This is a genomic window from Methylobacterium sp. D48H (assembly GCF_053345715.1).
The window spans coordinates 1-56349 of the sequence record NZ_JBKFAP010000010.1 but is presented as its reverse complement, the minus strand read 5'-3'; the positions used below and the strand labels follow the sequence as shown (position 1 = coordinate 56349).

The 56349-nt window shown below is 71.3% G+C and carries 55 protein-coding genes (1 of these 55 only partly in view); 18 read left to right on the top strand and 37 right to left on the bottom strand.

The features are described from left to right. A protein-coding gene (locus ACLBX8_RS17725) for a hypothetical protein (RefSeq protein ID WP_447699837.1) crosses the window boundary here: on the top strand, positions 1-377 show its 3' portion. The gene continues 94 nt to the left of window position 1, outside the view; only the last 377 of its 471 coding nucleotides appear in the window; the start codon falls outside the window, past its left edge; the stop codon is at positions 375-377. Between the two features lie 709 nt (positions 378-1086). On the opposite strand, the gene ACLBX8_RS17720 is transcribed toward ACLBX8_RS17725, so the two are convergent. From ACLBX8_RS17720 to ACLBX8_RS17680, 9 genes are all read right to left on the bottom strand, one after another. Continuing rightward, a complete protein-coding gene (locus ACLBX8_RS17720) occupies positions 1087-1437 on the bottom strand; it encodes a DUF6883 domain-containing protein (RefSeq protein WP_447699838.1) in 351 nt (116 codons plus the stop codon). After that, positions 1434-1754, bottom strand: coding sequence for a DUF4926 domain-containing protein (locus tag ACLBX8_RS17715; RefSeq protein ID WP_447699839.1), 321 nt, complete (start codon positions 1752-1754; stop codon positions 1434-1436). The genes ACLBX8_RS17720 and ACLBX8_RS17715 overlap by 4 nt, the downstream gene beginning before the upstream one ends. Before the next feature lie 282 nt (positions 1755-2036). Beyond that, positions 2037-2390 carry an HNH endonuclease gene (locus tag ACLBX8_RS17710; protein ID WP_447699840.1) on the bottom strand — a complete coding sequence of 118 codons (354 nt, stop codon included), beginning with the start codon at positions 2388-2390 and terminating at the stop codon, positions 2037-2039. 321 nt (positions 2391-2711) lie between these two features. After that, positions 2712-3686, bottom strand: a complete 975-nt coding sequence (locus ACLBX8_RS17705) for a helix-turn-helix domain-containing protein (RefSeq protein ID WP_447699841.1) — start codon at positions 3684-3686, stop codon at positions 2712-2714. Positions 3687-3776: 90 nt separating this feature from the next. Then, entirely contained in the window at positions 3777-4169 is a 393-nt protein-coding gene (locus tag ACLBX8_RS17700; RefSeq protein ID WP_447699842.1) for a hypothetical protein, read from the bottom strand. A gap of 378 nt (positions 4170-4547) precedes the next feature. Continuing rightward, on the bottom strand, positions 4548-5039 hold the full coding sequence (locus ACLBX8_RS17695) for a hypothetical protein (RefSeq protein WP_447699843.1): 492 nt from the start codon (positions 5037-5039) through the stop codon (positions 4548-4550). Between the two features lie 532 nt (positions 5040-5571). After that, on the bottom strand, positions 5572-6321 hold the full coding sequence (locus ACLBX8_RS17690; RefSeq protein WP_447699844.1) for a DUF6074 family protein: 750 nt from the start codon (positions 6319-6321) through the stop codon (positions 5572-5574). Further along, positions 6318-6572 carry a DNA-binding protein gene (locus ACLBX8_RS17685; protein ID WP_447699845.1) on the bottom strand — a complete coding sequence of 85 codons (255 nt, stop codon included), beginning with the start codon at positions 6570-6572 and terminating at the stop codon, positions 6318-6320. Before ACLBX8_RS17685 ends, ACLBX8_RS17690 begins: the two co-directional genes overlap by 4 nt. Positions 6573-6587: 15 nt before the next feature. Further along, positions 6588-7226 (bottom strand): hypothetical protein, encoded by a 639-nt coding sequence (locus ACLBX8_RS17680; RefSeq protein ID WP_447699846.1) that lies wholly within the window; start codon positions 7224-7226, stop codon positions 6588-6590. 340 nt (positions 7227-7566) lie between these two features. On the opposite strand from ACLBX8_RS17680, the gene ACLBX8_RS17675 reads away from it, so the two are divergent. Next, on the top strand, positions 7567-7956 hold the full coding sequence (locus ACLBX8_RS17675) for a phage integrase central domain-containing protein (RefSeq protein WP_447699847.1): 390 nt from the start codon (positions 7567-7569) through the stop codon (positions 7954-7956). After that, positions 7917-8705, top strand: coding sequence for a tyrosine-type recombinase/integrase (locus ACLBX8_RS17670; RefSeq protein ID WP_447699848.1), 789 nt, complete (start codon positions 7917-7919; stop codon positions 8703-8705). The genes ACLBX8_RS17675 and ACLBX8_RS17670 overlap by 40 nt, the downstream gene beginning before the upstream one ends. Before the next feature lie 89 nt (positions 8706-8794). On the opposite strand, the gene ACLBX8_RS17665 is transcribed toward ACLBX8_RS17670, so the two are convergent. After that, positions 8795-9514 (bottom strand): helix-turn-helix transcriptional regulator, encoded by a 720-nt coding sequence (locus tag ACLBX8_RS17665; protein WP_447699902.1) that lies wholly within the window; start codon positions 9512-9514, stop codon positions 8795-8797. Positions 9515-9610: 96 nt separating this feature from the next. Here ACLBX8_RS17665 and ACLBX8_RS17660 point away from each other — a divergent pair, with 96 nt between their 5' ends. Beyond that, entirely contained in the window at positions 9611-10219 is a 609-nt protein-coding gene (locus tag ACLBX8_RS17660) for a glutathione S-transferase family protein (RefSeq protein ID WP_447699903.1), read from the top strand. A 717-nt stretch (positions 10220-10936) separates the two neighbouring features. Here ACLBX8_RS17660 and ACLBX8_RS17655 read toward each other — a convergent pair. Beyond that, positions 10937-11098, bottom strand: a complete 162-nt coding sequence (locus ACLBX8_RS17655) for a YqaE/Pmp3 family membrane protein (RefSeq protein ID WP_020096541.1) — start codon at positions 11096-11098, stop codon at positions 10937-10939. A gap of 84 nt (positions 11099-11182) precedes the next feature. Beyond that, positions 11183-12703: a glucosamine inositolphosphorylceramide transferase family protein gene (locus ACLBX8_RS17650; RefSeq protein ID WP_447699904.1), complete on the bottom strand. Its 1521-nt coding sequence runs from the start codon at positions 12701-12703 to the stop codon at positions 11183-11185. A 502-nt stretch (positions 12704-13205) separates the two neighbouring features. Between ACLBX8_RS17650 and ACLBX8_RS17645 the strand changes: the two genes are divergently transcribed. Continuing rightward, complete coding sequence (locus tag ACLBX8_RS17645; protein ID WP_234081576.1) at positions 13206-14039, top strand: outer membrane protein; 834 nt, start codon at positions 13206-13208, stop codon at positions 14037-14039. A 538-nt stretch (positions 14040-14577) separates the two neighbouring features. Here the strand turns inward: ACLBX8_RS17645 and ACLBX8_RS17640 are convergent. Beyond that, positions 14578-16689: a putative bifunctional diguanylate cyclase/phosphodiesterase gene (locus tag ACLBX8_RS17640; RefSeq protein WP_100253594.1), complete on the bottom strand. Its 2112-nt coding sequence runs from the start codon at positions 16687-16689 to the stop codon at positions 14578-14580. Between the two features lie 246 nt (positions 16690-16935). On the opposite strand from ACLBX8_RS17640, the gene ACLBX8_RS17635 reads away from it, so the two are divergent. Continuing rightward, on the top strand, positions 16936-17292 hold the full coding sequence (locus ACLBX8_RS17635; protein ID WP_447700960.1) for a VOC family protein: 357 nt from the start codon (positions 16936-16938) through the stop codon (positions 17290-17292). Positions 17293-17331: 39 nt separating this feature from the next. On the opposite strand, the gene ACLBX8_RS17630 is transcribed toward ACLBX8_RS17635, so the two are convergent. Next, positions 17332-17628 (bottom strand): hypothetical protein, encoded by a 297-nt coding sequence (locus ACLBX8_RS17630; RefSeq protein ID WP_234081578.1) that lies wholly within the window; start codon positions 17626-17628, stop codon positions 17332-17334. Between the two features lie 95 nt (positions 17629-17723). On the opposite strand from ACLBX8_RS17630, the gene ACLBX8_RS17625 reads away from it, so the two are divergent. Then, positions 17724-18170 carry a hypothetical protein gene (locus tag ACLBX8_RS17625; RefSeq protein WP_447700959.1) on the top strand — a complete coding sequence of 149 codons (447 nt, stop codon included), beginning with the start codon at positions 17724-17726 and terminating at the stop codon, positions 18168-18170. Between the two features lie 26 nt (positions 18171-18196). Here the strand turns inward: ACLBX8_RS17625 and ACLBX8_RS17620 are convergent, their stop codons facing one another. The 14 genes from ACLBX8_RS17620 to ACLBX8_RS17555 form a co-directional block, all read right to left on the bottom strand. Further along, positions 18197-18889 (bottom strand): response regulator transcription factor, encoded by a 693-nt coding sequence (locus tag ACLBX8_RS17620; protein ID WP_056529806.1) that lies wholly within the window; start codon positions 18887-18889, stop codon positions 18197-18199. Then, on the bottom strand, positions 18886-19419 hold the full coding sequence (locus tag ACLBX8_RS17615; RefSeq protein ID WP_447700958.1) for an MxaH protein: 534 nt from the start codon (positions 19417-19419) through the stop codon (positions 18886-18888). The genes ACLBX8_RS17620 and ACLBX8_RS17615 overlap by 4 nt, the downstream gene beginning before the upstream one ends. Continuing rightward, positions 19416-20366 carry a YncE family protein gene (locus tag ACLBX8_RS17610; RefSeq protein WP_447700957.1) on the bottom strand — a complete coding sequence of 317 codons (951 nt, stop codon included), beginning with the start codon at positions 20364-20366 and terminating at the stop codon, positions 19416-19418. The genes ACLBX8_RS17615 and ACLBX8_RS17610 overlap by 4 nt, the downstream gene beginning before the upstream one ends. 8 nt (positions 20367-20374) lie before the next feature. Continuing rightward, positions 20375-20929 (bottom strand): SRPBCC family protein, encoded by a 555-nt coding sequence (locus tag ACLBX8_RS17605; protein ID WP_447683697.1) that lies wholly within the window; start codon positions 20927-20929, stop codon positions 20375-20377. Positions 20930-20931: 2 nt separating this feature from the next. Then, positions 20932-22011, bottom strand: a complete 1080-nt coding sequence (locus tag ACLBX8_RS17600; protein ID WP_447700956.1) for a vWA domain-containing protein — start codon at positions 22009-22011, stop codon at positions 20932-20934. Next, positions 22008-22637 carry a hypothetical protein gene (locus tag ACLBX8_RS17595; protein ID WP_056529792.1) on the bottom strand — a complete coding sequence of 210 codons (630 nt, stop codon included), beginning with the start codon at positions 22635-22637 and terminating at the stop codon, positions 22008-22010. Before ACLBX8_RS17595 ends, ACLBX8_RS17600 begins: the two co-directional genes overlap by 4 nt. Continuing rightward, on the bottom strand, positions 22634-23698 hold the full coding sequence (locus ACLBX8_RS17590; protein WP_447700955.1) for a vWA domain-containing protein: 1065 nt from the start codon (positions 23696-23698) through the stop codon (positions 22634-22636). Before ACLBX8_RS17590 ends, ACLBX8_RS17595 begins: the two co-directional genes overlap by 4 nt. 4 nt (positions 23699-23702) lie before the next feature. After that, the gene (locus tag ACLBX8_RS17585) at positions 23703-24707 is read right to left on the bottom strand and encodes a nonribosomal peptide synthetase MxaA (protein WP_447700954.1); all 1005 of its coding nucleotides are present in this window, start codon (positions 24705-24707) and stop codon (positions 23703-23705) included. Positions 24708-24709: 2 nt separating this feature from the next. Then, a complete protein-coding gene (locus tag ACLBX8_RS17580; RefSeq protein ID WP_447700953.1) occupies positions 24710-25564 on the bottom strand; it encodes a DUF58 domain-containing protein in 855 nt (284 codons plus the stop codon). Next, entirely contained in the window at positions 25561-26592 is a 1032-nt protein-coding gene (locus ACLBX8_RS17575; protein ID WP_026605375.1) for an AAA family ATPase, read from the bottom strand. Before ACLBX8_RS17575 ends, ACLBX8_RS17580 begins: the two co-directional genes overlap by 4 nt. Before the next feature lie 102 nt (positions 26593-26694). Then, entirely contained in the window at positions 26695-26985 is a 291-nt protein-coding gene (locus ACLBX8_RS17570) for a methanol dehydrogenase [cytochrome c] subunit (protein WP_012321128.1), read from the bottom strand. Between the two features lie 87 nt (positions 26986-27072). Then, positions 27073-27660, bottom strand: a complete 588-nt coding sequence (moxG, locus tag ACLBX8_RS17565) for a cytochrome c(L), periplasmic (RefSeq protein ID WP_091981677.1) — start codon at positions 27658-27660, stop codon at positions 27073-27075. Between the two features lie 69 nt (positions 27661-27729). After that, positions 27730-28638 carry a methanol oxidation system protein MoxJ gene (gene moxJ, locus ACLBX8_RS17560; protein WP_447700952.1) on the bottom strand — a complete coding sequence of 303 codons (909 nt, stop codon included), beginning with the start codon at positions 28636-28638 and terminating at the stop codon, positions 27730-27732. Positions 28639-28787: 149 nt separating this feature from the next. Beyond that, positions 28788-30671, bottom strand: a complete 1884-nt coding sequence (locus ACLBX8_RS17555; protein WP_026605374.1) for a methanol/ethanol family PQQ-dependent dehydrogenase — start codon at positions 30669-30671, stop codon at positions 28788-28790. A gap of 381 nt (positions 30672-31052) precedes the next feature. Here ACLBX8_RS17555 and ACLBX8_RS17550 point away from each other — a divergent pair, with 381 nt between their 5' ends. The 4 genes from ACLBX8_RS17550 to ACLBX8_RS17535 all read left to right on the top strand — a co-directional run bounded on the left by ACLBX8_RS17550 (position 31053) and on the right by ACLBX8_RS17535 (position 37069). Next, entirely contained in the window at positions 31053-31916 is an 864-nt protein-coding gene (locus tag ACLBX8_RS17550) for a S1 family peptidase (protein WP_447700951.1), read from the top strand. A gap of 168 nt (positions 31917-32084) precedes the next feature. After that, positions 32085-33554 (top strand): cytochrome P450, encoded by a 1470-nt coding sequence (locus tag ACLBX8_RS17545; protein WP_447700950.1) that lies wholly within the window; start codon positions 32085-32087, stop codon positions 33552-33554. A 13-nt stretch (positions 33555-33567) separates the two neighbouring features. Next, on the top strand, positions 33568-36039 hold the full coding sequence (locus tag ACLBX8_RS17540) for a putative bifunctional diguanylate cyclase/phosphodiesterase (RefSeq protein ID WP_447700949.1): 2472 nt from the start codon (positions 33568-33570) through the stop codon (positions 36037-36039). An 88-nt stretch (positions 36040-36127) separates the two neighbouring features. Beyond that, a complete protein-coding gene (locus tag ACLBX8_RS17535; protein ID WP_447700948.1) occupies positions 36128-37069 on the top strand; it encodes a hydroxyacid dehydrogenase in 942 nt (313 codons plus the stop codon). Positions 37070-37152: 83 nt separating this feature from the next. Here ACLBX8_RS17535 and ACLBX8_RS17530 read toward each other — a convergent pair whose 3' ends face one another. The 7 genes from ACLBX8_RS17530 to ACLBX8_RS17500 all read right to left on the bottom strand — a co-directional run bounded on the left by ACLBX8_RS17530 (position 37153) and on the right by ACLBX8_RS17500 (position 44450). Beyond that, positions 37153-37392 (bottom strand): hypothetical protein, encoded by a 240-nt coding sequence (locus ACLBX8_RS17530; RefSeq protein ID WP_020096021.1) that lies wholly within the window; start codon positions 37390-37392, stop codon positions 37153-37155. A 112-nt stretch (positions 37393-37504) separates the two neighbouring features. Then, positions 37505-38950, bottom strand: a complete 1446-nt coding sequence (locus ACLBX8_RS17525) for an adenylate/guanylate cyclase domain-containing protein (RefSeq protein WP_026605372.1) — start codon at positions 38948-38950, stop codon at positions 37505-37507. A 1-nt stretch (position 38951) separates the two neighbouring features. After that, positions 38952-40349 (bottom strand): TAXI family TRAP transporter solute-binding subunit, encoded by a 1398-nt coding sequence (locus ACLBX8_RS17520; protein ID WP_091683322.1) that lies wholly within the window; start codon positions 40347-40349, stop codon positions 38952-38954. Positions 40350-40361: 12 nt separating this feature from the next. After that, entirely contained in the window at positions 40362-41282 is a 921-nt protein-coding gene (locus tag ACLBX8_RS17515; protein WP_020096018.1) for a DMT family transporter, read from the bottom strand. Positions 41283-41313: 31 nt separating this feature from the next. Next, positions 41314-42582 carry an arsenic transporter gene (locus tag ACLBX8_RS17510; RefSeq protein ID WP_056529770.1) on the bottom strand — a complete coding sequence of 423 codons (1269 nt, stop codon included), beginning with the start codon at positions 42580-42582 and terminating at the stop codon, positions 41314-41316. Positions 42583-42649: 67 nt separating this feature from the next. Next, positions 42650-43873 (bottom strand): metallophosphoesterase family protein, encoded by a 1224-nt coding sequence (locus tag ACLBX8_RS17505; RefSeq protein ID WP_447700947.1) that lies wholly within the window; start codon positions 43871-43873, stop codon positions 42650-42652. Positions 43874-44207: 334 nt separating this feature from the next. Beyond that, positions 44208-44450: a hypothetical protein gene (locus ACLBX8_RS17500; RefSeq protein WP_427510446.1), complete on the bottom strand. Its 243-nt coding sequence runs from the start codon at positions 44448-44450 to the stop codon at positions 44208-44210. A 537-nt stretch (positions 44451-44987) separates the two neighbouring features. Between ACLBX8_RS17500 and ACLBX8_RS17495 the strand changes: the two genes are divergently transcribed. The 6 genes from ACLBX8_RS17495 to ACLBX8_RS17470 all read left to right on the top strand — a co-directional run bounded on the left by ACLBX8_RS17495 (position 44988) and on the right by ACLBX8_RS17470 (position 51760). Next, on the top strand, positions 44988-45788 hold the full coding sequence (locus ACLBX8_RS17495; RefSeq protein WP_234081592.1) for a MetQ/NlpA family ABC transporter substrate-binding protein: 801 nt from the start codon (positions 44988-44990) through the stop codon (positions 45786-45788). After that, complete coding sequence (locus tag ACLBX8_RS17490; RefSeq protein ID WP_447700946.1) at positions 45788-46954, top strand: methionine ABC transporter ATP-binding protein; 1167 nt, start codon at positions 45788-45790, stop codon at positions 46952-46954. Before ACLBX8_RS17495 ends, ACLBX8_RS17490 begins: the two co-directional genes overlap by 1 nt. Positions 46955-47032: 78 nt before the next feature. Next, positions 47033-47686, top strand: coding sequence for a methionine ABC transporter permease (locus ACLBX8_RS17485; RefSeq protein ID WP_020096012.1), 654 nt, complete (start codon positions 47033-47035; stop codon positions 47684-47686). A 207-nt stretch (positions 47687-47893) separates the two neighbouring features. Further along, positions 47894-49138 (top strand): SfnB family sulfur acquisition oxidoreductase, encoded by a 1245-nt coding sequence (locus tag ACLBX8_RS17480; RefSeq protein WP_447700945.1) that lies wholly within the window; start codon positions 47894-47896, stop codon positions 49136-49138. 10 nt (positions 49139-49148) lie between these two features. After that, entirely contained in the window at positions 49149-50387 is a 1239-nt protein-coding gene (locus ACLBX8_RS17475) for an SfnB family sulfur acquisition oxidoreductase (protein ID WP_234081597.1), read from the top strand. Beyond that, positions 50387-51760, top strand: coding sequence for an LLM class flavin-dependent oxidoreductase (locus tag ACLBX8_RS17470; RefSeq protein WP_447700944.1), 1374 nt, complete (start codon positions 50387-50389; stop codon positions 51758-51760). The genes ACLBX8_RS17475 and ACLBX8_RS17470 overlap by 1 nt, the downstream gene beginning before the upstream one ends. Here the strand turns inward: ACLBX8_RS17470 and ACLBX8_RS17465 are convergent, their stop codons facing one another. Both ACLBX8_RS17465 and ACLBX8_RS17460 read right to left on the bottom strand, forming a co-directional pair. Then, on the bottom strand, positions 51761-52948 hold the full coding sequence (locus ACLBX8_RS17465; RefSeq protein ID WP_447700943.1) for a transporter substrate-binding domain-containing protein: 1188 nt from the start codon (positions 52946-52948) through the stop codon (positions 51761-51763). Between the two features lies 1 nt (position 52949). After that, the gene (locus ACLBX8_RS17460) at positions 52950-54005 is read right to left on the bottom strand and encodes a helix-turn-helix domain-containing protein (protein ID WP_447700942.1); all 1056 of its coding nucleotides are present in this window, start codon (positions 54003-54005) and stop codon (positions 52950-52952) included. A 547-nt stretch (positions 54006-54552) separates the two neighbouring features. Between ACLBX8_RS17460 and ACLBX8_RS17455 the strand changes: the two genes are divergently transcribed. Further along, positions 54553-56349, top strand: a 1797-nt coding sequence (locus tag ACLBX8_RS17455) for a S8 family serine peptidase (protein WP_447715575.1), incomplete at its 3' end; no start/stop codon positions are given.

Sequence of the window (56349 nt, the reverse complement as noted above, 5' to 3'; positions counted from 1 at the left end):
CCGGCTATGCGGCTTTGGCTGTGTTCGGGCTGGGTATGGTGCTCGCGCCGATCTTCCTGAAGGGTAGGCCAACAGTGGCTGTTGCCGCAGAGCCTGCTCAAGTCATTCCTGCTGCAGCGGGCTTAGCGCCCTTCAACACCCTCGCGATGGGCGAGTCCCGGATCTACGATATGGAATTCGGACAATGCCTCGGGTTCTTGGCTGAGGCGGGCGGCGTGTCGGGACAGGCACCCGTGAACCTAGTCGAGACCAGCATTATGCGCGTGGTGCGCCTTCCAGCTTCGGATGGATCAATCCTGCTGGCGTGCAGCCGCCCTGATCGGAGGCTCGTAGTCACCCTGAGCCATTCACGTTGCGGGCAAGAGGTGAATTGCTGACACCGCGATACGCTGTCTGCCTGTGCCTCGTGCTGCCAGTCCGCGCTGAGTTTTGGCATTCTGGCTCAGCGCTGCTTGACCCGACGGGCGAAACGCTCGATTAAGCCATCGTCGCGAGACGTGCAGGCGCAATAGCCGCCGATCGGGACAAGTCCTGAAAACCTGCTGACGCCAGCCTGCAATTGCGGGCCGAGCCTGTGCGACCGTACCTCATCCAAGCTGGTGCGCTCGGCGCCGGCCCTATCGCACGTGCAACCCGCTCTCGTTCGAGGCGGGTTTTTTTGTGCCCGAAGGACTCGAACAATGCCCGATTTCGATCACCTCACCGACGTCTTCCTGAATGGGTTCGCCAAGGGAACCGCTCAAGGCATCACTCGCTGGGCTTTGGACCTCCTGACCGAGCTGCGTGCTGGCCGGAAGGCAACGGCCCTCCCGAAGGCCCGCACGAGTGCTCTTGAGCGTCGTACGGCGGCGCCGACACAGGATTGGGCGGCTCGTCTATTGCGCGCTCGAGATCGCCAGAGGCCATCCGGCCGGCCGCCACAGCGTTGACCTCGAGCTAACCCGCCCAGGGCATTCTCATCCGCGAGCCGCGTTGCGTATCGGCTCCGGCTCATCGCTGGTGAGATCGGAGGCTCCCCCCGCACCGTGAGCAGATCAGGGCGGGGCCGAGCCTTTGATCCACCACCAGACTCCCGGTGTGGTCTTGTCACCGGGTCAGCGGAATGGCGGTGATGAAGCGCATGGTGCGCTCGCCATTCGCTTCGTTCGCTTCCCATACCGTTGCCAGCGGCATGTCGCGGCCGTCCGGTGCCCGCACGACGCCCTCGAACCTGATGCGGTTGGGACCGATGGGTTGCGGCTGCACAGTGCCTGGTAGGTTACCGAGCGCGTGTGCGGCCAGCGCATCAGCCAGAACATGAGGCTCGGCCAGCTTGAAGCCGAACCGCAGCAGGTATTTCGCTTTGGAGCCACCGCGCGCGTGTTGCGGGTTGAGTAGGTAGGCGGTGATCTTTGGGCCGTCGATTAGGAAGGTGACGGGAACGCTGGTCCCGCTCAACGAGCCGTCTCGGTGACGGCGCGGATCTGCTGCGGCAGAACCGTCACCAGCGCGCCTTCGGGTTCGGCGAATTCCACAGCGTAGCTCGTGCCATCGCCGTGCACGCTGACGATCGTACCTTCGGTGCCGGCTGGGATCGTGTCGCCATCATCACTCACCGCGGCAGCCAGCAGCACCACGTCATCGAGATCCCGAAATCTCGAGCGCGGGGCGTCCTGCTTGAACCGATAGGCGAATTCGAACGACATGCGCTCACATTTGCGCTTCGGTTGCATTCCTGCAAGTGCGCAAATGCGCGAGCCGTCGAAATCGCGCACTCGCAATCGGGAAGGCGCTCGGCGGAATTCCGGAAATTGGCGGCATGCCGCACGGGCAGCCTCGTCCAATGAGCAGCGCAATTCGTTTCTGGCGCGGGCCCGCATAAAACCCCCCGTCGCGCCCGAAATCCGGGAATTGGAAAAATGGCCAAATAGGCGGCCCGGAATTCGAATTAGGGTCGGAAATTCCAGGCTGCCGGAAAAAATAAATCTGCATGGCACCTAGTGTGATGGGGGCCCTAAGGGGGCTCTGGACTTTTGACCCGCCCCCTCCCCCTTTGCCTACAGCAGCCCCATGCGCTCGCCCCGGGCCCTCAGAGTCTTTGAGGTGTGACAGCTGCCGCACCTCAGGCGGATGTTCGTCTTATCGAGCGGCGCGCCGCCGTCCTTCAGCTCCACGACGTGGTCGCAATAGATCCGCGACGGCACGGTCCCACAGTCCTGGCAGCGGTAGCCCCGCTCTTCGACCACCTCTTTGCGCATCGTCTGCCACGCACTGGTGCCGTAGAATGCCATTGCGGGGTCAGCTTTCCGCCGCGCCGCATAGGTCCTGGGGTTTATTGGCTTCACAGTTCGATGATCCATCGCCTTCAATCGAGGCTGCATCATTCGGACTTTCGGCGGCTTCCGGGCCATGGTCTGTGTCCTCGTTACGCAACTGAGGCACCAACCTAACACTGAGAGCAATTGCTGTCGCGCCATGCTTGGGGAATCGACTCGAACGCATTTGCCGAGCGCCAATTCACTTCCAATTCGATCAGCAATTAATTGCGGGCTGACCTAATTCGGCGGGCCCAATTCGAGCCCGTGCATTTCGCTAATTCAGCCGCCGGCTGCCTACCGCATTTGATCGGAGGACCGCCGCACGGGCCCCATTTCCGGCGACCCCGTTTTTTTCTCTGCTCATTTCTCGGGATTTTACGACCAATGCGGTCCGGCGCCCCTGACGGGCATTCCTTAATCGCCACCCGCCATCCCTTCCGGCTGGGTAGCGCGCCGGACGGTGCCGACCGTGGTTGGCGAGATGCCGAGGCGCCGCGCTATCTCGCGATCGCCATGGCCCTCAGCTAGGAGCGCACGAATAGCCGCGTGCCGTTCGGCGCAGCTTGGACGGTGCGCGTGTCCAGAATGGACAGGGCCGGCAGCTTTCGGATCTGAATTACCAGAGGCGCCTGCATCCTGCTCACGAAGCCGCTGGCCCATGCGCTCGATATCGGCGCGCAGGGTTGCGAGGCGCACGCGATCCCCCTTCTGATCGGAGGCGGATCCCAGCTCGTTGCGCCATTCCAGCCAGGACATGCGGGTCTGGACGTCGTTGAGGCTATGGGACGGCAGGGTGTCCAGCATCCGTTCAATGAGGCGCCGACGCGCGTCGACGGGCGCCGAATGGTCACCGCAACCGGTCCCGCGTGCCTCGCGATCTCGACCCAGCTTCTCCCATGCCTGGAATTCGGACCACGCCTCGTGGACGTTGGCCGGCATTGGATAGGCGTTCGAGACGGCCTCGGCGATATGCCCCGGCGGATCTCCAAATCGGTCCCAACCCGACAGGCTGCCGAGAGGCCAACCGGTGGTTTTGCCTCGTGCCACGAAACGAGCGCATGCTGCGTCGAGGGCGCGCTCCCATTCGGTCGGCTCGAATATCGCCGCTTCGGATCCGTACTCCGCCAGCACCTCGCGCCAGCGCGCTTCACGCTCACTATCACGCCGCGCCTTGGCGTCACGGAATGGGGACGTATCGAAGAAGTCGGCGAACCCCTTCCCTTTGCCGGACGAGGTATTGTCCAATTTGGACAGGGCCTCAGCCACGGTCATTCCGGCGGAGCGCGCCAATGCCTCCATGCGGTTCGCCGCGGCGGCCTTCTCGCCTGGGTTGGTGGTCCGGTCGTGCAGCCGGCGCACTTTGGCGAATGTCTCCAGGCCGGCGGTCATGCAGCGCTCTCTGTCTGAAGGGCCGACCCGACGAAGGCGGTAAACAGGAACGGCCGCCCCGTGAAAGGCGGCCGCACTCAGATGCGCTGCTCAATCTAACGAGCGCACGTGATGCTCGACGGAAGCGATCGCCCCGAAATACCCGGACGCATAGTCGCCTTGGATGCTGCCCCGGGCGCCACCGAACATATGCGCGGCGAACAGATCCCGGCGGACCCGGCCGGACGGCGTACCTCGGATATGCGCGGCCTGCTGCAGCTCAATCAGAGCATCGCCTCGGCCCCGCTTCAGTACGTCGAGGATCCGAACCAGTTCTGCCCGATCGCTGGGATCATAACGGACCGCGGCAGTGCCCATCTCGTGGCCGAACCGGCGCTCCTCATCCGGTGGTCCATAAACGAAATGCAGGCTGCTCCGAACAATGCGCGTCGCCTCTGCGCGCCTCAGGCGACGCGGGGAGTTGGTGCCCATGGTGCGAGGCATCAGGCGGCTCCTATAGACTTCCGGCTGCGCGAGACGCGGCGCTCGACAATGAAAGCTGGGCGAGGCGCCAGCGGGGGAACCGGCAGCGGTGGCGCTGCCGGCGATGGCTCGCCCACTTCTCGGACGGGAGGCATTACCGAGGTGACCTGAGCGAACACGGTGAACTCGTCATCGTGCCGCTCGGCCAGAAGCCGTGCCTGAGCCTCGGCCTCCTCGAGACTGGCGTGCTCGAATGGCCGGCTCGCAATCCGGATCAGGATCCCGGACTCTTTGTGGCGCCGTGCGATCAGGAAGCCGCCGCGGATGCTTTGCCCCGGCTTTCCGATAGGTCCAGCGGTCTCGGGCGAAGTGCGCTTCGGATATGTCATGGCCGGCCCCTCAATGAACGCTGCAAATGAATGGGCGAATAGCCTGGAGCGCGTAGACGTAGGCGCTCGCATACTCGCCATCAGGGCCGTGTTCATCGCCAAAGAGGTGCGCGAGGTAGGCGCCGAACGATCTCCGCTTCGGAAAGCCCTTGCTGCCGAATTCGGTCTCGCGAATCCGGCGAGCCAACTCGACCGGGCCGCGATATGCCGCCGTCGACAATTCCAGCAATTCAGCTCGATCGTGGAAGCCCTCTTGCAGGGCCAGGTTAGCCTCATAGGCGGCAGCACGCCTCTCCTGCGCGTCAGAGCCATCCGAGAGCCAGGGCAAATCCTGTGCGTCGCGTATCGTCCTCACGGAGGCCGTGACCGGTCCGCCATTGGCAACAATCCGATTCGTGTTATTGGCAGGCATGGCTTTCATCTCATTTCGGGGGTGAGGCTGATCAGGCCGAGGGGCGCGGGCAAGCGCTTCCTCGGCCGCTTTGTTTTCGATGAGGCTCAATCGACGAATGCGTGCATGCGAGCGCGCTCGATGCCGGCCTCCTTCAGGCGAGCCAGAATCGCTTCGGCGCGGGCCCGATGCACCGAGCCAGAATCGCTTCGGCGCGGGCCCGATGCACATTGATGGATTGGACCGCCGGAACGCCCCGAGGGTCCGAATGCATTAGGGTTGCGAACCCCGGCTCGAAACCGTCTACGTACGTTCGAGCGACGTCATAAGCGTGCTTGGCGAGAGGATGGCTTTTCGGCACATCCACGAACGCGCAGCCGCAGGTGCCGATATCCTTGCAGCCCTGACGCTTTCACGCGGCCCGGTAAGCCTCCTCGCCGGCTTGCAATGCGTCGGTCAGAACCTGAGCCCAATTCGGCATAGCTTCGCTCCTTCCTCGATAGCGCGAGGTCGCACAGCCGCAGGTGCGGCCGATCTCTGGGGATGGTGTAGGATGCTGCTGGCGTAGAGCGCGTGGCGCCCTCGGCACTGGTATATTAGATGTGTCCGCCCTGAGGGACCGTGAGAATGCCGAAACTGGGCTTCACGGTCCGCGGAGAGGGACAATTCTAGGAATTCTTTGGTCCATCAGTCCGCCCTGAGGGACCGACTGTCCGCCCTGAGGGACTGAGCGTCCGCCCTGAGGGACCGTGAAATCTTTTCCAGGCGCCCAACTCATGAAGCGCCGAGTCGGTAATTCGGCCGCCACGTCGCATGGGTGTTCAGTCAACCGCCACTCGGTTGCTCTTCCATCCTTCCGACTATCGAAGCCCCCAAGGATCACCACCTCGATGAAGCCGTGGACCTGCAATTCCAGGAACGCCTTTGACGCGCTGGTCTTGCTCACCTTCAGGTTCTCGGCCGCTTGCCGTACCGACAAGATAATGCGGCCGTTGTTCATGCCCCGGTATTTCTTCTTCAAGAGCACGTAGAGAGCGCGCGCGTCTGTGCTCAGGTCGAGCCAAGCAGCCGAGTCGGTCAGCCAATCGTACAAGCGGACGTGAGGCGGCTCCTTTTTGCCGTTGCCCTTGTGACCATTCTTGCTCACGCGGCACCCCCCTGGCTGATCAGGAGGCGCCATAGGTGCGCGGACGGCGCCTTCGTAGGAACCGACTTCAGACCGGATTAGCGGCTCGGCCACGCCCTTCTTACGAAGACCATCCTCGAGGCGCCGGAGCTGCTCTCGGAGGTGGCCCTCGGCGTGATTGCTGGGGACCGTCGTCATGTATGACGCCGTCTTCCTGATTTGCGGCAGGCGCCTAGCGAACCGGAAAGGGAGTACGACAGCGCTCACGCCGCGCTCCCCTGCTGCTCCTGCTTTGTGATCCAGGTCAGGATGGTGCTACGGCGGGCGCACAGTGTGCCGCCAAGTCTGAAGGTCGGCAGCCCCAGCTTGTCGCTGGCATGGTAGACCCGTCGCTTGTTCGTGTCAGTCGCATCGCCGAACATGAACTTGGAAATTGCCTCCGCGCCAGTCATGAGGTCGTCGGAAAGCGGCAAGCCGGCATCGTTCGCGCCGGCCGGGCGCGGTGTCAGTTCTTCCATGTTTTTCTCCTTGAGCTATGCTAGCGCGGATCCGAGAGATCGGAGTGTTCTATGGGTTATCATTACGGTCTCTCGGCGATCGAAAGAATTCGGGTGGCATTCCTTAGAAAACCACATCCTTGACCATATGCGCCCGTCTTCGATGCTTCGAACTAAAAAGTCGATCCGTGGCGACGGCCTGGAAAAGTGGATCTCGAGATATACTGACCGACCGATTTCTGATGCGATCTGATTTCTGTCGATGCCTCCTTGTGGAAAATCAAAGTTGTCGGCCAGGAAAGAAGCAAATTCATCCTGTCTTGCAATCGCAGAAATCTGGATCAATTCTGCGATGAACTCTCCGGCCGTGACCTCATCGAGCATGATACGTTCTAGGAGGGCGCGACCTTTTGTTGACAGACCGCGAGCGTTTTTGAAGGAAGCGGAATAGAATTCGCCGACAGCATTGCCTGCTTGTTTCGATATATTCGTGGCGCAGGTACCAATTAGAAGGCTTGCGGCGTCTTTAGGACTCATTTTTGCGGCAGACAGTCCTCGACCTCCTTTGCGGATATGGCCGGCATCACGTACATTTAGCCCTATCCCGCGGACGGTCATTTCATCCAAGCCTTGCACTTCGGCGATGACCCGAACCAGGTCATTGAAGAACGCCATATCGACCGCCCATGTCCATAAAAATTACATGACCGCGTAGACCGGTCAAGAGCCATGTCGTAGAATTCTACATGACGGCGACGTGCTTGGCGATTCCTTGGATTGCTCGGAAAATTTCGTCAGTGAAATGAACGACATGGCAACGATCAGGAAGCGAACGCTCCCAAGCGGAAAAACCGTATGGTTGGCGAGCTACACCGATAGCGGGGGCGCTCGCCGCTTCCGCCAATTTCCGACGAAGAAGGAGACTGATGGGTTTCTCGTACGTGTTCGGAGCGAGGTGATAGCCGGCACCCATGTACCAGACCGTGCCGCGAGCACGGTGGACCACGCCTAAAGATTGCTGATCGCCGCGCTGGAAGCGGATCAAGCGGCAGGCGCCACGCTGCACAATTACCGCGTCTACTACGGGGGGCATGTAAAGCCCTACCTGGGTGCTCGGCTACTCCCGAAACTCCACCCGGCGGACGTCGGTGACTGGCTCGAGCGGCTCAAGGCGGAGGGGCGGACTGATGACACGTGCCGGCGCGCGCGCATCGTGCTCGGCGCCATCTTTGACGAGGCGATCCGCCGGCGTCTCGCGCACGCTAATCCGTCCGCTCGCTTCGAAGCCGGCGGAAAACACGGCGCGCAGAGATCCGCGAGGTCGAGGAGACGATCCGTATCCCCGAACGCGAGGTCGTCAGGACGATGCTCGCCGCAGCCGCTGATACCGAGGCTCTGTTTCTGATCGCTCGTGAGCGAAGCGGAGGGGGATCTCGCCTCGTCGAGGTGCAACGGGTCTCGGCCGAGCATCCGATCCGGCAAGCGCGTGCCTTCCGCGCGCGGCACCCGGAGCTGACTGTCGAGACCTTCCGCCCCACACCCTGGCTGCGGCCGCTCCTGGCCACGATGGCTCTCGCCGGCCTGCGCATCGGCGAGGCTCGCGGCCTGTCCTGGGTGAGCGTCGAGCCCGAGCACCTGCAGGTGCGAGAAGGCGTCGACCGCTATAACGTCAGAGACACCGTGAAGACGGCGGCGGCTCTGCGCAGCGTGCCGATCGGCCCACAACTCGCAACGATCCTGGCGAATTGGCGAGCCGGGATGGCAGGTGAGAGCGGTCTGGTGTTCCCGTCGGAGACCGGGACACCGATCGGCTACCCGAACATCGTAAACCGGCAGCTCGGGCCCCTACAGATCGCCCTCGGAATCGTGGCGGCCGATGGCTCGCCACGCTGGACAGCACACAGCTTCCGGCATTTCGCCGTTTCTCTCTGGATCGATGAGGGAGCGAAGATCGGGCAGGTCTCGGAATGGGCCGGACACGAGTCTCCCGAGTTCACCCAGCGCGTCTATGGGCACCTGTTCAAGGCTGGTCGGACGGACCGCCGAGCCGTCACTGCAGGCGAGCTTTCCGTGCTCGGCGCGATCGAGCCGGCAACACCAACGCAACACGGCAACGATAACGCGCTGAAAAACGGCGCATCTGCAACAGCTTAATCGACCGCAGCCGCCTTCTAAGCGGCAGGTCGTAGGTTCGAGCCCTACCGGGGTCGCCAGGTCTTTCCGCGTGGCCCTGTCATCCGCCCCTACGGCGCGGCCGGCGCGGCGGGGTTCGCCGCCTCCTGCCGGTCCGGCAGGCTCCGCTTCCAGCGCGCCCGCAGGACGGCGGGCCGGAGGCCGTGCCGCTCCTCCAGGAACTCGGCGTCCGTGATCCGGTCCGTGCGGAAGTGCCGGAACGCCCCGCGCAGCTCGCACCAGCCGGCCACCATCCGGGCCTGATCGAAGAACCCGACGATCACCGGCCAGATCACGCGCCGGCTCGGATCGCCGCGGACGTCGCGGTACTGGATGCGGATCTTGCGGCCCTCGCGGATCCAGGTCCGCGCGCGGGCGACGTCGATCCCGTCCGCGGCCTGCGCGAACGCCGTCGGCGTGCCGATCGACGGATCGGCGATGAGCGGGCGCAGGCGCTCGGGGACCACGGCGGTGATCTTGGCGATGAGATCGCGCGCCGCCTTGGCGAGGACCGGCTCACCCCGTCCCGCGACCCACTGCGCGCCGAGGACGGCCGCCTCGATCTCGTCGGGCGTCAGCATCAGCGGCGGCATGTCGAACGCCTCGCCGAGCACGTAGCCGAGCCCGGCCTCGCCCTGAATCGGCACGCGCTGGCCGACGAGGTCGGCGACGTCGCGGTAGACCGTGCGGACCGAGACCTCCAGCTCCCGGGCGATCGCGGCGGCCGTCACCGGGCGCGGCGAGCGGCGCAGGATCTGGATGATCTGAAACAGCCTGTCCGCGCGCCGCATCCACCGACTCCTGCTGACAGAATGCTGTCAGCAGGGCGTCCCTACAAGTCCTCCCGCCACGGCCATCCCGCGCGCCGTGCCGACAGGAACCGCGCCATGATCACCCTGTACCACGCCCCGCAATCGCGCTCCTCGCGCATCGTCTGGCTCTTGGAGGAGATGGGGGTGCCCTACACCATCGCGCCGGTCTCGATCTTCCGGCCGATGACGGGCGAGGGCGTGCCGGACGCCGCCAACCCGCATCCCGACAAGCGCGTCCCGGCCGTCCTGCACGCGGGCGGTCTGGTCACCGAGTCCCAGGCCATCGTGCTCTACCTGGCGGAGACGTTCCCCGAAGCCGGCTTGGCGCCGGCGGTGGGCGCCCCCGAGCGCGGCGCGTACCTGACGTGGCTGGCCTGGTACGTCGCCGAGTTCGAGCCCGCGCTGTTCGCCGGCCTGACGGGTGAGCTCGCGGGATCGCCGCAGAAGCGCCGGAACCACGCGGCGGTGGTCGACCGCCTGGAAGCCGCCCTGGCGCGCGGCCCCTACGTGATGGGCGCGCGGTTCTCCGGCGCCGACATCCTGATCGGCAGCGCCCTGGGCTTTGGCCGCGCGGCCTTCCCGGCGAGCGCGGCCCTCGATGCCTATCTGGACCGCTGCCGGGCGCGCCCGGCCGCCCTGCGCGCCGCGGCGAAGGACGGCGCGTCGGGGCCGCAATCCGCCTAGGGCCGACGGGGCGCCGCTCGCGATTTCCGGGTGGCCGGGAGCGGCCCGCGCGCGGCGGTTCCGAGCGGCTCCGGCGACCGCGGGTGTTCCGGGACACGCCGGGCCCGAAAGCTTGAGCGTACATCGGGATCACACCGCGAACACAGTCGCGAACCCGATGGAGACGACGATGACCTGGACCAACCGCATCGCCCTGGTGGCGACCCTGATCGCCGGCGCGGTCGCGCTCGTGACCTACGCGCAGGCCCTCAGCCTGCCGGCCCATTTCGCGTGAGCGAGACGGCCCCGGCGGCACGTCCGCTGACCGTCGCCGCCTGAGCGCGCGCCGAACGGTTCCGCGGTGCAGCGTGACTCTTCGCACCGCACGCGCCCGGCCGATCCGGCATCATCATTGCAGACGAACCGACCGGGTCCGGCTGAGGACCCGCCGCTTGATGAAAGGAGTGCACGACATGGTCCTGAAGGGCTTCTCCTACGCGATGATCGGCGCTTTCCTGGGCGGCCTCGCGATGACGGTGACCGGCTCGGCCGGGGTGCTGATGGGCTTCTGAGCCGCGGCGGCCCTCGGGGCCGCCCGGGGACGGATTACCCGACGGACGGCGTGAGCGGCGGGGCGAGAGCCCCGCCGTTCCCGTATGCGGGGATCGGACCGCGCGACGAAGCCGCCGATCCCGGCCGCTCCGCCCCGGTCAGGCCGCCCCGGTCAGGCCGCCCCGGTCAGGCCGTTTCCTTGCGGGTGACGACGAGCGCCCAGATCGTCGCCGGGATCCATCCGATGATCGTCAGGTGGAGGATGATGCAGAGGATGCCCTGAAACACCTTTCCGCGCAGGAACATGGCGAGCCACGGCGCGAGAAAGCAGATGAGGATCATGATCATGGGGGCAACGGGTCTCCGCGTTCGTGAGCGAACACGGATCGCGGCGGCTGGTTCCGGACGGCCGAGCTTCCGCCGCGGCCCGGCCTAGGCGCCGGACCGCGCGCTCAGATAAGCCCTGAGACGCGAGGCCCGACCGGAGCCGTCGATGCACTCGATCCCGCCGCCCGTGTTGAGCGTGTGGAGGCAGCTGCCGGGCCAGGCCGGGCCGGGCTCGATCCGGTCGAGGATGGTCTGGGCGAACCCCTCCGGGTCGAGCCGGTCGATGCGCGCCAGCGACAGGGCGCGTCCGTAACCGTGGGCGCAATCCTGGACCGGCCGGATCAGGACCCCGTCGCGCGCGACGATCCGGCCCGCGGGCCGGGCGAAGGACGGGTCGACCAGCACGGGATTGGCCGGATGCGGCGCGTACGGCCCCCGGAAGTCGGGCGCGGACCAGAGATACAGCGCGTCGTGGTGGCAGCCCGATCCGGGCGGGGCGCCGACGGGCGCGTCCCGGACGGTGGCGAACATCCACCAGCGGCCGCCGTGCTCGAGGAGCGTCGCGTCGCTCGCGACCACGCCGGAGAGGAGCGTCGCCTCTTTCACCCAGCCGCCCGGATAGCGGGTCGCCCGGTAGAGATCGACCGTGCCGGCCGCGGAACTCTCCGGCACCATCCAGACGGAGCCCGCGCGCGCGAACACGAACGGGTAGGAGAGGTGGTGCGGCTCCTCCAGCACCGGGACGGGCGGCCCCTCGGGCCCGTCCGGCCCGAAGCGGACCGCCGAGATGATCGCCTTGCCGGTCGCGTGCGGAAACTCCTCCACGAAGACGTGGGTCGTCCCGTCGACCGCGAGGGGGAACGGGTCGGCGTAGAAGCGCCGCCCGTCGTCGGGCAGCACCTGCCAGCCCTCCGCGGGATGGCAGCCCAGCGCGACGAGGTCCGGCCCGCGGAGGGTCCGCCACCCGGTGCGCCAGTGTGGGGCGTGGTAGCACAGCCTGTACAGGCGGCCGACGAGGCTCCGGGCGACGAGCCGCGCCGGCCGGGACGCCAGGATCCGCCCCGGACGGGCGGGCGCGGCCGCGGCCGCGCCGGGCGTCGCCGCGAAGGCGCGGCCGTCCGACCGGGCCCGCAGGGCGGCGGCGACGAGCGTCGCCGTGCGCGACAGGGCATCCTCGAACGAGACGGCGATGGAACCCCGGTAGTCCGAGCCGAGGCGACCCGCGGCGACGACGGTGCCGCCTTCGAGGAGGTCGAGCTGCGGGACCCGGCCGGCGAGCAGGCTCGCGAGCAGGCCGGTCTCGCCGAGGCCGCCGTCGTAGGCCACGCGCCAGACCGGGCAGGCGGCGGCCGCGTCGCCGCACAGGTCGAGCACGAGGTCCGGGGTCCCGGGACGGGTCCAGGCCGCGAGATCCGCGGGCGGCACGGGCCCCGACCCGTTCGGCGCCAGCCGGAAGATCAGGGCCTCCAGGCGGAACAGCAGGTCGGCCTGTGCCGGCCACTCCTCCGGACCGGGCGCGGCGTCGACGCTCACCGCCGCGATGCCCGGCAGGCCGGACAGCCGGTCCAGCAGCGCGACGTGCCAGCGCCGCGGGTTCGCGCCGTCGAGGCGAACTCTCACATGCATGGCGCCCGGTTCCCATCGCGCGGTCGTCGCGACGACGACTGTCGAGTCCATCTATTTTCCCGTTGGTAACAGGAGTCATAACTTCGGATCGAGGCCCGGGACGCGCGGGTGATCGGACCCTCGATCGGGATCCGCGGGATGAAAACCTGTCTCGCGGCAGCGGGGGCGTTCCGGCACCTTGCCGGGTCGCCCAGGCCGGTGTCGGGATCCCGCGGGAGCGACCGGGATCGCCGCCGCGCCGTCCGGCGGCCCACCGGCACCGGGTGTGGCGCACCCGTCACACCCGGTGCCGACCCGACATGTCGATGCAACCAAAACGCCGCCGCGTTGTTGTCGCGCTCACCCGCGTAATGCGCGCTGTATTTCGGCGCTTCGTCGCGTCTTGAAGGATGCTTTACTCTGGCATTTCGGGCCTTCGACAGGCGGTGTGACCTCAAAACTACAGCTATTTCCCCCGGTGATCGGTAGCCACACCGCCAGATCACACATTCGGGGAACCGACATGACCAAGCTCCTGGCCTCGCTGGCCGCCTTCACGGCCCTCACCGCCGCCGCCTCGGCCGCCGACCTGCCGCGCCGCGCCGCCCCGCCGCCGGTGTTCACCCCCGTCCCGGTCTTCACCTGGACCGGCGCCTACTTCGGTATCAACGCCGGCTACGCCTTCGACGCCAGCGACCGCAACACCGGCAACACCTTCGCCGTCCCCTTCCCCTACGCCGCCCCCGGCACCGTCGCCTCCTTCCGCAACCGCAGCCAGGACGGCTTCTCCGGCGGTGGTCAGATCGGCTACAACTGGCAGATCACCCCCGGCTCCGGCCTCGTGATCGGTGTCGAGGCCGACGCCCAGTACCTCGACTTCGGCCGTAACCGGAACAGCGCCTTCATCTCCGGCGCGCTGGCCCCCGGCTACTACGTCACCGACCCGCGCGGCCTCTCCAGCCTCGACTTCTTCGGCACCGTCCGCGGCCGCCTCGGCTACGCCTTCGACCGCACCCTCGTGTACGGCACCGGCGGCTTCGCCTACGGCTCCGGCAGCGCCGACCGCTCCTTCGGCGGCTATGCCGGCAACGACAGCTTCCGCACCGGCTGGGCCGTCGGCGGCGGCATCGAGTATGCCCTGCCCACCGACTCGTTCCTGAACTTCTTCCGCTCCTCGGCCGTGACGCTCAAGGTCGAAGGCCTGTACGTCAACCTCGACCGCAACACCCGCAACCAGGGCGCGTTCGTCATCAACGCCGCCAACAACTTCCCGGTCGTCTACAGCGGCATCGGCCGCCGCTCCGACGAGTTCGCCGTCGTCCGCGCCGGCCTGAACTACAAGTTCGGCTCCTACTGAGACCGACAAGCGACGGTCGGGTGCGACGCTCGCATCCCGACCGTCGCACCCGACCCGACACGCGAAGGGGCCGCTTCCCAGAGGAGGCGGCCCCTTCGCCGTTCAGGCGGGCCGAACGCGGCCCGCCGTCCTCGCGAGCGCGGCGGCGCGGAAGCTCGACGGCCGGCCGACGATGCGGCCGGCCCGGGATCGAGCCTCAGCCGATCGCCCAGAAGAGCGGCAGGGCGCCCGCCAGGAACAGCGCGGAGGAGATGAGCACGGCGACGCGCTCGCGATGGCGGAGGATGAGGGCGTGGGGCTGGGCGAACATGGGATGGCGGAGCTGAGGGAGCCGGATCGGAGGTGCGCGGTCACGCTGGCATCCGAACCTTGACGGATCGGGGGCAGGTCGCGTCATCCACAGGCGGTCGTCGGCGGGTGTCGCGGCCGTGCCACAGAGGCCGGCGGCAGGGCCGCCGCTCGGCGCTCCGCACCGGTACCGCGACGGGCGTCCGGGCGTTCGGGCCGTCGCCGGATCGCCGGGGCGTCGCGGCGCGCCTCAGGCGACAGCCGAGTCGGGGCGGCCGGGCGGCACGAACGTTTCGGACGCGTCGATCTGCGCGGCGAACCGCTCGATCGGCTGCGGACTGCTGATCAGGTAGCCCTGGACCTCGTCGCAGGCCTCCGCGGCCAGGAAGCGCATCTGCGCCTCCGTCTCGACGCCCTCCGCCACGACGCTCATCCCGAGGCTGCGGCCGAGCCCCAGAACCGCCCGCACGATCACCGCCGCCTGCGGACTGACCTCGACATGGCCCACGAAGGACCGGTCGATCTTGATCTTGTCGAAGGGGAAGGCCTGCAGCGTCGCGAGGGACGAGTAGCCGGTGCCGAAATCGTCCATCGCGATGGACACGCCGAAGGCCTTCAGCCGGCGCAGGATGCCGAGCGCCCGCGCCATGTCGTTGATGATCAGGGTCTCGGTGATCTCGAGTTCGAGCCGCGTCGGCGCGAGGCCCGTCTCGGTCAGGATGGCCAGCACGCGCTCGGGCAGATCCGCCTGCTGGAACTGGCGCGGCGACAGGTTCACCGCCACCTTCAGCGGGTGCGCCCAGCGGGCCGCCTCGCGGCAGGCGGCCCGGAGCACCCACTCGCCGAGCGGCAGGATCAGCCCGCTCTCCTCCGCCAGGGGGATGAAGGCGTTCGGCGGCACGAGGCCGCGGGTCGGATGCTCCCAGCGCACGAGCGCCTCGAACCCGAGAAGCCGGCCGGTGGCGGTGCTCACCTGCGGTTGATAGTGCAGGATGAGCTCGTCGCCCTCGATCGCCTGGCGCAGGTCGCGCTCCAGATCGCGCCGGGCCGCCTCGGCCGCGTCCATCGCGGGCTCGAACACCCGGTGGGTGTTCCGCCCCTCGGTCTTCGCCCGGTACAGGGCGAGGTCGGCCCGGCGGACCAGCGTCTCGCTGTCGAAGCCGTGGCCGGGTGCCCGGGCGATGCCGACGCTCAGGCCCACCTTCAGCCGCCGCTTGCCGAAGGGGATCGGCGCCTGGACGGCCGCGATCAGGCGCGCCGCCAGGGCCTCCGCGCGGGCAGGGTCGTCCGCATCGGCCACCAGCACGGCGAACTCGTCGCCGCTGAAGCGCGCCACCATGTCGTCGGCCCGCAGCACCGCGCGGATGCGATGGGCTACCGCCCGGAGCAGGAAGTCCCCGGCCGCGTGGCCGAGGCTGTCGTTGACGGCCTTGAAGCGGTCGAGGTCGAGGCACAGCACCGCGCAGGTGCCGCCGTTCAGATGCAGGTCGGCGAGCCGGATCTCGAGCCGCTCGTAGAACAGGGCGCGGTTGGGCAGGTCGGTGAGGCCGTCGTGGCGCGCCATGTGGGCGACCTGCCCCTCGGCGGCCTTGCGGGCGCTGATGTCGATCTGGGTGCCGATGAAGCGCACCGCGCGGCCGTCGGCGGCGCGCGCCACCACCTTGCCGCGCGTCATCATCCAGGCCCAGGAGCCGTCCTTGCGGCGCATGCGATGCTCGGACATGTAGGTCGGCGCCCGCCCGCTCAGGTGCTCGATCAGCGCCCGCTCGGCCGCGCCCGCATCCTCCGGGTGGAGCAGGGCCCGCCACGTCCGCGCGTGGCTCGCCAGTTCGCCGGGCTCGTAGCCCAGGACCCCCCACCAGCGGTCGGAGGACCACGCCTCCCCGGTCGTGAGGTCGCAGTCCCAGAGCCCGTCGCTGCCCGCATCCTGCGCCAGGGCGAGGCGGGTCTCGCTGACCTGCAGCGTCTCCTCGGCCCGCTTGCGCGCGGTGATGTCCGTGAAGGTCCGCACCGCACCGCCGTCGGGCAGCGGCACGGTGCGGATCTCCAGCACGGTGCCGTCGGGGCGCTCGCGCTCGTAGGTGTGGGCGCGGCACTCCAGGCCGCCCGCGGCCACCCAGCGCTGCAGGGTCTCGCTCGCCTTCCCGAACTCGCCCCGCGCGATCTGGTATTGCCGCACCGCCTCGAAGGTCGGGCGGGACCGCATCAGGTCCGGCGGCAGGTCGAGCAGCGCGAGGGCGCGGGCATTACAGACCTGAACGACGCCGGCGGCGTCGATCATCATCAGCCCCTGATCCATCGTGTCGAGAACGGTGTCGAGGAGCTTCGCCTTCTCCCGCAGCGCGACCGTCCCACTGTTCATACCCGGGGATCCCAATCGTCCGCCTGGGCGAACATTCTGCTGGACGGTGCGAGGTCCCACCGGCGCGGACGGTACCATCGGGGAGCTTTCCGGATTCTTTCCGGAGGCCCGCTTTCAATCGCTGCGTGCACTTCCGGGCGGCGGACCGCGACGAGGCCGGGGCGCGGATTCCCGAGGCGCCGTGCCGGGCCTTGCCGGGCCGCCCGCGGAGCCCTCTGATAGGCGACGCGCAACGGGGAGCGGGCCATGGCCGTGAGGCGGATCGTCACCAACATCCGGACCACGCAGGTCGAGGCGGCGCGGTTCTTCTACGCGGAGGTGCTCGGCCTGGAGGTGGTCATGGATCACGGCTGGATCCTGACCTTCGCGGCCCCCGGGATGTCGGCGACGCCGCAGATCAGCGTGGCCAGCGCGGGCGGCTCGGGCACGCCGGTTCCCGACATCTCGGTCGAGGTCGACGACCTGGCGGAGGTCCTCGCCCGCGTGAGGCGGGCGGGCCTGCCCGTGCTGTACGGCCCGGCCCGTGAGCCCTGGGGCGTGGAGCGGTTCTACGTCCGCGACCCGTTCGACCGGCTGGTCAACATCGTCGCCCATCTGGCGTGAGGCCGCGCGCGAGGCCCTCCGTGAGGCCGGGCCGGCCGCTCACTCGGCCTCGTCCCGGACCAGGGAGATGCAGGTCCGCACCATCTCCTCGAGCCGCAGGTCCTTGGTGTCCCCGATATTGGCGGTCTCCTCCAGACAGCGCATGAAGTACGCCGCGTCCAGCTTGGGCGACAGCGTGTGGAAGGCCCGGCCCATCCGGGTCGAGAAATCGATCTTGTCGGTCGCGCTCGCCCGCGGCCACAGCGAGGCCTTGTCGTCCACGGTCAGGCGGGCGGCCTTCGCCGGCAGAGTCGCGCAGGCCAGAGTCACTAAGACGATTATAAGCTTGGTCTGCATTGTAAATCTCCGATCCAGCGGCATAGAACTGCGCGACTCTTCGCAGCGGTGACGGTCGACGGACGCGCTGCTCCTGCGACAGGATGGGAGAAGCGATGCGCGCGATCCGTCTTTCCGGCCCGATCTCGGCCGGCCTCCTGGGTCTTCTGACGGCCCAGGCCCACGCTCAGGCGCAGCCCCCCGCGCAGCCCATCCCGCAGCCCCCGATCCAGCCCCAGGGACAGCCCCAGGGACAGCCTTCGATGCAGGCGCAGGACCCGGCGGCTGCCGATCCGCGGCGCAATCAGGCGGCGAAGCTCGCGGGGCTCGCCGGCTTCGTGAACCTCGAATGCCCCGGCCTGCGCAGCGATCCGGCGCGCCTCAAGCAGACCGTCGAGGCCCTGGGCGTCGACGCGGCGAGCCTGGAGACCGGCGACCTGCACCTGACCGCGACCCGCTACATCGCGGCCTACCAGAAGGACGTCGCGGCCAATTGCCGGAAGGCCGAGGCGACGTTCGGGCCGCAGGGATCGATCGTTCCCGGCCTGATCGTGCCGCGGTAGCCCCGGCCCGCTGACGGCGGTCGTCCTCACACCGGGCGCCCGTCCCGCGACAGGGCGATGTGCAGGAGGTCGGCGAGGCTGCCGGCGCCGAGCTTCTGCTTCATGCCCGAGACGACGGCCGACACGCTCCGGTGGCTCATCGACAGGCTGTCGGCGATCGCCTCGTTGGACTTGCCCGCCCCCAGCAGCGACAGCACCTGAACCTCCCGCGCGGTCAGGCGCGCGAGGGGCGATTCCAGGAGCCCGGCATTCAGCATCGCGATCTTGGTCGCGACCTCGTGCGGCAGGTAGCTGTGCCCGGCCGACACGGTCGCCAGCGCCTCGTGGAAGCGCGTCACCGCCGTGTCCTTCAGGACGAAGCCGTGCGCCCCGCCCTCGATGGCGCGGGCGACGATCACCGGGTCGTCGTGCATGCTGAAGGCGAGGATCCGGGTCGCCGGCTCGAGGGCCCGCACCCGGCGGATCAGCGACAGGCCCGACAGCCCCTGGTCGCGGAAGCCCAGGTCGGTCACCACCAGCCCAGGCCGGTGGCGGTGGAAGGTGCGGTAGCCCGACACCACGTCCGCGGCCTCGTGGACCGCCCGGACGCCGGCATCCTCGGCGAGATGGCGGAAGCCGCGCCGCACGACCGGGTGGTCGTCGACGATCAGCACCGCGTCGAGAACCCGCGGGCCGTCCCGCCCCGCCGGACGGTCGGCCGAGGCCCGGGCGGCGCTCACGGCGTCCCCTCGCCGACCGGGTGCGGGCCGGCGAGGCGCGCCAGCGCGGCCGCGTGGTCGGCCCCCTGCATCCGGGCGTTGTAGTAGTGCTGGCACATCTCGCCGTAGAGGCTCTTGCGGCGGCCGCGCTCCGCCGCGATGCCGCCGAGACCGTCGAGGATCGCGCCGTAGCCCTCGCCGATGCCGGCCTCGGCCAGCATCTGGCCGAGCTGGACGGTGCGGTTGGCGATCATGCGCGGGTCCTCGATGAAGCCGTCGCGGGCTCCGGCCAGTGCCGTCGCCATCGCGCGCACGCGGGGATCGTCGGCCGGCAGGGCCTTGCCGGCCTCGCGGCCCGCGAGCCAGCGGGCCGGGTCGGTCCCGTCGGTCGGCGCGAGCCAGGCCGGCAGGGTGCCCTCGGCGGTGGTGGCCACCACCGCGCCGGCCTCGTCGGCGCGTGCGTCGGCGCGCTCGTCCGCCCCGCGGTCGCAGGCGCCGAGGGCCAGCAGGACCAGCCCGGACGCGATCCCGATGGGGCCGGCCCGTCTCATCGCGCGGGCTCCCCCGCCAGGACCGTGCGCGGGCCCTCCGCCACCTTGATGCGCGCCGTCTCGCGCCACGTGGCGAGGTCGATCACCGAGACGTCGTCCGAGAACCAGTTCGCCACGTAGGCAAGCGGACCGGCCACCGCGATGCCCTCGGGATAGGGGCCCACCGCCACGGTGGCGACGATCTCGAGCCGGGCCGCGTCGATCACCGTCACGGCGGCGGCGTGCTGGTTGGTGACCAGGATGCGGCTGCCGTCCCCGGTGACCGCCACGCCGTAGGGCATCCGGCCGGCCGGAACCGTGGCGCGGGCCCGCAGCGTCGCCGTGTCGATCACCGTGAGGTCGCCGCTGCGCACGTTGGCGACGTAGAGGCTGGCCTCGTCCGGTGCGAGCGCGAGGGCGAAGGGCGCCTCGCCGGTCGGGACCACGGCCACGCGGGCCATCGTCCCGGTGTCGATCACGCTGACCTGACGGCTCTCGCGGTCGGCGACGTAGAGCCGCCCGCGCCGGTCGAGGACGAGGTGGGCCGGGTCGCGGCCCACCGCGGCGGCGCCCTCGACGGCACCGGTCGCCGCGGAGATCCGCAGGACGCGGTCGCCCGACCAGTCGCCGACGTACAGGTGCGCCCCGTCCGGGCTCGCCGCGAGGCCGAAGGCCTGGCCGGGGACGGGCAGGCGGCGGGGCGGCGCGCCGGGCGCGACGACGGTGACGGCGCGCCCGTCCGGGTGGGTCAGATAGAGGCGGCCGGCCCGGTCGGTCGCCGCCGCCACCGGCGCCGGTCCGAGCGGGATCCGCCCGGCCACTTTCCCGGCCTCGATCCGCGCCAGCTCGGCCCCCTGCTGGCTGACGACCCAGACCGGGTCGCCGGCCGCGGACGCGTCACTGGTCCCGGCGCCGGTCCCGGCCGCGACCGCGACCGCGAGCGTCGCGATCAGCCACAGGTGGCGCATGCGGGGCCTCAATGGGTCGTCCGGCCCTCGACGGCCGCCTTCAGGCCCTTGAGCCCGTCCGCGAAGTAGCGGTTCATCGCCGCGCGCCCGGCCTCGTCGCTGAGAGTCTCCGGCGGCTCGTTGCCGGTGTCGCCCCGGTAGAAGCGGCCGATCCACGACACCTTGGAGCCGGTCCCGTCCGGGGTCACGGTGAGCGTCGCCGAGTAGGAGGAGACGGGGAGCGCCTTCAGGTCCGGGTCGGACATCCGGTACGAGTAGGTCCGGCCGTCGGCCAGCCACTCGTCCAGCCCCTCGACCAGGGTGCCGCCGGCCTTGAGGGTCACCCGGCGGGTCGTGCCCTCGACGTTGCCGCCACTGGCCTCGGCCTTGGCCACGTCCGGGTGCCAGCGCCCGATGCCGCCGAAATCGCCCACCACCTTCCAGACCGCCTCCGGGGGCGCCTGGATGGTGATCGACTGGTCGATCTTCTGCGGCGTCGGCCCGTGGGCCAGCGCCGCGCCGGCGAGGCCGACGACGGCGAGGGCCGGGGCGAGGGCCGGAAAGAGGGCGAGGGGCATCCGCATGGTCAGGTCCTGATCGCTCCGGTTGGAGCAGGGGTTGGAGCAGGGATTGGAGCAGAGTGGCCCGCGCGCCCGCGGAGCGCGCGAAGGGCGCGGGCGAGGGGTCCCGCCAGGAGGGCCAGGAGCGTCAGAGCCAGGGCCGCAGCCAGGAGGGCGGGCCGCGGGTCGAGGCGACCGGGCAGCGGGCGCGGCGTCGCCGCGGCGCGCAGAGGGGCGGCGAGACCGCCCGGGCCGTCGAGATGGACGTAGCCGAGGCCGGTCTCGGCGGCGAGGCGCTTCAGGTACGGCTCGCGGACCGACGAGAGGTGCTCGGTGCCGTGGGCGGCCTGGGCCCCGAAGGGGGCGTTGCGCGGGTTGTAGCCCTCGCGGGATTCCGCGTCGGCCGGGGGCGGCCCGGAGCGGTTCTCCTGCTGGACGTCGCTCTCGCCGAGGAAGCCAGTCTCGCGCCCGCGATCGTCGAAGCGCGGGATCGGCGACAGGCCGTAGCCGCCCGCGCCGACGATCAGCCCGCGCACCGCGCCGGGCCTGCCGTCGAAGGTCGGGCCGCCGGAGGCGGGCAGCGGCGGCGTCTCCTGGCCGTCGGTGAGGAACAGGAGGTCGGCGTCGATCTCCCCCGCCATGGCGATCGACCGGAACAGGCCGGCCGCGATGCGGCTGTCCCCCTCCCAGGCCATGCGCGGGTCGAGGGCCGCGATGGCGCCGTCCAGCGGCGCGAAGTCGGCGCAGACCTCGACCGGCGTGAACAGCAGGAACGGCCGCCGGTCGGTGAACAGGCCGACCGCCACCCGCGAGCCGCAGGGGAGGTCGGGCAGCGTCGCCCGCAGCGCCGCCTTGACGGTCTCGAGCCGGCTCACCGACCCGCCGGCGGCGGGATAGTCGCGCACCGCCATGCTGCCGGTGATGTCGACCACCGCCAGCACCGACACGCCGGTGCGGGTGACCGGGATCGGCGGCGCGACCAGGGCCGCCAGCGCCAGCGCGAGGGCGGCCGCCAGGGCGCGGAACCGCCCGTCGCGCAGGTTGCGGGCGACGAGGGTGGGCAGGACCGAGGGCAGGACGGGGGGAAGGACGCGCCGCGGGCTCACGGGCCGCCCCGCGGCTGGCCGGGGATGTCGGTCCAGATCTTCTTCGGCTCGGCGCGGAGCTCGTCCCCGGTCTTGCGGTCGAATTCCGGGTAGTCGCGCACGAGGCGCGAGGCGACGTCGAGGTTGTACTTGGCGTCCCAGAACTCGGGCCGGGCCTGGAGGGCGCGGCGGTAATCCTGCCGCGCCAGCGTCACCTGGGGCGCGGCCTTGTCGAGGTCGCCCCGGCCGATCAGCGCGAAGGCCTGCCGCATCCGCGCGTTGCCGATGACGTACCGCGCCCGGGCCGCCTCCCGCACCGCGCCGGCGCGGTCGAGGGCGTCGAGGAGGGGCTCGGTCTCGCCGAGACGGTCCCGGGCGGCGAGGAAGCCGATCCGCGCCGCCAGGAGGGCCGGCCGCGCATCCGGCTCGACCGGCCGGTCGCGGCCCGCCTCCAGGGCGGCGATCCGGTCGTCGTCGCGCGCGGCGCTCCAGCCCGAGACGGCGAACCACAGGGCGGCGGCCGCGAGGACCAGCGGCAGCGCGACCAGCAGGGCCGGCCGGACCCGGCGCCACGCCGCCGCCAAGCCGAGGCGGGGGCGGGCGGTGCGGCGCGGGGCCGGGCCGTCGAGGAGGGCGCCGGCGCTCATGCCGCCCTCCGCGCCGCCGCGCCCGCGGTCTCGGTCTCGGCCTCCGTCGCAGTCTCCGCATCCGCCGGTGCCGCCGCGAGGTCCACCTCCGCGAGCTTGGCCAGGACCAGCAGCGCGAGGCCCAGGGCGGCGAGCGCGGCGGCGAGCCCGGTCAGGTCCCGGCGCGGGCGCTCCTCGACGTAGGGGATCGGGTCCCGCTCCAGGGCCTCGATCTGCCGGATGGCGGCGGCCACCGCCTCGGCGCCCTCGGCCTCGAAGGCGCGGTAGGGCACGCCGAGGCTCTTGAAGAACAGGTCGAGATGGCGCTCCGGCGCGGCCTGGGGCGTGTCCTCGCCGGCCGGCCGGTCGGCGATGCCGGGCGATCCCTGGGTGCGCAGGAACAGCCAGTACAGGTTCGGCCGGATCCGCGCGACCGCGGCGCGCAGCTGGTCCTGGATGCGCGGGTCGATCACCGCCGCGCCGTCGGAGACCAGGAGGAGGACCCGCGAGGCGCCGACATCGATTCCGAACTGCGACAGGGCCATGCCGAGGCCCCGGCCGATATTGGTGTAGTCGAGGCCGGGCCGGTCGATGGCGGCGATCGCCGCCCGCACGGCGTCGTGGCGGTCGGTCATCGGCATGACCAGCATCGGCGCGGTGGAGAAGGCCGTCACGGCGAACAGGTCGTGCGCCCGGGCGCCGACGAAATCGGCCAGCAGGCGCCGGGAGGCCGCGGCCTTCGATTCCTCGGCGCCGGAGGGCTGCCGGCCCGCGAAGGTCTCGTTCATGCTGCCCGAGCGGTCGATCAGCAGCGAGACCTGCGCGCCGATGCCGAGGCGCTCGATCCGCGCGCCCGTCCGGTAGGGGCCCGCCAGGGCCACGATCAGGCCGGCGACGGCCAGGACGCCGGCGAGCGTCAGCGCCCGGCCGAGCCAGGCCGAGAGGGGGTCGGCCGGGGCGGCGGCGACCGCCGGCACGGAGGTCCGGCGCAGGGCCGAGCGGGCCAGCGGCAGCAGCGCCAGCGGCAGCAGCCACAGGACCCAGGGATCGGTCGCGCCGAGGCGGGCGAGGAGATCGGTCACGGCCTCACGCGCTCCGCTCCGCCGCCGCGAGCCGCGCCAGGAGCGCCTCGGCCTCGGCGCGGGGCCAGGCCGCGCGCGCGGCCGGCAGCCGGCCGCCGAAGAAGGCGAGGCGCGAGGCCTCGAAGAAGCGCGCGAGCCCCGCCGCCTGGCCCCGGAAGGCCCCGTGCCGGGCGAGGAAGGCGCCGAGATCGTCGGCCAGCACCCGCCTCCCGTCGGTCAGGTCGAGGCCCCGGTGCAGGGCCAGCAGCGCCGCCCGGTAGGCCTGATCGGGCCCGGCCCCCGCTCGCTGCCGCCGGAGCGCGCGCAGAGCCGCCGCGAAGGGCCGGCCCCGCCGCTGCCGGAACGGTCCCCAGGCCCGATCGTGCGCCAGCGCCAGCGCGGCGAGGCCCGCGAGGGCGCCGAGACCCGCCGCCGCCGCGACGTCCGGCCCGGGATCGATCCGCCCGCTCCAGCCGTCCGGGCGCAGGTACTCGGCCGGATCCTCGCGCCGCTGCGGCTGCACCTCGCGCAGGGGCGAGACGCCGAGGCTCCAGCCCGGCACCTGGACGGCCGCGGTGGTGAGCCCGGTCGCCGCCTCGCTCGCCAGCGTCAGGGGGAAGCCCGGCACCTCCAGGGTGCGGGCGTCGAGGGCGGCGTAGAAGCTCTGGTAGGTGAGGCGCAGGCGCACCCGCCGGCCGCCGGCCGCCGGGGCCTCGTCGACCGTGACGGCGCGCAGGTCGAGCCAGTAGGTCACCGGACCGGGCCGGGGCAGGGTCGCGCGCTGCAGCCGGAAGTCGGGATCGGCCAGGATCTCCACCTGCGCCTCGACCAGGTCGCCCAGGAAGATCCCGAAGGGCCGGGGGCTGCGCACCTCGACGGAGCGCACCTGCGCGGCGGCCGGGCCGGCCGTCAGGGCGAGCGGCGCGGCCAGGATGCCGGCCAGGACACCGGCGAGGACGCCGGCGCGGAGGCTGGCGAAGAGGCTGGCGGAGAGGCCGGCCGGCAGGAGGGCGGGACCGCGCGCGCCCATGCTCAGGTCGTCATCAGGTGGCGGGTGAGCGCCTGGGCGTCGAAGCGCCCGGTGAGCTGGAAGACGCGGCGGGCGAAGGGCGCGGCGGCGCGCTCCAGGGCGGCGATCCGGTCCCGCTCCCGGGCGATCCAGGCCCGGCGCAGGCTCGGGCGCAGCAGGACCACGCGGCGGCCGCCGCCCTCGAGGTCATCGAGCTCGACGAGGCCGAAGGCCGGCAGCGCCTCCGCCTCGGCGGGGTCGGCGAGCAGGATCGGCACCGTGTCGTGCGGCGCCAGGGCGGCGAAGACCCGGGCGATCAGGGCCTCCGGCCAGCGGAAGTCGGAGGCGAGGAAGACGAGCTTCGGCCGCCCGGCGAGCCGCCGCGCGGCCTCGAGCATGCCGGCGCAGCCGCGTCCCGCGCGCGGCGCGCCCGCGACCCGCTCGGCCGCGGCGACGGCCGCGCCCCGGTGGCGGGTGGCGGGGAGGGTGAGGTCGTCGCGCAGGGTCTCGTCGCAGCCGATCAGGCCGAACCCGTCGCTGATCCGGGTCGCCGAAACGGCCAGGGCCCGGCAGAGATCGCCCGTGAGCCGCGCCCGGTCGGCCGTGCCGGAAAAGCCCATCGAGGCCGAGAGATCGACCAGGACCCAGGTCTCGACCGCGGTCCGCGCCTCGAAGCGGCGGACATGCACGCCCTCGAACGGGTCGCGCAGCGTCGCGCGCAGGTCGATGCGGCGGGCATCCGGCAGCTGCAGGAACGGCACCTGATCGCGGAACGGGCCGGCGCCGCCCGCGTCGCGCCCCCGGTGAAGGCCGGCCCGGCTGCCGCGCGGCCGCCAGCGCGGCAGGTAGACGATATCGGCCGTGCGCGGGTCGCTCACGGCGCCGGCACCGTCTCGAACGCGGCCCGGCACAGGGCGGGCACGATCGCGCCGCGCTGCAGCTCGTGGACGGGCTCGAGGAAGACGCGGTGGGCCATCACCTCGGTGAAGACCGCCCGCACGTCCTCCGGCACCAGCCACTCGCGGCCCTCCAGCCACGCCCGCACCCGGGCGGCGCGCACCAGGAAGGCGACGCCGCGCGGGGAGGCGCCCCCCTGCACCAGGGTGGCGGTGTCGAGGCCCGGGAGCCGGATCCCGGCCTCCGCGGGGCGGACCAGCGCGTCCCAGAGGGCCACCACGTAGGCCTCGATCGACGGCTCCGCGCGGACGGCGTGCTGGATCGCGGCCGCGATGCCGCCGATCCGGGCGTGGTCGAGCACGCCCTCGGCGACCGCGCCGACGAGGGCGTCGGTGTCGTGGAAGCGCGGGTCGAAGACCAGGCTCCGGCGCACCGCCGCGTCCCGGGGCGCCTCCAGCCCGATCTCCATCAGGAAGCGGTCGCGGGCCGCGGCCGGCAGCTCGAAGGTCTCCTCGCGCTCGACGCGGTTGCGGTCGGCGAAGACCTGCAGGTTCGGGAACGTGTAGGTGCGGCCGAAGGCCTGGACGCTGCGCTCGGCCATCAGCCGGAGCAGCAGGGCGTGGACCTGCGGCCGCGCCCGGTTGATCTCGTTGAAGAAGAACACCGAGAGATCCTCGGCCCGGGCCAGGACCGGGCCGGGATCGACCCGCGGCCGGCCGTCGGGGCCGAGGTAGGTGTGGTAGATCAGGTCGGTCGGCATCATGTCGACCGTGCCCTCGACGCGCTCGTAGGCCCCGCCCAGCGCCCGGGCCACCGCCCGCAGCAGGGTGGTCTTGCCGACGCCGACATCGCCCTCGAGCATCACGTGGCCGCGGGCGAAGATCGCGATCGTCACGAGGCGGATCGCCCGCTCCTGGCCGACCACCGCCTTGGCGACCTCCGCCTCGAAGCGGGCCGCCGCCGCCCGCCAGTCGGTGAGCATCGTGTCTCCGGAACGGAGGGTGTTCATGAGGCGGTGCCTGCGCGTGTCGATGCGGCGTGCGCTGCCGAGCGTCGCTGTGGGCCGGCGCCGCGGCGCGGGCCGGCCCCAGGACGGTCGGATCGGTCGCGATCAGTTCGAAGAGATCTTGGCGACGTCGTACTCGAACTTGCCGGTCTTCTTGGCGTTCTCGATCCGCTTCCTGTTGCGCTCCTCCATCTGCTTGATGGATTCGGCCTGCTTGCTGACCTCCTTCGGGTCGTGCTTGGGATCGTACTTGGTCCCGGCGACCTTCTCGGGGAAGCCGGGCTTCGGCTGCCAGCAATTGCCCGGCGCCTTGCAGGTCTGACCGTCGTAGGCCAGCGCCGGCACCGCGAAGGCCGCCCCCGCGATCAGCATCGCCGCCGTGATCACTGTGCGCATCGTAGATTCCTCCGTCTCTTCCTTCGGGCGGCCGGTCGGGCCGCCGGTTCGCCCCGTCTCCCGCGGGGCGCGACTTGCCGAGAACGTCTAGTCCAGCGGCTTGCACTGGCCGGGCACGTCCTTGGCAAAGGTCTCGCCCTCCTTGAAGGGCTTGTAAGTCTTCTTCTGCTCGTCGGTGAGCCACTCGGCATCTTTCACCGGCCCCGTGTAGAGATGCCGGATCCAGGCGATGACCTGCAGCATCTCGTCGGGATTGAGATCCTCGTTGTGCGGGCCCATCATGCCGTTGGCGCCGCCCCAGAGGGTCGCGAACAGGCCGACATCGGTCGTGTTCGCCGGGTAGGTCCAGTAATCGTCGTTGAGGCCGGGCCCGACCTTGCCCTCGCCGAGATGGCCGTGGCAGCCGGAGCACGAGGTCAGGAACAGGCTCTCGCCGTTCCGCAGGCAGGACTTGTCGTCGATGTAGAGATTCTTGCCGGTCTGGAAGAAGGTCTTGACCGCTTGCGTGTCCCGCCCGCCCGGCTTGCCCTCGGCCGTGTCCATCGCCTCGCCGGTGATGGTGTTGCGGAAGACGATGCCGGTCTGCGGGCCGGACTGGGGCTGGGCGCGGGCCGCGACGGGCATCGCCACGGCGAGGGTGAGAAGGGCGACGCGGGCCGAACGTACGATGAGCATCTGTTGAGCGGGTCCTGATGTCCTGATCGATGGCCCGGGCGCGCCGGGCCGGTCTCGGGTGGGGCGGCCTCAGTTGGAGGCGACGACCGGCACCCCGTCCTGCTTGAGGATCGCCGCGATGGCGGGCCGGGCCTTCTCGATCCCGGCGTCGAGGGCCTTGCGCAGGGCCTCGTCGTCCTTGCGCACGCCCATCGACTGGTCGAAAACCTGCGGGACCTTGCGGCCGTCGCTGCCGACCGTGTCGGCCGGGACCAGCGTCATGCGCAGCGGCGTCGGGGAATCCTTGACGTAGCGGGCCACGTCCGGGCCGAAGGCGACGCCGACATCGGCCTTGTCGTTGGCGACCTCGCTGACGATGCGGGCCGGGTCGATCTGGGTGTACTGGTTGCGCGGCGAGCGGAAGTTCACCAGCGAGTAGAGGTAGGCCATGTCCTCCTCGTAGCGGCCGATATCCTTGAGCATCGCCTCGCCGGGGGAGCCGAACGGCACCACCATGTGGTCGAGGGTCTTGAGCCGCGGGTCGGACCAGGACTTCACGTCGAGATCCTTGTCGGCGCGGGTGATGAAGACGTAGCCGCTCCGGTAGTACGGCTTGGTGGTCAGCACCCGCGGGTCGTCGCTGTCGAGGCCGACGACCACGTCGCAGGTCCGCTTCTCCAGAGCGTCGCGGACGAGGTAGATCGCGGGCTTCGGGAGCCAGACGAAGACGGGCTTCTTCCCCATCGCCTCGGCGACGGCGACCGCGACGCGGTTCTCGAGCCCGGAGCCGTCCTTCATCGAGAGGGGCGGCTGCTTCTCGGAGGCGCAGATCCGCAGGGTCGCGGGGTCGGCCGGCGGGGCGGCCGGGGCCTTGCCGGGATCCGACTGGATGGCCTGGGCCTCGGATTCCTGGGCCGCCACCGGCCCGGCGGCCAGGGTGGCGAGCGTCAGGACGGCGGCGAAGCGGGCCGCCAGGATGCGTGCGCGCGGGCGCGGCATGGACGTTGATCCCTGTTGTCGAAGCGTTTCTTGATGGCGTGTCCGGAGGGACAGGCGGGGCGCCAGAGGGCCCCGCCTGTCGGGATCTGATCCCAGAACCCCGCCGGCCGAGGGGCCGACGGGATGCAGGCGGCGGTTACCGGGGGCCCTTACTTGGCGGCGTGCTGCGCGTACTCGCCGACGTTCGGGTCGTCGTACGGGCCCTTGCCGTCCAGCGAGAACACCATCACGCCGCCGCCCATCTGGGTGTAGTTGGCGAGCTTCTTGAAGGCGCCGACCGCGCCGAGACCGGCGGTCGGGTCGGCGAGGTCGAACACCAGGCCCACGCCCGGCCAGCCGCCGACGCCGTAGTAGATGGCGACGTACTGCGTGCCCTTGTGGGTGTAGGTGATCGGGTAGCCGATGGCGCCCGACGGCAGCTTGAACTTCCAGAGGAGGTCGCCGTTGTCGGAGTCGCGCGCCTTGATGAAGCCGTCCAGCGTCCCGTAGAGGACGAGGTCGCCGGCGGTGGCGGTGGTGCCACCCCAGACCGCGAAGCGCTCCATCTTCTCCCAGTTGAACTTGCCGGTGATGGCGTTGTAGCTCTTGATCTGGCCGAGGCCCTCGTAGTTCTGCCGGTCACCCTTCGGGCCCGGATACATGTTCAGCGTCGCACCGACGAAGAACTGACCCGCCCGGTAGGGCAGCATGAAGGGCTCCCAATCCATGCAGATGTGGTTGATGCCCATGTAGAAGGCTTGCCGCTTCGGGTCGTAGGAATCGTGACCCTGGTTGTGGTAGCCCATCGCCGAGGGGCAGATGTCCTTGGCGAGATGGTCCATCCGGGTGCCGTATTCCGGATCGCGCACCGGCGTGCCGGTCTTCAGGTCCACCGACTTGAACACGTTGACGGTGTCGTCGATCTTGTTGGCCGAGACCAGCGTGCCGTCCGTCCGGTCGAGGGTGTAGACGATGCCGTTGCGGTCCGGGTGGGTGAGGAGCTTCCTCATCTTCCCGTCCTTGTCCTTCTGGTCGGACAGCATCATCACGTTGACGCCGGCATAGTCCCACTCGTCGTGGGGCGTCTTCTGGTAGCCGAACTTCGCCTCGCCGGTGTCGGCGTCGCGGCCGAAGATCGTCATCGTCCACTTGTTGTCGCCGGGACGCATGGTCTCGTTCCACGGCGCCGGGTTGCCGGTGCCGAAATAGATCAGGTTGGTGCCCGGATCGTAGGCGTACCAGCCCCAGTTGGTGCCGCCGCCGATCTTCCAGGCGTCGCCCTCCCAGGTCGAGGTGCCGAGGCCCTTCTGGCCGTAATGGGCGTTGTGGATGTTGAAGTCCTTGGCGAGCAGCAGGTCCTCGTCCGGGCCGGTGGCGTAGGCGCGCCAGACCTGCGCGCCGGTCTTGACGTCGTAGGCGGTGAGGTAGCCGCGCACGCCGAGCTCGGCGCCCGAGGAGCCGATGATCACCTTGTCCTTCACCACGTAGGGGGCGATCGTGAGGGTCGAGCCGACCTTGATGTCGGAGTTCTCGACCTTCCACACCGTCTCGCCGGTCTGGGCGTTGAGGGCGGCGACGTTGCCGTCGAGCTGGGTCTTGAGGATCAGCGCCGGGGTCTTGCCGTCGCCGGGCCAGTAGGCGAGGCCGCGGTTCACGAGATCGCAGCAGGCCACCGAGCGCGCGGCCGGGTTCTGCTTGGGCTTGTCCTGCCAGAGGATCTTGCCCGGATCGTCGAGGCCGAGGGCGAAGGTGTTGTTGGGGAACGAGGTGTGGATGTACATGACGCCGTCGACGACGAGCGGCGCGCCCTCGTGGCCGTTGAGCAGGCCGGTGGAGAACGTCCAGGACGGCTTGAGCTGCTTGACGTTGCTCTTGTTGATCTGCGTCAGGTCGCTGTAATTGTTCGAGTCGTAGTTCTTACCGGGCATCACCCAGTTCTCGTCGCTCTTCGATTTCTCGACGAGCTTGTCGTTGGCCTGCGCCACGCCCGCCATGGCGACCGGCGCGAGCGCCATGATCGCCAATGCCGAGACGGAATTCCGGAGCCTGATCATCCTGCGTCTCCTCGCCGGACTGCCACGCCGTTTGGCCTCGCAGTCATCGTGGTGTTGATTCGATGGCGACACGACTTTCACCGACAAATCCGCCTCCAGCGTCGCGATAACCGGGCTATTTCCAGTATTCGCTGAGCTTATGAAAGACTTATTATCGTTGTGCGCCACTTGATTATTCGCACGGCTTGTAATGCGTGTCTTTGCAAAACGAAACATTTCTTTTCGGGATGATTTGGCAACAGAACACCGGAGATCTGGTAAGATCACGGAGACCTTGACCGAGAGCCGGCCGCCATCCCAGACATGTGGGCCAGACAGGTGGGAACGATACGTGGGCGTGCGGGCCCGGAGCCGTCCGCCGACCCGTCCCGGGAGGACGCCATGGGTCATGTCACGGGCTGCACGGCCCGCTCTCCGGCGCTGGCCGCCTGCTGGGCGGCTCTCGCCCTGGCGCCTGCGGCTCTGGCACCCGCGACCTTGGCGCCTGCGGCCCTGGCGGCCGGGACCGGCGGGGAACGCCGTCTCGCGGCGCTCTACCAGCAGGACGGGCGGCGCGAGCTGACGGGGGCCGACCTGGAGCGCTTTCCCGGCGCGGGCGTCCTGTGGTGCCGGCGCCCGGACGGGATTCCCCAGAAGGCCGCCGCCGCGTGGCTGATCGGGAGCCGGTCCCTCGTGCTGATGAACGCGCACAATTTCCGCAATCGACAACTGGAGGTTACTCGAAACGTCGCCGACTGCTACTTTCAGATAGCAGGTCGGAACTACGCCTTCGTGCCCGAGATCCTGGAACTCGGCGTCGAGCCCGAGGCGCGGCGCCTGCACATCACCGACGACTGGGCGCTGCTGCGCCTCGCCGAGCCGGCCGAGGCGCGGCCGCAGCCGATCCCGGACCCGCCCACCCTTCCGACCGGCGACCTGACGCTCCCGGTGACGATGGTCTCACCGGCCGGGCACGAGAACTACCGGGGGCAGAGCAGCCGGGAATCCTGCGCCGTCCGGCGGATCGATCCGCCGAGCGAGGGCGCGATCCGCCGCGCCCGCCACGATTGCAACGACGGCTACGGCGGATCGGGCTCGGGCCTGTTCGACGCGGAGGGCCATCTCATCGCGATGCAGAGCGCGTCGCTCTCGATGAACCAGCGCCACGCCTTCGACATCGAGTTCCACTACGGCTCGGCCCTGCTGATCGAGGGCCGGCTCCACGAGGCCCTCGAAGCTCAGGCCCGCGCGACCCGGGACCGCTAGGGCGGGCCGCCCCCGGGTGTCCGCGGCGCCTCCCCGGGAATCCGGTAAGCTCCCGGTAAGCAAGGCGGCGGTTTCCGTCCCGGCCCCGGGGGAAGCGCTCGACGGCGCCGCGGCGGCGAGCCAAAACTTAACGTTGAACCTCGAATCTGGTCCCGCGAGGGAGCCGGTATGCCCGCTGTCGGAACGTTCAGGGTCTGCGCGCCGGGACGGCCGCCGTTCGCGGCGGCCGTGGCAGAGGGCGTGGCCGAGGCGGTCGCGCTGCCATCCGTGCTCGTCACGATGCTGGGCAGCCTGATCGAGGCCTGGCCCCGGCAGATCTACACACAACCCCTGGTGACCACCCGCTTCCTCGGCCAGCGGACCACCTACGTCTGCGATCCCGGCCACATCCGCGGCCTGATGGTCGACCAGGCCGAGGCGCTGGAGCGGGAGCCGTTCATGCTCCGGGCGCTGGCCCCGGCCCTCGGCGCGGGGGTCCTCACCGCGGACGGGGACCACTGGTGGCGTCAGCGCAGGACCGCGACCCCGATGTTCCGCCCGGACCGGGTCCGGAGCTTCGTGCCGGCCATGGCCCGGGCCGCCGCGGCGACGCGGGCGCGCTGGCGCGACGCCGATCCCGCCGGGAGCGAGCGGGACATCCTGCGCGAGATGATGCGCACGACGTTCGACGTCATCGTCGCCACGATGGTGTCGGGCGATCCCCACCTGGAGGTCGGGCCCTTCGGGGCCGCGATGGACGCCTATCTCGGCCAGACCAGCTGGAAGATCGCCCTGGAGATGCTGCGGGCGCCGGCCTGGGTCCCGCATCCGGGGTCCCGGGCCGGGGCGGAGGCGGTGCGCTACCTGCGCGGCGAGGTCGCCCGCACGATCGCGCGCCGCCGGTCCCGCGGCGAGCCCGGCTCCGACCTCCTCGGCCTCCTGCTGCAGGCGCGGGACCCGGAGACCGGCGCGCCGCTCACCGAGGCGAGCCTCGTCGACAACCTGCTGACCTTCGTGTCCGCCGGCCACGAGACCACCGCCCTGGCGCTGGCCTGGACCTTCCGGGTCCTGGCCGAGCACCCGGAGGTGGAGGAGCGCGTCGTCGCCGAGATGGCGCGCCTCGGCGCCGATCCCGAGTCCGATCCCGGTTCCGTGGACCGGCTCCCCTACACGCGTCAGGTGCTCCTCGAGGTGATGCGCCTCTATCCGGCGGCCCCGCTGATCGTGCGGCGGACGCGGGCCCCGGTCCGGCTCGGGGACACGGTCGTGCCGGCCGGGCAGTCGGTCCACGTGCCGGTCTACGCCCTGCACCGGCACGCGCTGCTCTGGGACAGGCCGGAGGCGTTCGACCCGGGCCGCTTCGCGCCGGAGCGGGCCGCCGCGCGCGACCGCTACGCCTACCTGCCGTTCGGCGCCGGCCCGCGGGTCTGCATCGGCATGGGCCTCGCCCTGACCGAGTGCCTCGTCGTCCTGGCGACGCTGCTGCCCGCCTTCCGCCTCCGGCCGGTGACGGCCGAGATGCCGGCGGCGCAGTTCCGCGTGACCCTGCGGCCCAGGGGCGGCCTGACCATGAGGGTCGCGCCCCGCCACGGGGCCGGGGAAGGGGCCGGGCAGGGGGCCGGGCACGGGGCCGAGCAGGGGGCGGCCCATGCCGCCTGAGATGCCGCCTGAGGTGTCACCCGAGGTGTCGCCCGAGATCTCCGCGGGCGCGACCGGGCCGGGCGCGCGGCGGGGGACCTGGCCGGACCGCCGGCCGGAATCGCTGCTCGACCGCCTCTTCGGTCCCGACGCCGACGATGCACTGCCGAGCCGCTACCGCCTGCAGGTGCGCGCGGGGCTCCTCGACGAGACGCTGAAGCTCGCCACCTACTCGGCGGTGACGCACCTGATCATCGCGCTGGCCGTCGCGTACTTCTTCTGGGGTTCGGCCTCGCACACCTACCTCCTCGGCCTGCTCGCCGTGGTCGCGGTGCTGATCACGGCGGCGACCTACGCGACCTGGCTCTACTGGCGCACCCACGGCGACACCGCCTCGGCGCACACCGTCCGGTGGGGCTGCCGGATCTCCGCCGGCCTCGCCTTCGCCCTGGGCCTCGCCTGGGCGACCCTGCCGGTCGTGCTGTTCGCCCCCTCCGGCGGCGACGCGCGGCTGCTCGTCGTCGCCATCGTGGCCGGCCTGATCTCGGACGCCTACGTGGTCGGCCCGCTCCTGTCGGTCTCGTACCTGTTCGCGGTCCCGGTCATCGCCGGCAGCTTCGTCGGGCTGGCCCGGTCCGGGGAGCCGGTCGCGCTCAGCATCGGCTTCCTGCTCGCCGTCTACGCGATCTTCGTGGTGACGAGCGTGAGCCGCATGAGCCGCCTGTCGCGCCAGCGCATCCTCGACCGCGTGCGGGTCGAGGACCAGAGCGAGACGATCGGGCTGCTGCTCAACGCCTTCGAGGCGAATGCCAGCGACTGGCTGTGGGAGACGGACGGGACCGGACGGTTCCAGCACGTCTCCACCCGGATGGCGGACGTGCTGGCCTGCCCGGTGCAGAGGCTCCAGCACGCCTCGTTCCCGGCGCTGCTCGCCGGCCGGGCGGAGGCGCCCCCCGAGGCCGACCAGAGCGCCGACCTCGTGGACCGTCTCCGGCGGGGCGTCGCCTTCCACCAGCACCTGATCGCCGTCGACACGCCGGCCGGCCGGCGCTGGCTCCGGCTGAGCGGCAAGCCGTTCCTCGACCAGAAGGGGCGCTTCGCGGGGTTCCGGGGCGTCGGCTCCGACGTGACCGAGGCCCGCCGGGCGGAGGCGCACATCGCCTATCTGGCCACCCGGGACCCGATGACCGGCCTGTCGAACCGGGTCATGTTCCACGACGTCGCGTCCGAGGCCTGCGCGGCCGCCGCGCAGAACGCGCCGCAGAACGCGCAACCGGCCCCGGACGCGACGGTCAGCCTGCTCTACCTCGACCTCGACGGCTTCAAGACCGTCAACGACAGCATCGGCCACGCCGCGGGCGACGCCCTGCTGGGGCAGGTCGCCGATCGCCTGCGTGCCCTGCTCCCGGCCGACGCGCAGGCGTTCCGTCTCGGGGGCGACGAGTTCGCGATCCTGCAGCGCGGCCGGGACGGTACGGCCGCGCAGACCCTGGCCGAGGCCACGATCGCGACTCTGCGCGAGCCCTACCTCATCGACGGCGTCCGGGCGGAGATCGGCGTCAGCGTCGGGATCGCCTGCGCCCCCGCGGACGCGACCGAGCCCGAGGACCTGCTCCGGAAGGCGGATCTCGCGCTCTACAGCGCCAAGCAGGGCGGCAAGGGGCGCTGGCGGGGCTTCGACCGCGACCTGGACGTGCGCGTCCAGCGCCGGCACGAACTCGACGAGGCGATGCGCCAGGCCCTCGCCGACGGCGAGATGGCGCTGCACTACCAGCCTTTGGTCAGCCTGCAGGACGGCCAAGTGGTCGGCTGCGAGGCGCTGCTCCGCTGGACCCGGCCCGGTCTCGGCCCCGTCTCGCCCGCCGAGCTGATCCCGATCGCCGAGGGAACCGGCTTCATCCTCGCGCTCGGGCGCTGGGCGCTGCGGCGGGCCTGCGCGGAGGCGCTGACCTGGCCGGCGCGCCTGCGCGTCGCCGTCAACATCTCGTCGGTCCATTTCCGCCGGCCCGACTTCTTCGCCGACGTCGCGGCGGTGCTGGGCGAGACCGGCCTCGCGGCGGACCGCCTGGAGATCGAGATCACCGAGTCGATCTTCCTCGCCAACACGCCGCACGTGCTGGACAATCTCCGCTCCCTGCGGGCGCTCGGCGTGCGGATCGCCCTCGACGATTTCGGGACGGGCTACTCCTCGCTGAGCTACCTGACGCAGTTCCCGGTCGACAAGATCAAGATCGACCGCGCCTTCGTGCGCGACCTGAGCAGCCGCCCCGAATGCCTGACGGTGATCGAGGCGATCATGGTCATCGCCCGCGACCTGCGCATCGACGTCACCGTGGAGGGCGTCGAGACCGAGCAGCAGGCCGAGCTGCTCCGGCTGCGGCGCTGCAACAGCGCGCAGGGCTTCCTGTACAGCCCGGCCCGGCCGCCCGAGGAGATCCCCGGCCTGATCGAGAGCCTGCCCCGGCGGGCGCTCCCGACGGAGCGGGCGGTCCGCGCGGTCGCCTGAGGGCGGACGAGCCCGGATCCGGGTTGCCACGCGGGCCGGAACGGCTCTAGCGGGAGACGACCACGCGGAACCGGGACACAGGCGCGCCATGCCCAAGGTCGTCATCAGCGAGTTCATGGACGAGGCCGCGATCGCGGCCGAGCTCGCCGGCCTCGACGTGCAGTACGATCCCGGCCTCGTCGACCGGCCCGGAGACCTCGCCGCCGCCGTGGCCCAAGCCGACGCCCTGATCGTGCGCAACCGGACGCAGGTGCGCGGCGCGCTGCTCGAGGCCGCCCGCGACCTCAAGGTCGTCGGACGCCTCGGCGTCGGCCTCGACAACATCGACATCCCGGCCTGCCGGGCGCGCGGCATCGCCGTCTACCCGGCCACCGGCGCCAACGACGGCGCGGTCGCCGAGTACGTGGTCGCCACCGCGCTGCTGCTCCTGCGCGGCGCCTACGGGGCCACGGCCCGCGTGGCGGCCGGCACGTGGCCGCGCAACGCCCTGATGGGCCGCGAGATCGCCGGCAAGCGCCTCGGCCTCGTCGGCTTCGGGTCGATCGCCCGCGAGACTGCCCGGAGGGCGGCGGCCCTCGGCATGACGGTCGCCGCCCACGACCCCTTCGTGGCCGCGGGCGACCCGGCCTGGAACCCGGCCTACGGCCCCGTGCAGAGCCAAGCGCTCGACGCGCTGATCGCGCAGAGCGACGTGCTCTCGCTGCACGTGCCGCTCACCGATCAGACCAGCGGGTTGATCGACGCGGCGGCGCTGGCCCGGATGCCCAGGGGCGCGATCCTGATCAACGCGGCAAGGGGCGGGGTGGTGGACGAGGCGGCCGTGGCGCAAGCCCTGCGCTCCGGCCATCTCGGCGGCGCGGCGCTGGACGTGTTCGACCGCGAGCCCCTCGACGCCGCGGCGGGCGCCGTCTTCGCGGACCTGCCGAACCTGATCCTCACGCCGCACATCGCCGGGGTGACGCAGGAATCGAACGTGCGCGTCTCTGCCGTCACGGCCCAGGCCGTGCGCCACCACCTCACGGGGAGCTGAATCGGGAGGGCCCGCGCGCGGCTGCACATCGACGGCAACCTGCGCGCCGCGCGGGTCGTCTTCGACGGGCTCGACCAGGAGGCTCAGCGCAGGGCGAGCACCTGGGCAGCGTGCGAGGCGACGGCCTGCACGGCCGGGAGATCGTAGGCGTAGACGCGGCCGGCCAGGATCGCGAGCGCCAGCGTCCAGAACACCGCACCGCCGACGCGCCGCGCCGTGCGGTCGCCGGTCGAGGTGGCCGGGCAGGCGCCGGCGACGCCGTCGGCGACGGGCTCGCCGAACGGATCGAAGGCCGGCGACTGGTTTTCAGAAGCGCTGCGCATGGTGCCGAATGTCGCGCTCGGCAGGTCCGTTCGCAATGGACACGTCTTTCGAATTTCGCTGCGCACGGAGATGCTTGTTCTCCATTCGATCCCCACGACAGGCAGGTTCTTCTCAGAGGGCCGGTTCGACCGCCGGGAACGCGATATCTTCTTCCCGGCGGGGGCCGGGACCGCCCGCTCCCGGGGCGGCGGGCGTGTGGTAGGCCATGCGCTCGCGGCGCCCCCGCAGGGGCTCGCGGCTGACTTCGCGCCACGCCTCGGCCGGCGCCCCCGCGGCCCGCCGCGCGGCCTCCGAGACCAGGATCGGGACGCCGTGGAGCTTGGTCGCCTGCTCGAGGCGGGCGGCGACGTTGACGGCGTCGCCCAGCACGGTGAACTCGTAGCGCGCCTCCTCGCCGATGATCCCGCAGAACACCTCGCCGTAATGGACGCCGACACCGATGCGCACGGCCTGCGCGGGTGCGGCCCTGTCGGTCCAGCGGGCGATCACCGCGACGAGGTCCTGCGCGAAGGCGAGGGCGCGGGCCGCGTCGTCGGGCCGGGGCTCGGGCAGGCCGAACACCACCAGGGCGCCGTCGCCGATGAACTTGTCGACCACGCCGCCCCGCAGGCGGGCGAGGCGCGTCACCCGCCGCCGGAAGGCGGACAGGAACTCGGAGAGCCGGTGCGGATCCAGGCTCTCGGCCAGGGTGGTCGAGCCGCGCATGTCGACGAACACGATGGCGGCCTGCTGGCGGCGGCCGGCCTTCAGGCTCCCGTCGCCGTCGGCGAGCCGCAGGACCAGCTCCTGCGGCAGGAACCGCGACAGCCGGTTGCGCCGGGTCGCCTCCCGCAGTGCCGACACGGCGAACAGCACGAACAGCACCGCCAGGGCCCCGACCATGACCCAGATGGCCAGGGCGATCCGCGACACCGTCGCCTGCCGCCGCTCCATCCGCCGCGCCTCGTGCGCCTCCATGCGGCGCACCCGGTCGCGGATCGCGTCCATCACCTGCTTGCCGCGCCCGTCCGCCACGGAGGCGCGGGCCGCCGCGCCGTCGCCGGCGCGCATGAGGGCGACGCTGGCGCCGAGCTCGTCGAGCTTCCGGCGGATCAGCCCGGCCAGGGTGTCGAGGTCGCCCCGCTGGTCGGGATCGTCCTGGACGAGGTCGCGCAGGAGATCGAGCTGCTGGTCGACGTTCAGCCGCCCCTCTGTGAAGGGCAGCAGGAAGGCCTCGTCGCCGGTGAGCAGGTAGCCGCGCTGGCCGGTCTCGGCGTCCTGCACCGCCGACAGGACCCGGGCGAGGCGCCCGTCCACCGCCACGGTGTGGCGCACGGCGTCGACGCCGCGCTGCTGGTACACGAAGGCGCCGAGCGCGATGGCGGTCATCACCAGGATCGTGGCGAACCCCACCGTCATCCAGGTCACGGTGCGCGAGCGCAGGGATCGCTGCACCCGCGCGCCCACGCGCGCGCCGACACGCGCCCTGACCGAGGCGGCGTCCGGCGCGGCGTCGCTCCGGTCCGATTCTGTTGCGGTGGCGGGCACGGTGGCGGGCGCGGGCGCTGGAACGGACATGTCAGGCCCCGCCCGCGCCGTGCAGCCGGACGGGCCGCCCGGTCCGCCCCCCGTCCTCGGCCGCCCGCGCCCGGCAATCCGCGATGGTCGCCCGCGCCGTGTCGATCGCGACGGACGCCGCCGACATGGTGCGGGTGTCCGGCTCCCGCTCGCGTGCGTAGCGGACGACGTCCATGGCCAGCGCGTCGACCTCGACGGTGAGCGCCTCGATCGCCGCCGGGTCGCGCAGCGCCCGGGCCTGCCCGGCGATCTCCAGGAGCCGGTCCAGGAGCTCGTCGATGCGCTCGCGGCGCAGGCTGGCGAGGCGCTGCCGGATCCAGGCCAGCACCGAGACGAGGCCGCCCACCAGCGCGCCGAGGAGGTAGAGCGTGTCGCCGTAGCGCTCGATGAAGCCGTGCTGGTCGCGCTCGTAATAGTCGATCGCCCCCGGATGGATCGGGATGCGGGCGCTGGTGGCCGCCACGGTCGTGTCGTAGGCCGGGGCCTGGACGTACTCGGCGGCGTCCGTCGCCAGGGCGGCGGCGCCGCGCTTCTCGAAGAGCTGCTGGGTCACGTCGGCCGCCACGACGCGGCTCAGGGAGGCCCGGGCCATCAGCCGGTACGAAGCGCCCACCGTCTTCACGTCGTCGGCCGGCAGCTTCGGGCGGCCGCCGAACAGGCCGCCCGGGACGGTGACCGCCTGGAGCCGCGGGAAGCGCTCGATCACCGCGCCGTCATCCTCCACGGCGACGAACGCCACCTTGCCGCCGCGGGCGACGCCCTGCACGGCCGAGACCAGGGCCAGCGCCTTCGGCGCCGAGGGCGCGATGATGCTGACGAAGGCGTCGATCCGCTTCTCGCGGAAGGCGCCGGCCACCGCCTCCTGGTCAACCGGGACCAGCAGGACCGTCGAGTCCCGGGCCGGGCCGGCGGCCTCCTCCAGGGTGAGCCCGTAATAGCCGAGGAGGTTCCGGAGCAGCCAGAGATCGGCGTCCCGGTGCGCCGCGATGCCGAGCCGCTTGCCGGCGAGCTTCGGGAAGCTGGTGATCCCGGCCTGCTCGGGCGAGGCGATGACCATCGCTTGGTCGCGCAGGATCGCCAGGGTCAGGCCGTTCGTCGGCAGCAGCACGTCGGGGCGGACCACCGCGAGGTCGGCGCGCCCGTCCTGCAGGGCGGCGGCGCTCTCGCGCACGTCGTCGAAGGACAGGATCTTCAGCCGGACATTCTCGTGCGCGGCCTCGAGCGCGTCCGCGTAGGCCTTGATCAGGCCGGGCTCGGTCCCGTCCCGGGGGGCGACCGCGATGGTGAGCACCGTCGCCTGGAGCAGGTACCACGCCGCGACCCCGCCCGCGCCCAGGAGGGCGGCCCCGGCCAGGAGCAGGGTCTCCCGGCGCAGGATCCAGGCGGGGAGGGTCCACATCGCCCCGGCCACTCAGAACAGCGAGATCAGCACGATGCCGCCGACCATCAGGGCGGCGCCGATCAGGCGCGGCGGGCCGGCCTTGACCCGCTTCATGCCGAACCAGCCGAAATGATCGAGCGCCACCGAGGTCAGGAGGTTGGCGGTGATGAGCAGGCCGTTGAAGGCGCCGGCCCCGACCTTGTCGACGAAGAGCAGCCCGGCGAAGACCGCGACCGCCCCGGTGAGGCCGGCGAGGGGCATCCACCAGCGGACGCCCGCGACGTCGTCGCGGGTCGGCAGCGGCGACGGCCGCAGCAGGAACATCAGCGCGAACACGAACACGACCGGCACGAACGAGACCGTCGCGGCGAGCCAGGGATTCTCCAGGGCCCCGCGGAGCTGCGCGTTCCAGACCACGCCGATCGCCATCAGGGCGCCGGCCACGAGGATGAACGGGTAGAGCAGCTTGCCGCCGACCCCCGAGCCGCCGCCGTCGCTCTTGCCGCCCGAGCGCGCGATGAAGGTGACGCCCACCGCCATCAGCAGGCCGCCGAGCCAGGGCATCGGCTTGAAGCCCGCCGCCTGCAGGCCGAACAGGCCGAGCGCGTCCATCGCCAGGGAGGTGAGGATGTTGGCGGTGAGCGTCAGGCCGTTGAACGGCCCGGCGCCGACCTTGTCGATGAAGGCGAGGCCGCCGAACACCGCGACCGCGCCGGCCAGGCCGCCGAGGGGCGCGTACCAGGGCATCTTGCCCAAGCTGTCGAGGCTCGGCAGCGGCGTCGGCATGGTGAGGAACAGGGTCGTGAACACGAAGACGATCGGCAGGAACGACACCGTCGCGGCGAGCCACGGATTGACCATGCGGCCGCGCAGCTGCGCGTTCATGGCGTTGCCGATCGCCTGCAGCGCGCCCGCCACCAGGATGAAGGGATAGAGGAGGGCAGCCGTCACGCGCGCGGACCTTCGGGTTTGCGGGGAAGGGTCAGACGAGGAGCAGGCCGGCGAGCGCCAGCGCGAGGGCCGGCGGCATCACCAGCAGGCCGAGCTTGAGGAAGGTCCAGGCGCCGACATCCTGGCCCTCGCGGCGGATGGCGGTGAGCCAGAGGATCGTCGCGAGCGAGCCGGTCACCGACAGGTTCGGCCCGAGATCGACGCCGATCAGGATCGCGCCCGCCACCTTCTCGGGCACGTGGGCGGTCTGGACCGCGGCGCCCGCGATCAGCCCGGCCGGCAGGTTGTTGACGAGGTTGCACAGCACCGCGACGAGGCCGCCCGCCCCCCAGGCGGTGGCCTCCGGGGCGGCGTGGGCGTAGCCCTTGAGGAGGTCCGCCAGCATCGCCAGGACGCCGGTCTTCTCCAGGGCCTCCACGAGGACGAACAGCCCGGCCACCAGCGGCAGCACGCTCCACGACACGTCCTTGGCCACCTCGACGAGGCCGCCGCGCTTGAGCAGCAGCACGACGATCGTGGTGGCGAGCCCGGCCACGAAGGTCGGCAGGCCGAGGTCGAGGCCGAGCGCGGAAGCCGCGATCAGCACGCCGCCGGTCGCCACGATGCCGATCCCCGCCACGAGGCCGGTGCGGGAGAGCGGCTGTGCCTCGACGTCGGTGGCGACCTCCTGCCCGCGCAGGGTCTTCGCCTGGGTCAGCCGCAGCACCGCGTAGGTCGTCGCGATGGCCAGCAGCGAGGGCAGGGCGAACAGGCCGAGCCAGCGCACCAGCGGCGGCATGTGCTCGGCGAAGACCACGAGGTTGGCCGGGTTCGAGATCGGCAGCACGAAGCTCGCCGCGTTGGCGATGAAGGCGCAGATGAACAGGTAGGGGAGGGGGTTCTCCACCTTGGCGGCCTTGGTGGCCGCGTAGACGGCGGGCGTCAGCACCACCGCGCAGGCGTCGTTGGACAGGAACACCGTGACGACGGTGCCGACGAGGTACACGAGGGTGAACAGCCGGGTCGCCGAGCCCCTGGCGGCGCGCACGGCGATCGAGGCGAGCCAGTCGAACAGGCCCTCCTTCCGGGCCACCTCCGACATCAGCATCATGCCGACGAGGAACAGGTAGACGTCCGTCCCCTTCAGCACGCCGTCCCAGGCGGTGGCGGGGGCGAGCAGGCCGAGGGCCACGAGGGCGCCGGCCCCGAGCACCGCCCAGATCGCCTCCGGCCACGCGAACGGCCGCAGGATGACGCCGAGGGTCGCGAGGGCGGCGATCGTCCAAGTCGCGATGTTGGGGGTCAGCGTCAGCGCGCCCATCGGTTGCGGTGGTCCTCTGGTGGGGTGGATCGTGCGGCGCGGTGTGCCGCGATTCGGGCGGGACCGGCTACCAGTGCCGGCCGTTGCGGTTCGGCCCGAGCTGGTCGCCCCGGAGCCCCTTCTCGGGCCAGGCCGGCAGGCGGAACGCGTCGCTGCCGGGGCGCTCGTGCGCGGGCGGCGGCACGAAGCTCCGGTCCACGGGCTCGATCACCTCGGTGTCGGTGTTGCCGGTGCCGTCCGCGACCGTGACGGCGAGGCGGCGCGCGCCGTCCCGCCAGGGGATGCGGGCGTGGACCGTCCGGGGGCCGTCCGGCACCATCGGGTGGGCCGGGCCGCCATCGACGCGCAGGTGACAGCGCCACGCGGCCCGCGGCCGGTCCGACAGCACGAGGGCGCGCACCGAGACCGTGCCGTCGGCGGCGTCGAGGGGCGCCGTGGCGAGGCGCCGGTCGGCGGGGCTCGTGACCATCACGAAGGGCAGTGCCCGGTCGAGGGGCTTGAACCGCCAGCTCGCGACCGGCCCGTCGATCGCCGCGACCGCGTAGCCGACCGAGCCGTCCTCGTTCTGGCCGACCGAGCGGGCCGCGGCGTAGAGGGTGCGCCCGTCCGGGGCGAGCTCGTTGTAGTGGGTGTGGCCCATCTCGACGAGGCGGACGCCGTAGTGGCGGATCAGACCGGCGAGCGCCGCCCGCTCGTCGGGCACGCAGAGGTCGTCCGGGTAGGTGTGGGCGAAGACCGCGCAGGGCTGGCCCTCCCGCTCGGCCCGGGCCAGCTCCTCGCCGAGCCACGCGAGCTGGTGGGGGCCGAGGCGGAAATCGAGGCCGAAGCCCTTCTGGCCGTAGCCGGGGCTGACCATGTCGAGGAACAGGCAGCGCACGCCCGCCCAGGTCTCGGCGAAGTAGTAGTGCGTCACCGAGACGGGGTCGCGCGGGCGCGGCAGGTCGTGGCGCCGCGCCGCGTGGCCGCCGCCGCGCGGGCTGCCCGCCACCGCGGCGAACAGGGCGTCGAAATCCGCCATCGTGCCGTGCTGGCGGTCGTGGTCGCCGGCGATCAGGCGCACCGGCAGGTCCGGGTGCCGGTCCAGGGCCTCGCGCAGGACCGCGTACTGCTCCGCCCGCCCGTCCTCGGCGAGGTCGCCGGGGATGTAGACGAAGTCGAGGAGACCGTGTCGGTGCAGCCCCGCCACCTCGGCGAGCATCGCCCGCAGGTCGGCAGCGTGGGGGTCGGAGGCCCGCTCGAGATGCAGGTCGCCGACATGCGCGAAGGCGAACACGCCGTGGCTCGCCGTCATGGTGCGCCCGCGCGCCGTCTGTGGTTTCCCTGAGCCATCGTGCCCCCCGGACAGGCCCGTCCGCCCCGGCCGGGAGATCGGCCGCGGTGGTCGCGACCGGCCCGACGTTTCGGAGCCGGCGGGGTTCCGGCCCGGGGGGGAGACGCGCGCCGGTGGGGCCCTACATTTTCGTGAGCGCGGGCCCGATCCGTGCGCGGCGCCGCGAAGTGTCGTGAAAACAGACACTCGCTGTCCTCTCAGCCGACAGATCCGGGCGATGTCGGCCCAAGGTCAGCCCGGGGTCAGCCCGGGGTCAGCCAATGACTCCGCCGGCCGGCGGGCCTGTCGGCGCGCCTCAGTGCACGCGCCGGAACAGGTCCGGCAGGTAGCGTTCCAGGGTCTCGTGTCCCTCGAACTGCACGTCCACGGTGGCGGCCGCGCCCCACGGGCGGTGGAGACCCACGACCCGGCCGCGGGCATGGCGCCAGATCCCGAGGATCTCGGCGAGGTCGAGCCGGTCGAAGACCACCTCGTCGCCCGGGGCGAGGACCGGCGCGGCGACGCCGGACCAGGCCTCGGGGACCGGGCGGCGGGGCATCTCCGCGACCCGGGAAGGCTCATCCCCCGGATCGAGGATGGGGGAGAAGGTTTCGTTCGCGGAGTGCTCGCGGAAGAGCATGATCTTCACTAAGCCGTTGCGATGACTGGATAATCGCAGGTTCAATCCGATCCGACAAGGCTTGTTCCGGCGCTTCCCCCGCCGGACCGACCTGTATTCGGCGCCCGGTCCGGGCGACCGGGATCCGCCCGGGCGCCGCGCCCCGTCCCCGGGGCCGGACCGCCCGCGGGACCGCGCGCGCGGGGACGGAGCGGGGCCGGAGAGGAGCCCCGCGGGGGCGCAGCATGCGCCTCTCCGGTTCAGGGGTATCGGGAGATCGTTCGTGTCGTCGAACGACGATCTTTAGAATTTCGGGGCGGGCCGCGCTGATCTAAACCTGACGCGAGACAATCATCCACGTGAGACGGCGCCTGTCGACTTGATGGATCGTGTCCGCATGCCTTCGGATGCGGCGCGAACCATCGCGGCCCGGCAGCCGGACTTGCCCCCGTCCATCCCGATCAGAGTTCCCGCCTGATGAAGTTCCTGCGTCTCCTCGCCGTCGCGGCGCTCAGCCTCGGGGCCCTCCCGGCCGGGGCGGAGACCCTCCGGGTCGGCGTCGTGCCCGGCGCCTACGGCGACGCCGTCACGGTCGCGGCCCGGGAGGCCAAGGCCGAGGGCCTCGACGTCAAGGTGGTCGAGTTCAGCGACTGGACGACGCCCAACGTCGCCCTCGACGCCGGCGACATCGACGTGAACTTCTTCCAGCACCGCCCCTTCATGGAGAATGCCGCCAAGCAGAAGGGCTACGCGTTCGACATCGTCGGGCTCGGGATCCTGTCCAATATCGGCCTGTACTCCCTGAAGCATAAGAGCTTCGACCAGATCCCGGCGGGCGGCACGGTGGCGATCGCCAACGACCCGGTGAACCAGGGCCGCGGCCTGCTGCTCCTCCAGAAGGCCGGGCTGATCACGCTGAGGGACGGTGTCGGCTTCCTCGGCACCCTCGACGACATCGTCGAGAACCCGAAGACGCTGCGGTTCACCGAGGTCGAGGGGCCGCAGCTCGCGCGGATCACCGGCGACGTCGACCTCGCCCTGGGCTACCCGCACTTCATCGTGGCGGCCGGCAGTTTCGACCCGACCAGCGGATTGATCTATTCCGGTATCGAGGACCGGCGCTTCGCCGTGAGCTTCGTCACCAAGGCCGCCCGCAAGGAGGACCCCGTGATCCGGAAATTCGTGACGCTCTTCCAGAATTCGGAGGCCGTGAAACAGCAGATCCGCAAGTCCTTCGCCAACAGCGACAAGCTGTACCTGCTGGCGTGGCAGAACTGATGGTCGGCCTGATCTTCGACAGCCTGCGCGATCCGGGCACGCCGGCCGCGGCCGGGCGGACGGGCCCGGGCGCCGCGACCGCCGCCCGGGCCCCGGCCGCCGCGCCCGGCAGCGAGGTCGGCCGGGAGACCGGAACGGTGCGGTTCGAGTCCGTCTCGAAGACCTACCGCTCGGCCGCCGGACCGGTGCAGGCGCTCGACCGGGTGGACCTCGCGATCCCCGCCGGGGCGATCTTCGGCATCATCGGCCGCTCGGGGGCGGGCAAGTCGAGCCTCCTGCGCACGGTCAACCGGCTGGAGGCGCCGAGTTCGGGCCGGGTCCTGGTCGACGGCGCCCCGATCGACGCCCTCGACACCGACGGGCTCGTCGCCCTGCGCCGGCGCATCGGCATGATCTTCCAGCACTTCAACCTGCTGGCGGCCAAGACCGTCCGGCAGAACGTGGCGCTGCCGCTCACGGTCGCGGGCGTCCCGCGGCACGCGATCGGCCCGCGGGTCGCGGAGGCCCTGCGCCTCGTCGGCCTGGAAGACAAGGCCGACACCTACCCGTCGCGGCTCTCCGGGGGCCAGAAGCAGCGGGTCGGCATCGCCCGGGCGCTCGTGAGCGATCCGGAGATCCTGCTCTGCGACGAGGCGACCTCCGCCCTCGACCCGGAGACGACGCTGGCGATCCTCGACCTGCTGCGCGACATCAACCGGCGGCTCGGGATCACCATCATCCTGATCACCCACGAGATGAGCGTGATCCGCGAGATCTGCAGCGACGTCGTGGTGCTGGAGGGCGGCCGGGTCGTCGAGACCGGGCCGGTCTGGCGCGTGTTCGGGGCGCCCGAGCACCCGACCACCCGGGCGCTGCTCGAACCCCTGACCCGCGGCCTGCCGCCGGATCTGGCGGCCCGGCTGCAGCCGCGGCCCGCGCCGGGCGGCTGGGCGATCCTGCGGATCACCTGCTCGGGCCGGGCCGCGCCGGATCTGTCGGGCCTCGCGGGGGCCGGGGCGCCGGTGCGCCTGCTCCAGGCGGGCATCGAGCGGATCCAGGGCCACGCGGTCGGCCGGATGCTGGTGGCCGTCCCGGCCGAGGACCCAGGCGCGGAGGCGCGGCTGCGGACGCTCGGCGGCGACGTGGAGCGGGTCGGCTACGTCCCCGCCGACGCGGCGGAGGGGTGAGACGATGCGGGACCGCTCCTCCCCCGATACCCCGACCGATGCACCGCCGCCCCTGCACCCCGAACCCGGAGGCCCGCCATGTCGCCGCAGATGATCGAACGCCTCTGGCAGGCCTTCCTCGACACCGCGCTCATGGTCGGGGTCTCGGCCGGGATCGCCGTGGTCGCCGGTATTCCCCTGGCGCTGTTCCTCGTCACCTCCGGGCCCGGCGGCATCTTCGCGGCGCCGACGGCCCACCGGGTGGTCGGGACCGTGGTCAACGGCTTCCGGGCCGTGCCCTTCATCGTGCTGCTGGTGGCGCTGATCCCGTTCACCCGGCTGGTGGCCGGCACCACGATCGGCGTCTGGGCGGCGATCGTGCCGCTCTCGGTGAGCGCGACCCCGTTCTTCGCCCGGATCGCCGAGGTCTCGCTGCGGGAGGTGGATGCGGGCCTGATCGAGGCCGCCCAGTCCATCGGCTGCCGGCGCCGGCACATCCTCGCCCACGTGCTCCTGCCCGAGGCGCTGCCGGGCATCGTGGCCGGCTTCACCATCACGGTGGTGGCGATGATCGGCGCCTCCGCGATGGCCGGCGCGGTGGGCGCGGGCGGGCTCGGGGACGTCGCCATCCGGTACGGCTACCAGCGCTTCGACACCACCGTGATGGTGGTGGTGATCGCGATCCTGATCGCCCTCGTGTGCGCGGTCCAGTTCGCGGGCGACACCGCGGTGCGGCGGCTCCGGGCCCGCTGAGCGAAACCGTCCGACCTGGGCGATCCGACCGGGAGCCCACACCGATCGATCGTCCCCGGTCGACGACCTCGACATCGCCGTCCGCGCGCGCGGAGCGAAGCGATCCAGGCAGCGCCGCGTCTTCCAACCCGGCGCGGCCCCGGGGCGCTTCGCCGCGCTCGCGATGACGGCGGGACGTCCCAACCCGAGCGGTCAACCGGAAACCGTATGAGCCTGCACCTGGACGATCCCGTCACCGACCCGGTCGAAGATCGGCTGCCGCCGCCGCCGTCGCCGCCGCACCGGATCCGCTCGGACGCCGAGGCGATCGCGGCCGCGCGGGCCGTGGCCCGGATCTTCGCGGCGGGCGCGGCCGAGCGCGACCGCGACCGGCGCCTGCCCTGGGCGGAGATCGCGGCCTTCACGGAGAGCGGGCTCGGCGGCATCACGGTGCCGCGCGAACACGGCGGCGCCGGGGTCTCGCACGCGACGCTCGCGGAGGTCTTCGCGATCCTCGCCGCCGCCGACGGCTCGGCGGCGCAGATCCCCCAGAACCAGTTCGGCGTCCTGGCGCTGGTCGCGGCCGCCGCCAGCCCCGCCCAGCAGGCGCGGATCTACCGGGACGTGCTCGCCGGCCACCGGATCGGCAATGCCGGCCCCGCCCGCAACGGCAAGGCGATCACCGGCGTGGACACGCGGCTGACCGCCGGGCCGGAGGGCCCGCGGCTCAGCGGCACGCGCTTCTACTCGACGGGCGCGCTCTTCGCCCACTGGATCCCGACGCGCGCGGTCGGCCCCGACGGCGGGCCGCTCCTGGTCTTCGTGCGCCGGGACGCCCCCGGCGTGCGGGTGGTGGACGACTGGCAGGGCTTCGGCCAGCGCACCACGGCGAGCGGCAGCGTGATCTTCGCGCAGGCCCCGGTCGAGGCGGAGCTGACGATCGACCTCGCGCCCCTGGCCGGGCGCCCGGGCCTGTTCGGGCCGGTCTCGCAGCTGATCCACGCGGCGATCGACGCCGGGCTCGCCCGGGGCGCGGCCGCCGCCGCCCTCGACTTCCTGCGCACCCGGACCCGGCCCTATCCCTTCACCGCCGAGACCGTCGCGGAGGACCCCCACATCCTCGGCGAGGTCGGGCGGCTCACCGTCGACCTGCACGCCGCCGAGGAGGTCCTGGCCCGGGCCGGACGGGCGCTCGACCGGATCGCCGCGGCCCCCGTCACCGCCCAGAGCGCGGCCGAGGCGTCGGTGGCGGTGGCGCAGGCCAAGATCCTCACCACCGAGATCGCCCTGGAAGCCTCCGAGCGGCTGCTCGAGCTCGCCGGCGCCTCGGCGACCCGCGACGGGTACAATCTCGGCCGGTACTGGCGCGACGCCCGGGTCCACACCCTGCACGACCCCGTGCGGTGGAAGTACCACCTCCTCGGGAACCACGCCCTGAACGGCGTGCTGCCCGCCCGGCACCAGTGGAACTGAGGACCGGGCGATGCCGCTCCAGCCCCACGAGACCGCCTTCACGCAGGCACCCGCGCCGCCGCGCCCGGTGCCGGTCCTTCCGGACGCCGCCGCGGCGCTCGCCGTCGCCGACCGGCTGGCGGAGGCCTTCGCCGAGGCCGCCGCCGAGCGCGACTTGGAGCGCCGCCTGCCGGTCGCCGAGATCGCGCGCTTCACCGAATCCGGCCTCTGGGCGATCACGGTGCCGAGGGAATACGGCGGCCCCGGCCTCGACAGCGCCACGGTCGCCCAGGTGATCGCCCGGATCGCCGCGGCGGACGGCTCCCTCGGCCAGATCCCGCAGAACCATTTCTACGCCCTGGAGGTGCTCCGCAACGGCGGCACCGAGGCCCAGAAGCGCGCCCTCTACGGCCGCGTCCTGGCGGGCGAGCGCTTCGGCAACGCGCTCGCCGAGACCGGCGCGCGCGACCACACCCGCCGCACCCGCCTCGTGCGCGACCCGGCCGGCTGGACTGTCGAGGGCCGCAAAGACTACTGCACCGGCTCGCTCTACGCCCACCGCATCCCCACCCTGGCCAACGCCGAGGAGGACGGCCGGGCGGTCGCCTACCTCGTCTTCGTCCCCCGGGACGCGCCGGGCGTGACCCTGGTCGACGACTGGGACGGGTTCGGGCAGCGGCTCACCGGCTCGGGCTCGGTCCTGTTCGACCGCGTCGCCGTGGAGCCCGACTGGGTGGTGCCGTTCCAGGCCTCGCTGGAGCGGCCCACCGCCCTCGGCCCCTTCGCGCAGATCCTGCACGCCGGGATCGATCTCGGCATCGGCGCGGGCGCCTTCGCGGCGACCTTGCCCTTCGTGCGCGACCGCGCCCGGCCGTGGATCGATTCCGGGGTCGCGCGGGCGAGCGAGGATCCCCTGACCCTCCACGCGCTGGGCGACGTCCAGGTGCGCCTCGCGGCGGCCGACGCCCTGCTGGCGCGGGCCGGCCGCTACGTGGACGCCGCGCAGGAAGCCCCCGACGCCGACAGCGTCGCGGCCGCCTCCGTGGCGGTGGCGGAGGCCCGGGCGGCGAGCCACCGGGCCGGCCTGCTCGCGGCCAACAAGCTCGTCGAGCTCGGCGGCACCTCGGCCACCGACCGGGCCGAGGCGCTCGACCGCTACTGGCGCGACGTCCGCACCCACACCCTGCACGATCCGGTGCGCTGGAAGTACCACTGGATCGGCGCCTACCACCTCGACGGCCGGCAGCCGCCCCGGCACGGAGCGCTCTGATGGCCGCCGCGACGAAGCAGATCCTGTTGAACGCCTTCAACATGACCTGCGCGGGCCACATCAACCACGGGCTCTGGACCCACCCGCGCGACCGCTCGGCCGATTACAACACGCTGTCCTACTGGACCGAGCAGGCGAGGCTCCTGGAGCGCGGCCTGTTCGACGGCCTGTTCATCGCCGACATCATCGGCGTCTACGACGTCTACGGCGGCGGCATCGACGTGACCGCCCGGGAGGCCGTGCAGCTCCCGGTCAACGACCCGACCGTGATGATCTCCGCCATGGCGGCGGTGACCGAGCATCTCGGCTTCGGGGTGACGATCAACGTCCACCAGGAGGCGCCCTACACCTTCGCCCGGCGCCTCTCGACCCTCGACCACCTGACGGGCGGCCGGATCGGCTGGAACGTCGTCACCGGCTACCTCGACAGCGCCCACCGCGCCCAGAGCGGCGGCGCGTTGCCGGCGCACGACCGGCGCTACGACTACGCCGACGAGTACCTGGAGGTGCTCTACCGGCTCTGGGAGGGCAGCTGGGACGACGCGGCCGTGCGCCGCGACCGGGCGGCCCGGGTGTTCAGCGATCCCGCCCATATCCGCAAGGTCGCCCACCGGGGCGAGTTCTTCGCGGTCGAGGGCTACCACCTGTCGGAGCCGTCGCGCCAGCGCACGCCGGTGCTCTACCAGGCCGGCGCCTCGGGCCGCGGCCGCGCCTTCGCGGGCCGCCACGCCGAGTGCGTGTTCATCTCGGCCCGCGACCCGGCCACCGCCCGCGACTCCGTCCGCGCCATCCGGGCCGAGGCGGTCGCGGCCGGCCGGGAGCCCGACGACGTGAAGGTGTTCGTCGGCCTCGCGATCATCCCCGGTCGGACCCGGGCGGAGGCCGAGGCCAAGCGCGACGAGTACCTGTCCTACGCGAGCCCGGAGGCGGGGCTCGCGCATTTCTCCGCCTCCACGGGGATCGACTTCGCCCGCTACGGCCTCGACGAGCCGATCCCCTACGCGCCGGGCAACGCCATCCAGTCGGCTACCGCGGCGGCGGCCAGGCGCGGGCTGACGAAGCGCGACCTCCTCGCCGAATTGCAGCTCGGCGGCCGCTACGCGGTCCTCACCGGCGACGCCGTGACGATCGCCGACGAACTCCAGGCCTGGATCACGGAGGGCGAGGTCGACGGGTTCAACCTCAGCCGGATCGTCGTGCCGGAGAGTTTCTCGGACTTCATCGACCTCGTGATCCCGGAACTGCAGGACCGCGGCCTCTACAAGACCGCCTACGCCGAGGGCTCGCTGCGGGCGAAGCTGTTCGGCCAGGGGGACCGGCTGCCCGCCCGCCACCCGGCCGAGGCCTACCGCGGCGCGCCTCGGCGGCCCTGATCAGCGACCCTGGGACTCGCCGCTCTCGGAGCCGAACCAGCGGCCGTAGATCTCGTCGTAGCGGCCGTCCTCCCGCAGGCCCAGCAGGGCCTGGTTGACGCGCTTGCGCCGGGGGTCGTTGGCCGGGAACAGGATGCCGTAGGATTGCCGGTTGAACGCGGTGCCGACCAGGCGCAGGGCCTCGTGGCCGGGCCGGGTCGCGTAGTAGCTGAGCGCGGGGGCATCGTAGACCACTGCCGCGACCGTGCCGGCCCGCAGCGCCGCGCAGGCCGCCTCCAGGGTCGCGAAGCCCACCGGCGTGGCGAAATGGTCCGCGAGGTAGGCGACCGAGGTGGTGTCGGCGACCGTGCCCACCCGCTTGCCCGGCAGGTCCTGCGGGCCGTTGATCGCGCCGCGCAGGCGCTCCACGGTCGCCGTGCTGGTCAGGCCCGCGGTGAACCACGCCACCAGGGCGATGCAGGTGAACAGCCAGACGACCGTGACGGCCCGCGCCAGCGGGCTGCGCGGCATCTCCTCCGCCTGGGCGGCGAGGCTGCTCAGGGCCCACCAGACGACGTGGGCGAAGCCGCGCGCCGGTCCCGAGCGCGCCGCCATGCCGCCGGGGTGGCGCCGCTCGAGCCACCAGACCAGGGCCGCCACCGCCAGGATCAGGGCGGCGAGCCCCAGCAGGACCTGCAGGAAGGCGGCGTCGCTCAGGAGCGCCCGGAGAGCCCGCGCGGTGGCCGAGCCGGTCGCGTCCGGCTCCGCCCGGACGGCGATGCGCAGGCCGGTCTCCAGCATCGTGACGGAGAAGTCGAAACGCCGCTCGCGCTCCGCGGTGATCGACACCGCCGCGATGGCCAGGTCCGCGCGCCCGTCCGAGACCGCCGCGAACAGCGCCGGCAGGTCGTCGACGCGCAGGTAGGCCGTCCGGACGCCGAGCTCCCGCGCGACGGCGTTCCAGAGATCGATGCTGAACCCGCGCAGCCGGCCGTCCTCGTCCATGACCAGGGGCGGCACCGGATGGGTCGCGACCCGCCACGTCTCGGGCTCGCCGGTGCGGAGGGCGGGCGCCGCCTCCCGGGTCTCGGCCTGGACGGGGCCCGGGGCGAGCGGCGCGGCGGCCGCGAAACACAGGGAGAGGCACAGGCAGAGGGACAGGACGCCCACAGCGCCGGCGCGCCGCCGGCCGGCGGACCGGCGCGGCACGTCAGAGGCTCTCGATCCAGTTGCGCAGGACGGCGCCGGGCGCGGGTTCGGGGCCGGTCTCCAGGCGCTGGGACGCGTCGCTCGGGATGAAGCCGAACCGGCGCTTGAACGCCCGCCGGAAGGTCCGCTCGTCCGAGAAACCGACCGCGAAGGCGACCTGCGAGATGCGCAGGGGTTTGGGGGCATCGTCGCGCACGAGCATCCGCATCGCCGCCATGAGGCGGCGGTCGCGGATATACGCCACGATGCCGTTGGGGGCGAACAGCCGGTACAGGGTCGAGCGCGACAGGCCGAGCCGGGTCGCGATCAGGGCGGGCGTCAGCTTCGGGTTGCCGAGTTCCGCCTCGACGAGGCGGCGGACCCGGATCCGGATGTCCTGGTGCTGGGAGGGGCGCCCCTCCTCCTGCCCGCGCAGCCAGCTGGCGCAGAGCTGGGTGATCGCCGCCGAGGCCGCCAGGGCCTCGCGGCGGTCGAGGAGGTCGCCGCAGGCGACGACGTTGGCGACGAAATTATGGACCAGCCGCCCGAACGGGTCGCCGTCGTGGTCGAGGGGGCGCCCGTGCAGGGCGTCGGGGTGGCAGCCCTGCTTCTCCAGCAGGGCGCGGGGAATCACGACGTTCGTGGCGTCGACCGCGCCCGCCACGATGCGCACGGGCTGGGCGAGGTCGAAGACGATGCACTGCACCTCGTTCACGGGGCCGGTGCCCTGCTCGGTCTCCACGCGGCTCTGCCCCCGCCGGTAGAACTGCAGCAGGATGTGGTCGAGGCCCTGCTGGCCGATCATCTCCCGCGTCCGCACGAGGGTGTGGGCCGGCGCCACCACGTCGCCGACCAGCAGGTCGCCGAGATGGTAGCTGCGCATCGCGATCGGGACGGTCAGGTCGGTCTCCGGGCGGAAGCTCACGTCGAAGATGGGCGCGAGATGGTCCTGCCACGCCCGGCCGAGCGCCGCCGGATCAGCGGGCGGCTCGAACCGCAGGCAGGCGACCTCGCCGCCCGGAGCCTCGCCCCCGGCCGGCGCCGCATCCGGGTCCTGGTTTCTCTCCTCGGAAGACATACGTAGAGCCTGACACCTGCTGTTCGCGCGACCGATGAAGAACGGGGGCCTGCCCCAAGGTGACGCGTGGCAACGCGGTCCGGTCGTCCCGCACGTTAGCCGCGTCCACCCGGACAGTCCTCCTGTCTCCCGCCGACCCGAGCGGCTGTACACTGTCGTTTGCCCGGGCGGCGTGCGATTCGACGCGGGCGCCGCTCGACCGGACCGCCCCCGGCGCAACGTCCGATCATCGTGACCCGCGAGCCGGCGGTGTGGTTCCATCCGTCCCAGAAAGGGGGATCCCCGTTTCAGGACGTCGCGCGCGGCGCCGAGTGTGGCCGCAATGTGATAGTTCGTTAAAGCCGCATTTTCTAACTCCCGTGTAAAGCTTGCGGCAGGCATGGCGGGGGTCAGTCCGGTGGTCCAACAGTATAGCGATGTAGAGCGTGTGACCGGATCCTGTGATCCGAGCCGGGGCGCGCGCGCCGGAACCCGGCGTCGCGGCCCCGTGCGACTCGGATTGCTGGTCGGCAGCTCGCTCGCGACGCTCGCGCTGGCTCTGGGACCTGTGGCGGCGCAGACCATGCCGGCGCGCTCGCCCTCGACACTGGGACTGACCAAGCAGGATTTTGAAACACGCGAGTACTGGAATGACTGGGGCCTCGGGGCGATCAATGCCTCGACTGCGTATGCTCGCGGGTTCACCGGGCTTGGGGTTTTAGTCGCCGTCATCGACACCGGTATAGATGCGACACATCCGGAATTCAGGAATTTGACGAGTCCAGGCGGTTCGCGAATCTCGCCTGCCTCAGCCGATTTCTACGAGTGGTATCCGCAAACGCCTACTCCATTCACTATGCCCTCCGTCGTGGACAGAGACGGCCATGGTACCCACGTCGCCGGAACCATCGCCGCAGCACGCGACGGCGATCCCGCGGGCATGATGGGCGTCGCCTTCGAGAGCAGAATTCTTGCCTTGCGCGCTATCGTTGGAACTGATGACAGCCAAACATACAATCGGCCGAGGATGCAGCTGAGCGGAGACACCGCATCTGCAATCGAATATGCAGCACAGAACGGCGCCCGCATCATAAACGGCAGCTATGGGTACTCTTTTAAAGACTCAAATGTATATCAGAAGTACAGCTACGAAGCTATGAGCGCGGAACACCAAGCATTAAAGGAAGCCTCGAGCAGAGATGTGTTATCTATTTTCGCAGCAGGAAACAACCACGTCAGCGGAAACCTATACAATTGGGCAAACGCTTCAAGTGCATCTTTAATTCCCTACATCCGCCCAGAGAATTCTAATTCCGGCGTTTATCGCTTGTACGACATCAATGGTATCGAGCAAAAACAGGTCGATTTCTCCGATGTTTCGGGATATATCGTCGCCGTTGTAAATGTTGATGAATACAATAGGCCAAATTGGTCGAGCAACTTGTGCGGAGCCGCAGCAGCTTGGTGCATTTCTGCGCCTGGGACAAATATTTATTCTACTTGGCCGCTGAATATGGCCCCAGCCGATCAGATGACGGCCGGCTATTACTCGATCAGCGGTACGTCGATGGCCGCACCGCACGTAGCGGGTGCCGCCGCTGTCCTGCGTCAGGCGTTCCCGTTCCTGACGGCGCCGCAGATCGCCCAGACCATGTTCACCACCGCCACCCATCTCGGCGACGGGCCCGCCAACGCCCCGAACGCCACCTTCGGCTGGGGCCTGCTCAACCTCGGCAAGGCCATCGACGGCCCGGGCCAGTTCACCTCCGACTGGACCGTCAACACCACCTACAACGGACAGGCCTATTACGGCCGCTTCGCCAACGCCATCTCCGGCGTCGGCGGCCTGACCAAGGTCGGGCTCGGTACCCTCGAACTCGCCGGCACCAACACCTATGCCGGACCGACCACCGTCGCCGGCGGCACCCTGTTCCTGTCCGGCAGCGGCAGCCTGACCTCACCGGTCTCCGTCCAGGGTGCGGGCACCTATCTCAATGCCGGCTGGACCCAGAGCAGCGTCAGCAATGCCGGCCTCCTGATCAACACCGGCACCATCTCCGGAGGTGCGACCAATGCCGGCACGGCGCTCAGCAGCGGCGTGATCGCCGGCGGCGTGGCCAACAGCGGCACGCTGTCCAACAGCGGCACCCTCGCGGGCGGCCTGACCAATGCCGGTCTGGTCCTCAACACCGGCGCCATCGGTGGCGGCGCGACCAACAGCGGCAGCCTGGTCAACGCCGGCACCGTCGCGGGCGGCCTGACCAACACCGGCACGGCCCTCAACACCGGCGCCATCGGTGGTGGCGCGGCCAACAGCGGCAGCCTGGTCAACGCCGGCACCCTCGCGGGCGGGCTGACCAACACC

Coding starts and splice junctions, on each gene's coding strand:
- ACLBX8_RS17710 (WP_447699840.1), bottom strand. CDS start 2,390: ATGGCCCGGAAGCCGCCGAAAGTCCGAATGATGCAGCCTCGATTGAAG.
- ACLBX8_RS17705 (WP_447699841.1), bottom strand. CDS start 3,686: ATGACCGCCGGCCTGGAGACATTCGCCAAAGTGCGCCGGCTGCACGAC.
- ACLBX8_RS17700 (WP_447699842.1), bottom strand. CDS start 4,169: ATGCCTCGCACCATGGGCACCAACTCCCCGCGTCGCCTGAGGCGCGCA.
- ACLBX8_RS17685 (WP_447699845.1), bottom strand. CDS start 6,572: ATGGAAGAACTGACACCGCGCCCGGCCGGCGCGAACGATGCCGGCTTG.
- ACLBX8_RS17680 (WP_447699846.1), bottom strand. CDS start 7,226: ATGGCGTTCTTCAATGACCTGGTTCGGGTCATCGCCGAAGTGCAAGGC.
- ACLBX8_RS17670 (WP_447699848.1), top strand. CDS start 7,917: ATGCTCGCCGCAGCCGCTGATACCGAGGCTCTGTTTCTGATCGCTCGT.
- ACLBX8_RS17665 (WP_447699902.1), bottom strand. CDS start 9,514: ATGCGGCGCGCGGACAGGCTGTTTCAGATCATCCAGATCCTGCGCCGC.
- ACLBX8_RS17660 (WP_447699903.1), top strand. CDS start 9,611: ATGATCACCCTGTACCACGCCCCGCAATCGCGCTCCTCGCGCATCGTC.
- ACLBX8_RS17655 (WP_020096541.1), bottom strand. CDS start 11,098: ATGATCATGATCCTCATCTGCTTTCTCGCGCCGTGGCTCGCCATGTTC.
- ACLBX8_RS17650 (WP_447699904.1), bottom strand. CDS start 12,703: ATGCATGTGAGAGTTCGCCTCGACGGCGCGAACCCGCGGCGCTGGCAC.
- ACLBX8_RS17645 (WP_234081576.1), top strand. CDS start 13,206: ATGACCAAGCTCCTGGCCTCGCTGGCCGCCTTCACGGCCCTCACCGCC.
- ACLBX8_RS17640 (WP_100253594.1), bottom strand. CDS start 16,689: ATGAACAGTGGGACGGTCGCGCTGCGGGAGAAGGCGAAGCTCCTCGAC.
- ACLBX8_RS17635 (WP_447700960.1), top strand. CDS start 16,936: ATGGCCGTGAGGCGGATCGTCACCAACATCCGGACCACGCAGGTCGAG.
- ACLBX8_RS17630 (WP_234081578.1), bottom strand. CDS start 17,628: ATGCAGACCAAGCTTATAATCGTCTTAGTGACTCTGGCCTGCGCGACT.
- ACLBX8_RS17625 (WP_447700959.1), top strand. CDS start 17,724: ATGCGCGCGATCCGTCTTTCCGGCCCGATCTCGGCCGGCCTCCTGGGT.
- ACLBX8_RS17615 (WP_447700958.1), bottom strand. CDS start 19,419: ATGAGACGGGCCGGCCCCATCGGGATCGCGTCCGGGCTGGTCCTGCTG.
- ACLBX8_RS17610 (WP_447700957.1), bottom strand. CDS start 20,366: ATGCGCCACCTGTGGCTGATCGCGACGCTCGCGGTCGCGGTCGCGGCC.
- ACLBX8_RS17605 (WP_447683697.1), bottom strand. CDS start 20,929: ATGCGGATGCCCCTCGCCCTCTTTCCGGCCCTCGCCCCGGCCCTCGCC.
- ACLBX8_RS17595 (WP_056529792.1), bottom strand. CDS start 22,637: ATGAGCGCCGGCGCCCTCCTCGACGGCCCGGCCCCGCGCCGCACCGCC.
- ACLBX8_RS17585 (WP_447700954.1), bottom strand. CDS start 24,707: ATGGGCGCGCGCGGTCCCGCCCTCCTGCCGGCCGGCCTCTCCGCCAGC.
- ACLBX8_RS17575 (WP_026605375.1), bottom strand. CDS start 26,592: ATGAACACCCTCCGTTCCGGAGACACGATGCTCACCGACTGGCGGGCG.
- ACLBX8_RS17570 (WP_012321128.1), bottom strand. CDS start 26,985: ATGCGCACAGTGATCACGGCGGCGATGCTGATCGCGGGGGCGGCCTTC.
- moxG (WP_091981677.1), bottom strand. CDS start 27,660: ATGCTCATCGTACGTTCGGCCCGCGTCGCCCTTCTCACCCTCGCCGTG.
- moxJ (WP_447700952.1), bottom strand. CDS start 28,638: ATGCCGCGCCCGCGCGCACGCATCCTGGCGGCCCGCTTCGCCGCCGTC.
- ACLBX8_RS17555 (WP_026605374.1), bottom strand. CDS start 30,671: ATGATCAGGCTCCGGAATTCCGTCTCGGCATTGGCGATCATGGCGCTC.
- ACLBX8_RS17550 (WP_447700951.1), top strand. CDS start 31,053: ATGGGTCATGTCACGGGCTGCACGGCCCGCTCTCCGGCGCTGGCCGCC.
- ACLBX8_RS17545 (WP_447700950.1), top strand. CDS start 32,085: ATGCCCGCTGTCGGAACGTTCAGGGTCTGCGCGCCGGGACGGCCGCCG.
- ACLBX8_RS17535 (WP_447700948.1), top strand. CDS start 36,128: ATGCCCAAGGTCGTCATCAGCGAGTTCATGGACGAGGCCGCGATCGCG.
- ACLBX8_RS17530 (WP_020096021.1), bottom strand. CDS start 37,392: ATGCGCAGCGCTTCTGAAAACCAGTCGCCGGCCTTCGATCCGTTCGGC.
- ACLBX8_RS17525 (WP_026605372.1), bottom strand. CDS start 38,950: ATGTCCGTTCCAGCGCCCGCGCCCGCCACCGTGCCCGCCACCGCAACA.
- ACLBX8_RS17520 (WP_091683322.1), bottom strand. CDS start 40,349: ATGTGGACCCTCCCCGCCTGGATCCTGCGCCGGGAGACCCTGCTCCTG.
- ACLBX8_RS17510 (WP_056529770.1), bottom strand. CDS start 42,582: ATGGGCGCGCTGACGCTGACCCCCAACATCGCGACTTGGACGATCGCC.
- ACLBX8_RS17505 (WP_447700947.1), bottom strand. CDS start 43,873: ATGACGGCGAGCCACGGCGTGTTCGCCTTCGCGCATGTCGGCGACCTG.
- ACLBX8_RS17500 (WP_427510446.1), bottom strand. CDS start 44,450: ATGCCCCGCCGCCCGGTCCCCGAGGCCTGGTCCGGCGTCGCCGCGCCG.
- ACLBX8_RS17495 (WP_234081592.1), top strand. CDS start 44,988: ATGAAGTTCCTGCGTCTCCTCGCCGTCGCGGCGCTCAGCCTCGGGGCC.
- ACLBX8_RS17490 (WP_447700946.1), top strand. CDS start 45,788: ATGGTCGGCCTGATCTTCGACAGCCTGCGCGATCCGGGCACGCCGGCC.
- ACLBX8_RS17485 (WP_020096012.1), top strand. CDS start 47,033: ATGTCGCCGCAGATGATCGAACGCCTCTGGCAGGCCTTCCTCGACACC.
- ACLBX8_RS17480 (WP_447700945.1), top strand. CDS start 47,894: ATGAGCCTGCACCTGGACGATCCCGTCACCGACCCGGTCGAAGATCGG.
- ACLBX8_RS17475 (WP_234081597.1), top strand. CDS start 49,149: ATGCCGCTCCAGCCCCACGAGACCGCCTTCACGCAGGCACCCGCGCCG.
- ACLBX8_RS17470 (WP_447700944.1), top strand. CDS start 50,387: ATGGCCGCCGCGACGAAGCAGATCCTGTTGAACGCCTTCAACATGACC.
- ACLBX8_RS17460 (WP_447700942.1), bottom strand. CDS start 54,005: ATGTCTTCCGAGGAGAGAAACCAGGACCCGGATGCGGCGCCGGCCGGG.